The 55,259-nt window shown below is 63.2% G+C and carries 55 protein-coding genes (1 of these 55 only partly in view); 26 read left to right on the forward strand and 29 right to left on the reverse strand.

Annotation, left to right across the window (positions count from 1 at the left end; genetic code table 11):
* The 7 genes from JOE27_RS01840 to JOE27_RS01870 form a co-directional block, all read left to right on the forward strand.
* Positions 1-1,171 carry the 3' portion of an HlyD family efflux transporter periplasmic adaptor subunit gene (locus JOE27_RS01840; RefSeq protein WP_119688743.1) on the forward strand. It extends 23 nt beyond the left edge of the window, so 1,171 of the gene's 1,194 nt are visible here — the last part of the coding sequence; the start codon falls outside the window, past its left edge; the stop codon is at positions 1,169-1,171.
* Positions 1,168-2,703 carry a DHA2 family efflux MFS transporter permease subunit gene (locus tag JOE27_RS01845; RefSeq protein WP_046785623.1) on the forward strand — a complete coding sequence of 512 codons (1,536 nt, stop codon included), beginning with the start codon at positions 1,168-1,170 and terminating at the stop codon, positions 2,701-2,703. The genes JOE27_RS01840 and JOE27_RS01845 overlap by 4 nt, the downstream gene beginning before the upstream one ends.
* 84 nt (positions 2,704-2,787) lie before the next feature.
* Entirely contained in the window at positions 2,788-3,189 is a 402-nt protein-coding gene (locus JOE27_RS01850; RefSeq protein WP_046785622.1) for a hypothetical protein, read from the forward strand.
* 112 nt (positions 3,190-3,301) lie between these two features.
* A complete protein-coding gene (locus tag JOE27_RS01855; protein ID WP_012313972.1) occupies positions 3,302-3,523 on the forward strand; it encodes an MbtH family protein in 222 nt (73 codons plus the stop codon).
* A complete protein-coding gene (locus JOE27_RS01860) occupies positions 3,520-4,239 on the forward strand; it encodes an alpha/beta fold hydrolase (RefSeq protein ID WP_046785620.1) in 720 nt (239 codons plus the stop codon). Before JOE27_RS01855 ends, JOE27_RS01860 begins: the two co-directional genes overlap by 4 nt.
* A 57-nt stretch (positions 4,240-4,296) precedes the next feature.
* The gene (locus JOE27_RS01865; protein ID WP_046785619.1) at positions 4,297-4,848 is read left to right on the forward strand and encodes a hydrolase; all 552 of its coding nucleotides are present in this window, start codon (positions 4,297-4,299) and stop codon (positions 4,846-4,848) included.
* Between the two features lie 26 nt (positions 4,849-4,874).
* Complete coding sequence (locus JOE27_RS01870) at positions 4,875-5,927, forward strand: DUF1615 domain-containing protein (RefSeq protein ID WP_115275181.1); 1,053 nt, start codon at positions 4,875-4,877, stop codon at positions 5,925-5,927.
* Positions 5,928-5,985: 58 nt separating this feature from the next.
* On the opposite strand, the gene JOE27_RS01875 is transcribed toward JOE27_RS01870, so the two are convergent.
* The 9 genes from JOE27_RS01875 to JOE27_RS01915 form a co-directional block, all read right to left on the reverse strand.
* Positions 5,986-6,855 carry a zinc ABC transporter substrate-binding protein gene (locus tag JOE27_RS01875; protein ID WP_174141401.1) on the reverse strand — a complete coding sequence of 290 codons (870 nt, stop codon included), beginning with the start codon at positions 6,853-6,855 and terminating at the stop codon, positions 5,986-5,988.
* On the reverse strand, positions 6,852-7,751 hold the full coding sequence (locus JOE27_RS01880; protein ID WP_046785616.1) for a metal ABC transporter permease: 900 nt from the start codon (positions 7,749-7,751) through the stop codon (positions 6,852-6,854). The genes JOE27_RS01875 and JOE27_RS01880 overlap by 4 nt, the downstream gene beginning before the upstream one ends.
* A complete protein-coding gene (locus JOE27_RS01885) occupies positions 7,751-8,497 on the reverse strand; it encodes a metal ABC transporter ATP-binding protein (protein WP_046785615.1) in 747 nt (248 codons plus the stop codon). The genes JOE27_RS01880 and JOE27_RS01885 overlap by 1 nt, the downstream gene beginning before the upstream one ends.
* Positions 8,494-9,396 carry a metal ABC transporter substrate-binding protein gene (locus JOE27_RS01890; RefSeq protein ID WP_046785614.1) on the reverse strand — a complete coding sequence of 301 codons (903 nt, stop codon included), beginning with the start codon at positions 9,394-9,396 and terminating at the stop codon, positions 8,494-8,496. The genes JOE27_RS01885 and JOE27_RS01890 overlap by 4 nt, the downstream gene beginning before the upstream one ends.
* 16 nt (positions 9,397-9,412) lie before the next feature.
* Positions 9,413-9,982 (reverse strand): DUF6162 family protein, encoded by a 570-nt coding sequence (locus JOE27_RS01895; RefSeq protein WP_115275567.1) that lies wholly within the window; start codon positions 9,980-9,982, stop codon positions 9,413-9,415.
* A gap of 11 nt (positions 9,983-9,993) precedes the next feature.
* Entirely contained in the window at positions 9,994-10,314 is a 321-nt protein-coding gene (locus JOE27_RS01900; RefSeq protein ID WP_039601114.1) for a hypothetical protein, read from the reverse strand.
* Positions 10,311-10,850 carry a hypothetical protein gene (locus JOE27_RS01905; protein WP_046785613.1) on the reverse strand — a complete coding sequence of 180 codons (540 nt, stop codon included), beginning with the start codon at positions 10,848-10,850 and terminating at the stop codon, positions 10,311-10,313. The genes JOE27_RS01900 and JOE27_RS01905 overlap by 4 nt, the downstream gene beginning before the upstream one ends.
* Positions 10,847-12,040, reverse strand: coding sequence for a PepSY domain-containing protein (locus JOE27_RS01910; protein WP_119688747.1), 1,194 nt, complete (start codon positions 12,038-12,040; stop codon positions 10,847-10,849). The genes JOE27_RS01905 and JOE27_RS01910 overlap by 4 nt, the downstream gene beginning before the upstream one ends.
* Before the next feature lie 169 nt (positions 12,041-12,209).
* Complete coding sequence (locus JOE27_RS01915; protein WP_115275178.1) at positions 12,210-13,544, reverse strand: SidA/IucD/PvdA family monooxygenase; 1,335 nt, start codon at positions 13,542-13,544, stop codon at positions 12,210-12,212.
* A gap of 200 nt (positions 13,545-13,744) precedes the next feature.
* On the opposite strand from JOE27_RS01915, the gene JOE27_RS01920 reads away from it, so the two are divergent.
* On the forward strand, positions 13,745-14,176 hold the full coding sequence (locus JOE27_RS01920; RefSeq protein WP_125922860.1) for a hypothetical protein: 432 nt from the start codon (positions 13,745-13,747) through the stop codon (positions 14,174-14,176).
* Positions 14,177-14,235: 59 nt separating this feature from the next.
* On the opposite strand, the gene pbpG is transcribed toward JOE27_RS01920, so the two are convergent.
* Both pbpG and JOE27_RS01930 read right to left on the reverse strand, forming a co-directional pair.
* Entirely contained in the window at positions 14,236-15,162 is a 927-nt protein-coding gene (pbpG, locus tag JOE27_RS01925; protein WP_042111355.1) for a D-alanyl-D-alanine endopeptidase, read from the reverse strand.
* A 241-nt stretch (positions 15,163-15,403) separates the two neighbouring features.
* Positions 15,404-15,586 carry a hypothetical protein gene (locus tag JOE27_RS01930; RefSeq protein ID WP_012313987.1) on the reverse strand — a complete coding sequence of 61 codons (183 nt, stop codon included), beginning with the start codon at positions 15,584-15,586 and terminating at the stop codon, positions 15,404-15,406.
* Between the two features lie 220 nt (positions 15,587-15,806).
* Here JOE27_RS01930 and JOE27_RS01935 point away from each other — a divergent pair, with 220 nt between their 5' ends.
* On the forward strand, positions 15,807-16,628 hold the full coding sequence (locus JOE27_RS01935) for a shikimate 5-dehydrogenase (RefSeq protein ID WP_046785608.1): 822 nt from the start codon (positions 15,807-15,809) through the stop codon (positions 16,626-16,628).
* A 58-nt stretch (positions 16,629-16,686) separates the two neighbouring features.
* On the opposite strand, the gene JOE27_RS01940 is transcribed toward JOE27_RS01935, so the two are convergent.
* From JOE27_RS01940 to JOE27_RS01950, 3 genes are all read right to left on the reverse strand, one after another.
* Positions 16,687-16,929 (reverse strand): hypothetical protein, encoded by a 243-nt coding sequence (locus JOE27_RS01940; RefSeq protein WP_039601125.1) that lies wholly within the window; start codon positions 16,927-16,929, stop codon positions 16,687-16,689.
* A gap of 109 nt (positions 16,930-17,038) precedes the next feature.
* Positions 17,039-17,566 carry a lactoylglutathione lyase gene (gene gloA / locus JOE27_RS01945; RefSeq protein WP_046785607.1) on the reverse strand — a complete coding sequence of 176 codons (528 nt, stop codon included), beginning with the start codon at positions 17,564-17,566 and terminating at the stop codon, positions 17,039-17,041.
* 224 nt (positions 17,567-17,790) lie between these two features.
* Positions 17,791-18,150: a histone-like nucleoid-structuring protein, MvaT/MvaU family gene (locus JOE27_RS01950; protein ID WP_046785606.1), complete on the reverse strand. Its 360-nt coding sequence runs from the start codon at positions 18,148-18,150 to the stop codon at positions 17,791-17,793.
* Between the two features lie 354 nt (positions 18,151-18,504).
* On the opposite strand from JOE27_RS01950, the gene JOE27_RS01955 reads away from it, so the two are divergent.
* Together JOE27_RS01955 and cobF are read left to right on the forward strand one after the other, a co-directional pair.
* On the forward strand, positions 18,505-19,794 hold the full coding sequence (locus JOE27_RS01955) for an OprD family porin (RefSeq protein ID WP_204917690.1): 1,290 nt from the start codon (positions 18,505-18,507) through the stop codon (positions 19,792-19,794).
* 65 nt (positions 19,795-19,859) lie between these two features.
* Positions 19,860-20,615: a precorrin-6A synthase (deacetylating) gene (gene cobF, locus JOE27_RS01960; RefSeq protein ID WP_046785666.1), complete on the forward strand. Its 756-nt coding sequence runs from the start codon at positions 19,860-19,862 to the stop codon at positions 20,613-20,615.
* 44 nt (positions 20,616-20,659) lie between these two features.
* Here cobF and JOE27_RS01965 read toward each other — a convergent pair whose 3' ends face one another.
* The gene (locus JOE27_RS01965) at positions 20,660-21,010 is read right to left on the reverse strand and encodes a response regulator (RefSeq protein ID WP_115275172.1); all 351 of its coding nucleotides are present in this window, start codon (positions 21,008-21,010) and stop codon (positions 20,660-20,662) included.
* A 249-nt stretch (positions 21,011-21,259) separates the two neighbouring features.
* On the opposite strand from JOE27_RS01965, the gene JOE27_RS01970 reads away from it, so the two are divergent.
* From JOE27_RS01970 to JOE27_RS02010, 9 genes are all read left to right on the forward strand, one after another.
* Positions 21,260-24,727 carry a response regulator gene (locus JOE27_RS01970; protein ID WP_115275171.1) on the forward strand — a complete coding sequence of 1,156 codons (3,468 nt, stop codon included), beginning with the start codon at positions 21,260-21,262 and terminating at the stop codon, positions 24,725-24,727.
* Entirely contained in the window at positions 24,724-25,545 is an 822-nt protein-coding gene (locus JOE27_RS01975) for a protein-glutamate O-methyltransferase CheR (protein ID WP_046785602.1), read from the forward strand. The genes JOE27_RS01970 and JOE27_RS01975 overlap by 4 nt, the downstream gene beginning before the upstream one ends.
* Positions 25,542-26,117 carry a chemotaxis protein CheB gene (locus tag JOE27_RS01980; protein WP_115275170.1) on the forward strand — a complete coding sequence of 192 codons (576 nt, stop codon included), beginning with the start codon at positions 25,542-25,544 and terminating at the stop codon, positions 26,115-26,117. Before JOE27_RS01975 ends, JOE27_RS01980 begins: the two co-directional genes overlap by 4 nt.
* The gene (locus JOE27_RS01985) at positions 26,111-27,337 is read left to right on the forward strand and encodes a hybrid sensor histidine kinase/response regulator (RefSeq protein WP_115275169.1); all 1,227 of its coding nucleotides are present in this window, start codon (positions 26,111-26,113) and stop codon (positions 27,335-27,337) included. The genes JOE27_RS01980 and JOE27_RS01985 overlap by 7 nt, the downstream gene beginning before the upstream one ends.
* A 47-nt stretch (positions 27,338-27,384) precedes the next feature.
* Positions 27,385-27,762 (forward strand): response regulator, encoded by a 378-nt coding sequence (locus JOE27_RS01990; RefSeq protein WP_012313999.1) that lies wholly within the window; start codon positions 27,385-27,387, stop codon positions 27,760-27,762.
* A gap of 126 nt (positions 27,763-27,888) precedes the next feature.
* Positions 27,889-28,863, forward strand: coding sequence for a porphobilinogen synthase (gene hemB / locus JOE27_RS01995; RefSeq protein WP_046785599.1), 975 nt, complete (start codon positions 27,889-27,891; stop codon positions 28,861-28,863).
* 91 nt (positions 28,864-28,954) lie between these two features.
* A complete protein-coding gene (proP, locus tag JOE27_RS02000; RefSeq protein WP_046785598.1) occupies positions 28,955-30,457 on the forward strand; it encodes a glycine betaine/L-proline transporter ProP in 1,503 nt (500 codons plus the stop codon).
* Positions 30,458-30,491: 34 nt separating this feature from the next.
* A complete protein-coding gene (locus tag JOE27_RS02005; protein ID WP_119688755.1) occupies positions 30,492-31,382 on the forward strand; it encodes a LysR substrate-binding domain-containing protein in 891 nt (296 codons plus the stop codon).
* Positions 31,383-31,496: 114 nt separating this feature from the next.
* Positions 31,497-32,201, forward strand: a complete 705-nt coding sequence (locus JOE27_RS02010; RefSeq protein ID WP_119688756.1) for an SDR family oxidoreductase — start codon at positions 31,497-31,499, stop codon at positions 32,199-32,201.
* Here the strand turns inward: JOE27_RS02010 and JOE27_RS02015 are convergent, their stop codons facing one another.
* The 3 genes from JOE27_RS02015 to JOE27_RS02025 all read right to left on the reverse strand — a co-directional run bounded on the left by JOE27_RS02015 (position 32,202) and on the right by JOE27_RS02025 (position 36,013).
* Positions 32,202-32,819 carry a riboflavin synthase gene (locus JOE27_RS02015; RefSeq protein ID WP_046785597.1) on the reverse strand — a complete coding sequence of 206 codons (618 nt, stop codon included), beginning with the start codon at positions 32,817-32,819 and terminating at the stop codon, positions 32,202-32,204.
* A 121-nt stretch (positions 32,820-32,940) separates the two neighbouring features.
* Positions 32,941-35,007 carry a maltose alpha-D-glucosyltransferase gene (treS, locus tag JOE27_RS02020; protein WP_125922868.1) on the reverse strand — a complete coding sequence of 689 codons (2,067 nt, stop codon included), beginning with the start codon at positions 35,005-35,007 and terminating at the stop codon, positions 32,941-32,943.
* An 88-nt stretch (positions 35,008-35,095) separates the two neighbouring features.
* The gene (locus JOE27_RS02025; RefSeq protein WP_046785595.1) at positions 35,096-36,013 is read right to left on the reverse strand and encodes a LysR family transcriptional regulator; all 918 of its coding nucleotides are present in this window, start codon (positions 36,011-36,013) and stop codon (positions 35,096-35,098) included.
* Positions 36,014-36,132: 119 nt separating this feature from the next.
* Here JOE27_RS02025 and JOE27_RS02030 point away from each other — a divergent pair, with 119 nt between their 5' ends.
* The 3 genes from JOE27_RS02030 to JOE27_RS02040 all read left to right on the forward strand — a co-directional run bounded on the left by JOE27_RS02030 (position 36,133) and on the right by JOE27_RS02040 (position 38,838).
* The gene (locus tag JOE27_RS02030) at positions 36,133-36,891 is read left to right on the forward strand and encodes a 5-oxoprolinase subunit PxpA (RefSeq protein ID WP_115275166.1); all 759 of its coding nucleotides are present in this window, start codon (positions 36,133-36,135) and stop codon (positions 36,889-36,891) included.
* 91 nt (positions 36,892-36,982) lie between these two features.
* Positions 36,983-37,870: a carboxyltransferase domain-containing protein gene (locus JOE27_RS02035; protein WP_012314008.1), complete on the forward strand. Its 888-nt coding sequence runs from the start codon at positions 36,983-36,985 to the stop codon at positions 37,868-37,870.
* Positions 37,867-38,838, forward strand: a complete 972-nt coding sequence (locus tag JOE27_RS02040) for a biotin-dependent carboxyltransferase family protein (protein WP_204917693.1) — start codon at positions 37,867-37,869, stop codon at positions 38,836-38,838. Before JOE27_RS02035 ends, JOE27_RS02040 begins: the two co-directional genes overlap by 4 nt.
* Positions 38,839-38,913: 75 nt before the next feature.
* Here the strand turns inward: JOE27_RS02040 and JOE27_RS02045 are convergent, their stop codons facing one another.
* The 3 genes from JOE27_RS02045 to JOE27_RS02055 all read right to left on the reverse strand — a co-directional run bounded on the left by JOE27_RS02045 (position 38,914) and on the right by JOE27_RS02055 (position 43,301).
* Positions 38,914-41,082, reverse strand: a complete 2,169-nt coding sequence (locus JOE27_RS02045; RefSeq protein ID WP_204917695.1) for a TonB-dependent siderophore receptor — start codon at positions 41,080-41,082, stop codon at positions 38,914-38,916.
* 165 nt (positions 41,083-41,247) lie between these two features.
* A complete protein-coding gene (locus JOE27_RS02050) occupies positions 41,248-42,090 on the reverse strand; it encodes a TIGR03915 family putative DNA repair protein (RefSeq protein WP_115275163.1) in 843 nt (280 codons plus the stop codon).
* Entirely contained in the window at positions 42,081-43,301 is a 1,221-nt protein-coding gene (locus tag JOE27_RS02055) for a putative DNA modification/repair radical SAM protein (RefSeq protein ID WP_115275162.1), read from the reverse strand. The genes JOE27_RS02050 and JOE27_RS02055 overlap by 10 nt, the downstream gene beginning before the upstream one ends.
* Positions 43,302-43,532: 231 nt before the next feature.
* Here JOE27_RS02055 and JOE27_RS02060 point away from each other — a divergent pair, with 231 nt between their 5' ends.
* On the forward strand, positions 43,533-44,579 hold the full coding sequence (locus JOE27_RS02060) for a class I SAM-dependent methyltransferase (protein ID WP_115275161.1): 1,047 nt from the start codon (positions 43,533-43,535) through the stop codon (positions 44,577-44,579).
* Between the two features lie 155 nt (positions 44,580-44,734).
* On the opposite strand, the gene JOE27_RS02065 is transcribed toward JOE27_RS02060, so the two are convergent.
* Positions 44,735-45,979, reverse strand: coding sequence for a saccharopine dehydrogenase family protein (locus tag JOE27_RS02065; RefSeq protein ID WP_039602482.1), 1,245 nt, complete (start codon positions 45,977-45,979; stop codon positions 44,735-44,737).
* A gap of 32 nt (positions 45,980-46,011) precedes the next feature.
* Positions 46,012-47,109: a carboxynorspermidine decarboxylase gene (locus tag JOE27_RS02070; RefSeq protein WP_119688762.1), complete on the reverse strand. Its 1,098-nt coding sequence runs from the start codon at positions 47,107-47,109 to the stop codon at positions 46,012-46,014.
* A gap of 236 nt (positions 47,110-47,345) precedes the next feature.
* On the opposite strand from JOE27_RS02070, the gene JOE27_RS02075 reads away from it, so the two are divergent.
* Positions 47,346-47,804: a metallophosphoesterase family protein gene (locus JOE27_RS02075; protein ID WP_046785586.1), complete on the forward strand. Its 459-nt coding sequence runs from the start codon at positions 47,346-47,348 to the stop codon at positions 47,802-47,804.
* A 51-nt stretch (positions 47,805-47,855) separates the two neighbouring features.
* Here JOE27_RS02075 and JOE27_RS02080 read toward each other — a convergent pair whose 3' ends face one another.
* The 6 genes from JOE27_RS02080 to JOE27_RS02105 form a co-directional block, all read right to left on the reverse strand.
* Positions 47,856-48,773, reverse strand: a complete 918-nt coding sequence (locus tag JOE27_RS02080; protein ID WP_125922874.1) for a pyridoxal-phosphate dependent enzyme — start codon at positions 48,771-48,773, stop codon at positions 47,856-47,858.
* An 89-nt stretch (positions 48,774-48,862) separates the two neighbouring features.
* Positions 48,863-50,089 carry an MFS transporter gene (locus tag JOE27_RS02085; protein ID WP_046785584.1) on the reverse strand — a complete coding sequence of 409 codons (1,227 nt, stop codon included), beginning with the start codon at positions 50,087-50,089 and terminating at the stop codon, positions 48,863-48,865.
* A 185-nt stretch (positions 50,090-50,274) separates the two neighbouring features.
* On the reverse strand, positions 50,275-51,537 hold the full coding sequence (locus JOE27_RS02090) for an aminotransferase class III-fold pyridoxal phosphate-dependent enzyme (RefSeq protein ID WP_204917697.1): 1,263 nt from the start codon (positions 51,535-51,537) through the stop codon (positions 50,275-50,277).
* Between the two features lie 71 nt (positions 51,538-51,608).
* Entirely contained in the window at positions 51,609-52,514 is a 906-nt protein-coding gene (locus JOE27_RS02095; RefSeq protein ID WP_046785582.1) for a LysR family transcriptional regulator, read from the reverse strand.
* 97 nt (positions 52,515-52,611) lie between these two features.
* Complete coding sequence (locus JOE27_RS02100) at positions 52,612-53,148, reverse strand: 2,4'-dihydroxyacetophenone dioxygenase family protein (RefSeq protein ID WP_046785581.1); 537 nt, start codon at positions 53,146-53,148, stop codon at positions 52,612-52,614.
* 122 nt (positions 53,149-53,270) lie between these two features.
* Positions 53,271-54,680: an amino acid permease gene (locus JOE27_RS02105; RefSeq protein WP_119688765.1), complete on the reverse strand. Its 1,410-nt coding sequence runs from the start codon at positions 54,678-54,680 to the stop codon at positions 53,271-53,273.
* Between the two features lie 258 nt (positions 54,681-54,938).
* Here JOE27_RS02105 and JOE27_RS02110 point away from each other — a divergent pair, with 258 nt between their 5' ends.
* Entirely contained in the window at positions 54,939-55,190 is a 252-nt protein-coding gene (locus JOE27_RS02110) for a hypothetical protein (RefSeq protein ID WP_174141414.1), read from the forward strand.
* The last annotated feature ends 69 nt before the right edge of the window (positions 55,191-55,259 follow it).

A 55,259-nucleotide genomic window follows, 5' to 3' on the forward strand; every position in this document is an offset into this window, starting at 1 on the left:
AACTCCCTCCGCCGCACCCGAACCGTCGCGCAAGCGCAAAGTCTGGCTGCTTGGCCTGTTGCTGGTGGTGCTGCTTGCCGGCGCTGGCGCCTGGGCCTGGTACAGCCTTATCGGGCGCTGGCACGAAAGCACCGACGACGCCTACGTCAACGGCAATGTGGTGGAGATCACCCCGCTGGTCACCGGCACCGTCACCAGCATCGGCGCCGATGACGGCGACCTGGTGCATGCTGGCCAGGTGCTGTTGCAGTTCGACCCGGCCGACAGCGAGGTGGCCCTGCAGGCCGCGCAAGCCAAGCTGGCCCGTACGGTGCGCCAGGTGCGTGGCCTGTACAGCAACGTCGATTCCCTCAAGGCCCAGTTGCAGACACGCCAGGCCGAGTTGCAGAAGGCCCGGCAGAACTACAACCGGCGCAAGGTGCTGGCTGACAGCGGTGCGATCGCTGCTGAAGAAATCTCCCATGCCCGCGATGACCTGACCGTGGCCCAGGCCGCCGTCAACAGCGCGCGCCAGCAGCTCAATACCAGCACGGCGCTGGTGGACGACACGGTGGTGTCTTCGCACCCCGAGGTCATGGCCGCCGCCGCCGACCTGCGCCAGGCTTACCTGGACCACGCACGCACCACGCTGGTGGCGCCAGTCACCGGTTACGTCGCCAAACGTACCGTGCAGCTCGGCCAGCGTTTGCAGCCGGGCACCGCGACCATGGCAGTCATCCCGCTGGACGAGGTGTGGATCGACGCCAACTTCAAGGAAACCCAGCTGCGCGACATGCGTATCGGCCAACCCGTGGAAATCAGCGCCGACCTGTACGGCAGCGACGTGAAATACAGCGGCACCGTCGACAGCCTGGGCGCCGGCACCGGCAGCGCGTTCGCCTTGCTGCCGGCACAGAACGCCACCGGCAACTGGATCAAGATCGTCCAGCGTGTACCGGTGCGCATTCACCTCAGCCCGGACCAGCTCAAGGCCCACCCGCTGCGCATTGGCCTGTCCACGGTGGTCGAGGTCGACTTGCACGATCAGAGCGGCCCGGCCCTGGCCCAACAGCCGCCGCAGCAGGCCAGCTACACCACCCAGGTGTACGACCGTCAGTTGGACGAAGCTGACCATCTGATCGCTCGGCTGATCCACGACAACAGCGCCCCTGGCAAGACGGCGCAACGATGAGCAACAATGCTGCGGCGCAGTTCACCCCGCCGAGCCTGCTGCTGACCACCATAGGCCTGTCGCTGGCAACGTTCATGCAGGTGCTCGACACCACCATCGCCAACGTGGCCTTGCCGACCATTTCCGGCAACCTGGGGGTGAGTTCCGAGCAGGGCACCTGGGTGATCACCTCGTTTGCGGTGAGCAATGCCATCGCATTGCCGCTGACCGGTTGGCTCAGCCGGCGCTTCGGTGAGGTCAAGCTGTTCATCTGGGCCACGCTGCTGTTCGTACTGGCGTCTTTCCTCTGCGGTATCTCGCAGTCGATGCCGGAGCTGGTGGGCTTTCGTGTGCTGCAGGGGGTGGTGGCCGGGCCGCTTTACCCGATGACCCAGACCTTGCTGATTGCCGTCTATCCGCCAGCCAAACGGGGGATGGCACTGGCGTTGCTGGCGATGGTCACGGTGGTGGCGCCGATTGCCGGGCCGATCCTGGGCGGGTGGATAACCGACAGCTACAGCTGGCCGTGGATCTTCTTCATCAACGTGCCGATCGGCTTGTTCGCTGCCGCAGTGGTGCGCCAGCAGATGCGCGCACGGCCGGTGGTGACCAGCCGCCAGCCCATGGACTACATCGGCCTGCTGACCTTGATTGTCGGTGTGGGCGCATTGCAGGTGGTGCTCGACAAGGGCAATGACCTGGACTGGTTCGAGTCGTCGTTCATCATTATCGGCAGCCTGATCTCGGTCGTGTTCCTGGCGATATTCATCATCTGGGAGCTGACGGACCGCCACCCGGTGGTCAACCTGCGGCTGTTCGCGCACCGTAATTTCCGCATCGGTACCATTGTGCTGGTGGGGGGCTACGCAGGCTTTTTCGGCATCAACCTGATCCTGCCCCAGTGGCTGCAGACGCAGATGGGCTACACCGCCACCTGGGCAGGCCTGGCAGTGGCACCGATCGGCCTGCTGCCGGTGATCATGTCGCCGTTCGTGGGCAAGTACGCGCAGCGTTTCGACTTGCGGGTGCTGGCGGGGTTGGCGTTCCTGGCCATCGGTGCCAGCTGCTTCATGCGCGCGGGCTTCACCAACGAGGTGGACTTCCAGCACATTGCCCTGGTGCAGCTGTTCATGGGGATTGGTGTGGCGCTGTTCTTCATGCCGACCTTGAGCATTCTGCTGTCGGACCTGCCGCCGCATCAGATCGCCGACGGGTCTGGCCTGGCGACGTTCCTGCGCACGTTGGGCGGCAGTTTTGCGGCGTCGTTGACCACGTGGATCTGGATCCGCCGGGCGGACCAGCATCATGCCTACCTGAGCGAGAACATCAGCCAGTTCGACCCGGCGACCCGGCACACGCTGGAGCAACTGGGCGGGGCAAACCCGCAAAGCTATGCGCAGCTGGAGCAGATACTCAACGGGCAGGCCTACATGATGTCGACGGTGGATTACTTCACCTTGATGGGCTGGGTGTTTGCCGGTCTGATTCTGCTGGTGTGGTTGGCCAAGCCGCCGTTTGCTGCCAAGGCGGGGCCGGCTTCAGCGGGGCATTGAGCAGGCGCGGTTTTGGGGGCGGCGCTCAATTTTGCGCAAGCGGTTGGCGCACGCTCTTTCGCCGCGACGCGCTATGCTTGGCCCATGAGCACAGCACTTGCCTTACGCCAACCTTGCCCACCTGGCGCCTGTGACTGCGGCCGCGAGCACCTGGCCGCGCAGCCGCCTGCGGCCCAGCGCATCCTCCTGCTCACCCGCCAGGAGGAGAAGCGCCTGATCGAGCGGCTGGAAAACCTCAAGGACCTTGAAGACCTGCAGCGCTTGCAGGCCAGGCTGTACGAGAACCTGGGCATTCGGCTGCATATCGCGCCCGGTTACAACGAGGTGCGTACCATGCGCGGGATAGTCATCGAACTCGATGACCAGCCTGGGTTATGCCGCAAGACCCGCCAGTCGATTCCGGCGGCTATACGGCGTGGGTTGGAGCGCAATCCGCAGGTGGCTTATCGCTTGCTGGATACCCATGACTTGCTTAGGGATGCTTGAGGCCCAGAAGTTGTCATGCCCAAACGCTAATTTTTCGGATGTTTCCTACGTCTACCAGAGAGCCGCCCTACGCCAAGCGCGTACCGGCATCCATCACTCAAGGAGACAGGCAATGACTTCCGTTTTCGACCGCGACGATATCCAGTTCCAGGTAGTGGTCAACCACGAAGAGCAATATTCCATCTGGCCCGACTACAAGGCGATCCCCAACGGCTGGCGCGCTGTGGGCAAGAGCGGGCTGAAAAAGGACTGCCTGGCCTACATCGACGAAGTCTGGACCGATATGCGCCCGCTGAGCCTGCGCCAGAAGATGGCGGACGCTGCCGCACAGTGACCGCGCTCAACCTGCTGTGCCTGCCTTATTCCGGGGCCAGCGCCATGGTCTACAGCCGTTGGCGGCGCAAGCTGCCAGCCTGGCTGCAGGTACGCCCGGTCGAGTTGCCCGGGCGCGGTGCGCGCATGGGCGAGCCGCTGCACACCGACATGCAGGCCTTGGCCCGGCAACTGGCGGCCGAGCAGCGCCAGGCCGCTGCTGCGCCGTATGCGCTGTTTGGCCATAGCCTGGGGGCGCTGCTGGCCTTCGAGCTGGCCCACGAGCTGCAGGCGCTGGGGTGCCCGCTACCGGTGGCGCTGTTCGCCTGCGGTACCGCGGCGCCCACCCGGCGTGAGGACTATGACGGCAAGAACTGGCGTGAGCCCAAGACCGATGACGAGCTGCGCAATGAGCTGCGGGAACTCAATGGTACGCCGGAGGAGGTGCTGGCCAATGCCGAGCTGATGAGCCTGACATTGCCGATCCTGCGGGCGGACTTCCTGCTCTGTGGCCGTTACAGCTACCGCCCAAGGCCTGCCTTGGCGTGCCCGCTGCATGTGCTGGGCGGGCAAGACGACCGCGCCAGTGAAGAGCAACTGCGGGCCTGGGGCCAGGAAACCCAGGGTGCATTCACCTTGCAGATGTTTCCGGGCAGCCACTTCTTCATCCATGAGCAGGAGGACCGTGTGCTCACGGCGCTGGCTGCAGCATTGGAGCCCCATCGGCTTTGCGCCTGATTGACGTTGCCGCTTGCCTTGGGGATGCTAGGCGTTTTCCCAGGCAAGAGGCAGACAATGCTGATCGATCCTCACCAGGCCACGTTGCTGGTCGTCGACATCCAGGAAAAGCTCATTGGCGCGATGAGCGACGCCGAGGGCACCCGCGCCCGGGCACGCTGGCTGCTGGCAGCATGCGCCGATCTCGCACTGCCGATCGTCATCAGCGAGCAATATCCCAAAGGCCTGGGGCACACCCTGCCCGAGCTTCTCGCCGCCGCCCCTGCAGCTGAAATCGTGGAAAAGACCCATTTTTCCTGCGTTGCGGCCCAGTGCCTGCCAGCCAGCTTGTTGGCGCGCGAGCAAGTAATCGTGTGCGGCATGGAAACCCACGTCTGCGTGCTGCAGACCGTTCTCGGCCTGCTGGGCCTGGGCAAGCAGGTGTTCCTGGTCGAGGATGCCTGCGACAGCCGTACCTTGGCCAACAAGGCTGCAGGGCTTGCGCGGATGCGTCAGGCCGGGGCGCAGGTAGTTACCCGCGAAATGGTGCTGTTCGAGCTCATGGGCAACGCCAGCCACCCGCAATTTCGCCACATCAGCAAGACCTATCTGGTCGGGGAGCAGCCCTGAACGGCCGGCTGCTGGCTGCCGGGTTGATGGCCCTGGCGCTGCTGCAGGGCTGCGCCGGGCGTCGTGAGGAAGAGCCTGAGGCCGACCCTGCCAAGGTGCGTGCCCAACTGGTGCGCTTGTTGCCAGCCCAGGCCAGGGACCGGGAGGGCTGGGCCAGGGATATCCAGGTGGCGTTCGAAGCCCAGCGCATCGCCCCGAGCAAGAGCAACCTGTGTGCGGTGCTGGCGGTGACCGAGCAGGAATCGACCTTCAATGCCGACCCGCAGGTCCCCAACCTTGGGCGCATTGCCCGTGCCGAGGTCGACCGCCGCGCGGCGAGCCTGCATATCCCGCGGTTGCTGGTGGACGGCGCGCTGAATACGGCTTCGGGCAATGGCCAGACGTATCAGCAGCGGCTGCTTGCGGTGCGCAGTGAGAAGCAACTGAGTGCGCTGTACGACGAATTCATTACCGGCCTGCCGCTGGGCCGGACCTTGCTGGGCGGGCTGAACCCGGTGCACACCGGTGGGCCGATGCAGGTTAGCGTCGAGTTTGCCGAGCAGCATGCCAAGGATTACCCCTACACCTACGACGGCACCATACGCCAGGAGGTCTTCAGCCGTCGTGGCGGCATGTATTTCGGTATCGGCCATTTGCTGGGTTACCCCGCGCACTATGAGCGCCAGCTCTATCGCTTCGCCGACTTCAACGCGGGCTGGTACGCCAGCCGTAATGCCGCGTTTCAGGCGGCCCTGAGCAAGGTGACGGGCGTGCCCTTGGCCCTGGATGGTGACCTGATCGCCCCCGGCGCGATCATGCCCGGCAGCACCGAGCAGGCGGCGCGCAAGCTGGGCGTGAAGCTGGGGCTGCGTAACCCGCAGATCCGCAGCCAGCTGGAACTGGGTGACAGCCTGGCCTTCGAGGACAGCAAACTGTACAGCGGGGTGTTCGCCCTGGCTGACGCAGCCGCAGGCAAGCCGGTGCCGCGCGCCAAGTTGCCGGGGATCGAACTGAAAAGCCCGAAAATCACCCGCAAGCTGACCACGGCGTGGTTTGCGGGGAGGGTGGATGAGCGGTATCAGCGGTGCATGAAACGCTAGGGCTGTCTGCTCTGGCCCGATCGCCGGCAAACCGGCGATCGGGCAGGTACAGGCTGCATCACCCTTTGCTCAGCGCCCCGACCACCTGATCGACACTGGCCTTGAGCCCGGCCACGGCGTCTTGCGGGTCACTTTCCACCACGAGCAACGTGGCCCCCGAGGCCTTGATCACCTCGGCCACTGCCGCATCCGGCTGCCGATGGTCCAGCACCAGCGCCACATCCTGGTTCTTGAGGTTCTCGCCCAGTGCCTTGAGCGCGGCGTCGTCCCACTTGCCCTCGGCCGGCAGTGCCTGTTCCACCACATCCAGGTTCAGGCCGCTGGCCAGGTAGCCCAGGCGCTCGGACAGGCTGACCACGCTGAGGTTGTCGATTTGGGCAAGCTTGGTCTGGCTGCTGGCGGTCAATTCCAGCAACTGGCGCTTGAGCCCCGCCAGGTTGCCCTGGATCTTCGCCTTGTCGGCGGGCGCCAGGCGTTCCAGGTCGTTGGCCAGCACGTCGGCCATGCGCCCAAGGTTGGTCGGGTTCAGCCAGGGGTAGGCGTTGTAGGCGTCATCGCCACTGACCGCGATGCCCGGCAGGGCACCGTCCACCGGCCGCGCTGCATCGATTTCGACGATGCGGATATTGCTGCGCCGGGCCATGGGGTACAGCGGGTCGTCACGCCAGATCGAGCGCAGGCCGATCACCGCATCGGCCTGCTGCGCCGCTTTGGCAAGGCTCGCGCCGCCACGGCTGCTGAAGTACGAAGGCTGGCGGCTGGCTGGCAGGTTGGCCGGCGCGGCGCGCTTGAGCTGCACGGCGGTGCCGTCGAGCAAGGCCGCAGCCAGGCTGTGGGTCACCGGCAGGGTGGTCAGCACCTCGGTGGCGAGGGCGAACGAGGGCAGGCCGGTGAGGGCCAGCGCCAGGGTGAGCTGTTTCAGGTTCATGCCGGGTTTCCTTGCAGGCGTGGGACGAGGGCGCGGGCCAGGGCCGCGAGGGCGAAGCAAATGCCGGCAACCAGGATGATCGCGGCACCCGACGGTACCGGCAGGTCAAAGACGATCGGCATCAGGATGCCCAGCAGCGTGCTCAGGGTGGCGATCAGTACCGAGATGAAGAAAAAGCCTTTGAGCGACTGGCTGACCAGGCGCGCGGCAGCGGCCGGAATCACCAGCAGCGCACCGACCAGGATTGCCCCGATCACCTTCACCGACGCCACTGTTACCAGTGTCACCAGCACCACGAACAGGTAGTCCAGAGTCTTCACTGCCACCCCGCGTACGGCGGCCAGCTGGGGGTTGAAGCTGGCCAGGATGATGCGGTTGTACAGCGGCAGGGCCAGCGCCAGCACCAGGGCAGCGACGATGCCCAGCACCACCAGGTCCTGGGCGCTGACCGTCAGCACCGAGCCGAACAGCACGTTCTCGAGGATGTGCACGTTGATCTTGCCGGCCAGCATCAGCAGTAGGCTCGCGCCCAAAGCCAGCGACACCGAAAGGAACACCCCGATCAGCGTGTCAGGCGACAGCCCGGTGCGGTTGCGCAGGAAGTTGAGCAGGATGCCGAACAGCAGGCAGTAGCCGAACAGGCTGCCGTAAGGCCCGGTGTAGGGTTCGCCGAGCAGGATGCCGATGGCCACCCCGGTCAGGGCGGCATGCCCGACGGCTTCGGAGAAGAAGGCAAAGCGCTTGACCACCACCAGGGTGCCCAGGCCGCCCAGTACCGGGCCGATCATCAGGCCGGCGAGCAGTGCGTTGATCACGAAACCGTAGGCCAGTGCCTCGGGCAGGTAGCCAGCGCCGGCCCATTCCTGGACCAGTTGGCGGAATGCTTCGTAGCTCATCAGGTGCGGCCCTCGCTGCGCGGGTGGACGGAGAACAGGCTCAGCAGGCGCTCCGGGGTAAGGGCTTGGGCAGGTGGGGCGTCGAACAGTACCTGGCGGCTCAGCCCGGTGACCCGGTCGGCCAGGCGCAGCACCGCTTGCAGGTCGTGTTCGATCCACAGCACGGTGGTGCCGGCCTGGCGCCAGCCCTGCAGCAAGTGCTCGAACACCCGGATGCCGGCTTCATCGAGCGCCGACATGGGCTCGTCGAGCACCAGCAACTGCGGCTCGGGGATCAAACCCTGGGCCAGCAGCACGCGCTGGCGTTCGCCGCCCGACAAAGCGCCCATGCGCCGCTTGCGTTTGTCGAGCATGCCGACCTGCGCCAGCGCTGCGTCGATGGCCGGTTGCACGCGGCGCGAAAGGCCGAGAAAGGCTGGGCGGCGTTGGCACATTGCGGCCATGAAGTCGTCCACGGTCATCGGCAGGCCACGGTCGAACTCCAGCGCCTGGGGGACGTAACCGATCACCTGCTGCTCACCCGGCCAGTGCAGGGTCAGTTGGCCCTGGTGTGGCATCTGCCCGAGCAGGGTCTTGATCAGCGAGCTTTTACCGCCGCCGTTGGGCCCGACGATGGCATGTACGCTGCCGGCGGCGACGCTGAACTGGACCTGTTCCAGGATGCGCGTGCGGCCAAGCGTCAGGTCTATGCCAGCGAATTCGATGCCGGGCCCGCCGCGCACCATGAGGTTGGCGGCCGCGGTCATGCGCGGTTCTCCTGAATGGCGCGGACCACGGTGTCGAGGTTGCGCTTCATCTCTACTTCGTATTTGTCCTTGGTGTACTCGCCGTAGGAAATATGCGTCAGCGGATACAGGCGCACACCGGACTCACGCTGGATGGTCTCGACATAGGCCGACGGGAAGTCCATTTCCGAGAAGATCACCTTGACGTCCAGCGCCTTGAGCTGGTCGATGGTTTTCTTAAGCTGTGCCGGGCTCGGTTCGATGCCGTGGGCCGGCTCCACCACTGCCGTGACCTCCAGGCCGAAATCACGCACCAGGTAGTCGTAGGCTGCATGAATGGTGGCCACACGGAAGTTGGCGCCGGGTGCCTCGGTGACCTTGGCCAGCGCCTCGGCGCGCAAGCCGCGCAGGCGCTTGGCATAGGCGCGGGCGTTCTGGGTGTAGAACCTGGCGTTGTCCGGGTCGAGCTTGCCCAGTTCACGAGCGATGTTGTTGACCTGGGCAATGGTGGTGCTGATGGACAGGAAGGTGTGCGGGTTGACCACTTTGCCGGCACCGCGGGCGGCGATGCCGGTGGCCGCCAGCAGCGGCACGTTCTGGTTGGCTTCGATGATCTTGATGTCGGGCTTTTCACTGGCAGCGATCATGCGGTCGGCGAAATCGTCATGGCCGACGCCGTTGAGCACCACCACGTCCAGGCTGCCGATACGCTTGATGTCCTCGGCACGTGGCTCGTAGGCGTGCGGGTTGAAGCCTGCGGGAATCAGCGGCACCACTTCGGCCTTGTCGCCGACGATATTGCTCACATAGCTGTAGTACGGGTGCAGGGTAATGCCGATGCGCAAGGGCTTGCCGGTGTCGGCCAGGGCCAGGGCCGGTAACGCGAGGGCCAGGAGCAGGGTGAGGGCGGAGCGCAACATGGGGAATTCCTTGGGTTCAGTGACGGTGTTCGCGGGTGACCCCGGCGTCGTAATGGCTAGCCACTTGCTGCCAGCCAGCGGCGATCAGGGCTGCCTGGCCAAGGTCGTCCGGCATCACCGCGGCGCTGTCGCGGCGCAGCCAGACGTCAGGCTGGGCGCTGTGCTCGTGCGGCACGATCAGCAAAAAGCTGCCGGCGACCTGCGGGGCCTGGCTGCGACCCAGATAGGCGCCAGCCTCCAGCCACTGCCATTGGTGGCTGCCACGGCTCTGACTGCCGGCGTCTACCACGAACGGTGGCAAGCCTTCCTCGGCCAACGACGCCACACTGGGTACGGCGGCGGTTTCTTCGCGCAGCAACTGAACCTCGTCGAATGCGACGCGAAGGTCGGTATAGATGCCTTGTTCGGCGGGCGTCAGGTCGCGGCGGGCGTCGATCTGGTGGCTGGCGATGGCCTGCTCGTCTTCGCGTTCACCGCGCAGCAGCACCACGCAGGCGGCGACGATGACGATCAGCAGGCTGACCAGCAGCACGTAGAGGGTTTCGTGCCCGGCGCCGGCGGGGCGCACCACCTGGGTACGGCTCAGGGTAGGGCCGCTCATGGTTGCGTGATGTCGGCGTAGTCGACTTCCACCACGTGGCCGGGGCCGGCATCGAACAGCACGTAGAACTCGCCGTCGGGGCGCTTGAAGGTAAGCGTCGAGTCATCGCCCAGCTTGCCGCCGACCAGTACCTGTTCGTCATAGCCGATCACGTCCAGGGTCACGCCCGGGGCGCCGCTGCCGTCCGAGAAGCCACCGGTGCATTTGACCTGGCCGCCATCGAGCTCTTCGCACTCGCACATCGGGTTGTGGGCCAGGGCCGGGCCTGCGGCCAGCACCAGCAGGGGCAGGGCGAGCCTGCGCATCATGTGCTTCATTTCTTGCCTCCTTGTTTTTCGAGCCAGGCCACGGTGGCTGGCGAAGCCTTGCTCAGCGGGACCGATGCCTGATGCATGCTGCCGTCCCAGCCTTCGAGGGTGATCCAGATCTGCGCGTCGGGCTTGGTGCGCGCAGGGATCGGCAGGTTGGTACCCATGCGGTAGGGCGCGCCGAAGAAGATGGTGCCGGCGGCGCGCAGGCTGCGGGGTTTGCCGATGCGCAGGTACACGGCTTTGACGTCGTTGATGCAGGCTTTGCAAAGCGCGGCGTTGAAGGGCTTGAAGTAGCCCGCCGGGCCGTCGGCGCGGGGCGCTTCGCTGCGCAGTTCGGCCAAGTCCAGGCTGTAAGGGCCGACCTGAATATCGCTGATCTGGTTCACGCCCAAGCCGGCATCACCGCGAAACAGCTTGGCGTCGGCGAAATACTTGGGCATGAAGCCCAGCGGGATGAGAATCAGCAGAATGTTCAAGTGAAAGCGCCACTTCAGCCACCACTGCTTGAGTGGGCGGGTGGGCAGGGCCTGGGCCTGGCTCATGGGCGGATCTCCACGGGGGTGTCGCTGGCGGTGGCACGGGGTGCACGCTCGCTGCGCTTGAGGGCGGCGGCGGTCGCCTGGGCGGTACGTTTGGTCCAGATCAGCAGGCCGCTGAACACCATCAGCGTCAGGACCAGGCCGAAGAAGAACCAGATCAGTTTGACCGGCAGGCCGCCAAAGTCGCCGGTGTGCAGTGGGCGCATGGATTCGGTGACGAACTCCAGGGCGGAGCGGTCGCTGATCAGGAACTGGCTGTCGACGTTACGCGTGTAGGGGTTGATGTTGGCACTCTGGAACATCAGCGGGTACCAGCCCGGGCCGTTCAGGGTGATGTGGCTGTAGGCCGTGGCGGGCAGCGAGATGGCGTTGATTTCAAGGCCCGGAATGGCCAGGCCGGCGATGCGCGCCGCTTCGTCCAGGTCGATGCGCGGGGCAGGGCTGCCATCGGCGGTTTGCGGTACATCTTCCCGGGCGATCACAGGTGTGATCGGTTGGCTGGAGATCGTGATGTGGTTATCGAACAGGATCGCCTGGATCAGGAACCAGGTGCCGGTGATGGCAATGACCGCGATGAACCAGATCGACCAGACCCCGGCCAGGCGATGCAGGTCGCCCCAGAAAATGCGCGAGCCGTGGCCGGTGCGAATGGGCTTGAAGAAGCCTTTCCAGAACTTCTTGTACACCACCAGGCCAGTCACCAGCGAAGCGAGCATCGGCAGGCCCAGCAGCGAGACCAGGTACCAGCCCCAACTGAAACCGTTGGTGAAGGGCACCAGCCACCAGCCGTGCAGGGCACGGGTGAACGCTTCGAAGTTGAAGTCCGGGACCTTGCCCTGGATGGCCCCGGTGTAGGGGTTGACGTACAGCGTCGGGCTGCTGCCGTCGGGCAGGGTAACCCCGGCGTTGAGCGCAAAGTGCGAACCGTCCGGCTGCCTCAGTGTGCGCACCACCATATCCGGTTCGGCCTTGTGCAGGGCGTCGAGCACTTGCTGGAAACTCAGGCGTTCGGCGCTGTCGTCGGGCTTGTTGGCGCGCACATCGGCGTTGGCCAGCCAGACGATTTCCTGGCTGACCACGGCAAGCATGCCGGTGAAGCAGACGATCAGCACGAAGAACCAGATCGGCAGGGCGAGCCAGCTATGGACCAGGAACCACAGCTTGGACTTGGATTTTTTGGTTGATTTGGCCATCGGTCGGTCTTCTGAAAATGAGGGTCGAGCATATGCCCAACCACAGGGGCTGCATCTATAAAGACGAATGAGAATGGAAATCCTGCCTATTTAAATGCAAGCAAATGTTTCAGAAAAGCAAAAGCCGACAGGGCGCGGGGCGCCGTGTCGGCTTGAAGGCCGCAGAGGGTCAGGCGCTGGTGAGGGCGACCGGCGGTTGCGCTTTGCCGTGTCGGCGGGCGAGGTCCTGGTACAGCGCCTGGCCGATTTCGGCGGCACGGGACGGCAGTACCGACAGCAGGGTGTCGCTCAGGCCATGGCTGCCCTCACAGAAGCCTTGCAGGTAAACCGACGCTTCAAGGTCCGGGCTGGACAGTACCCGGTAGTTGCGGTCGACGTTGAAATCCTCGAGGTAACCGGCCAGCGGTGCCAGCAGGTCGCGATGCGAGCGGCGCTCGTAGCCGGTGGCCAGAATGACAGCATCGTAACGGTGGGTCTGATGCTGGTCGGTGGCCAGGTCGCGCAGGGTGAGTTCGATGCCGTCGCGGGTGGCGACAACCGCTTCCACCTGGCGACGGCACAGCACGTTGTGGCGTACCTGATGCGAAACCTTCTGGCGGTAGAGGATGCCGTAGATGCGCTCGATCAGGTCCAGGTCGACCACTGAGTAGTTGGTGTTGTGGTATTCACCCAGCAGCTTGGCGCGCTGCTCGGCCGGCTCGTTGTAGACCAGGTCGGTGTAGTCCGGCGAGAAGATCTCGTTGACGAACGGGCTGTCGTCCGCAGGCTTGAGCGCTGAACCGCGCAGTATCATGTCGACCTTGACCGACGGGTAGCTGTCATTGAGGTCGATGAATGCTTCTGCGGCGCTCTGGCCAGAGCCGATTACCGCGATGCGCATCGGTTTGCCCTCGGCGCATGGCAACTTTTGCAGGCTGCTCAGGTACTGGGAGTGGTGGAAGACGCGCGGGTCGTCCTTGAAGGCGCCGAATTTTTCCGGGATTTTCGGCGTACCACCCGTGCCGACCACGACCGAACGGGTACGCCGGGTGTATTCACGGCCTTGCGCATCTTGAGAGACCAGGCGCAAATGCTCGACACGGCCAGCCTTCACTTCCGGCTCGATGCGCAGCACTTGCTCGCCATAGACGGCTTGAGTGGCGAAATGTTCGGCGGCCCAGCGCAGGTAATCGTTGTACTCCAGGCGGCAGGGGTAGAAGGTGCCCAGGTTGATGAAATCGGCCAGGCGCTGCTTCTGGTGCAAGTAGTTGACGAAACTGTATGGGCTGGTGGGGTTGCGCAGCGAGACCAGATCCTTGAGGAAGGATATCTGCAGCTCGCTCTGGGTCGCCAGCGTTTCACCATGCCAGCGGTATTGCTTCTGCTTGTCGATGAACAGCGCGTCGAGGGCGCGGCCTTGGGTGTGGGCGAGTTCCTCCAGGGCGATGGCCAAGGCCAGGTTGGAAGGGCCAAAGCCCACGCCGATCAGATCCTTGATGGTTTCCGGGTTTGAAGACTGGCTCATGGCTGCGATCCCATAATGGTCGAATGTGTGCGCCCGCCGGGGCTCCGGCGCCTGCGTGAGTACATTGGTTGGAACGAGCCATGTACCGGGGAATTTACTGGGGGCATTGCGCACAGCTTGTGCAGCCGGGCTAAAGAAGTGCGCCGCGTGGCCGATAGGCAGGTCAACGCAAGGACCTATTTCAAGGCAGGGACCGGAACATGGCAGGTATCGCGGCAATCACCATCAACAACGTTTCGGCGCAGGCCGCCGGCAGTAATGAAACGGTAAAAAGCGAAGACGCACAGAAAAGTGGAGCGTCGGCCGCGTCGGCAGAAACGCCCAAGGCTCAGGGTGGCGGCGGTGCGCAAGGTGCGCAGCAAAGCGATGAGAGTTCGGAGCCTGCGCACATCAAGCAATTGCGCGAGATGATCAAGCAGTTGCAAAAGCAGTTGGCCGAAGAGCAGAAGCAGTTGGCCAACCTGATGGCGCAGAAAATGGAAGAGACAGCCAAGACCGCTGCCGTGAGTGCCAGGCAGGCGAGCATTACCACGCTCAATGGCCAGATCATGACCGCCACGTCGCAACTGCTCGAAGCGTTGCAGGAGACGGGTGGCAGCACTGCGGGTACGGTCGTCAGCACTCAGGCCTGAGCCTATGTGAGCCGGCCCGCCTGCGGATAACGCCGCAAACGGGCCAGCCCCTTGAGGCGTTACTCTGCGGCCAGGCGGCTCTTGTTCTGCCGGTCCGACTTGTACTGCATCGCCACTGCCGGTGCCGGCTTGGCTGTGCCGGTCTCCAGCCACTGGCGCATGCGGCTTGCATCGGCAAAGTGGGTGTACTTGCCGAACGCATCGAGGATCACCATGGCCACCGGGCGGTTGTCCATGCGCGTCAGCAGCACCAGGCAATGCCCGGCCTCATTGGTGAAGCCGGTCTTGGTCAGCTTGATGTCCCAGTTGCTCTTGTTGACCAGGTGGTCGGTATTGCGAAAGCCCAGTGTGTAGTTGGGTTTGCGGAAGGCCACGGTTTTTTCGCGGGTAGTCGACAGCTCGCTGAGCATCGGGTATTTGCGCGACGCCATCAGCAGCTTGGCCAGGTCGCGGGCGCTGGAGACGTTCTGCGTCGACAGGCCGGTCGGCTCGACATAGCGGGTGTGCGCCATGCCCAGGCTGCGGGCTTTGGCGTTCATTGCCTTGATGAAAGCCGGGTAGCCCCCTGGATAGTGGTTGGCCAGGGAAGTGGCGGCGCGGTTTTCCGACGACATCAGGGTAATGAGCAGGGTTTCGCGGCGGTTGAGTTGGCTGCCCAGGCGCACGCGCGAGTACACCCCTTTCATGTCCGGGTTGTTGGCGATGGTCATGGTGAGCATCTCATCCATGGGCAGCTTGGCGTCCAGCACTACCATCGCGGTCATCAGTTTGGTCACCGAGGCAATCGGCACCACGCGGTCGGCGTGGCTCGAATACAGTTCCTTGTTGGTATTGAGGTCGATCAGCAGGGCGCTGCCGGAAGCCAGATGCAGCTTTGAAGGGTCGCGTTGAATCTGGGCTGGGGGTTGTGCAGCAGCGGTCGACGGTAGGGTCGCGGTACCTGTGAGCAACAGCAGCAGGCTGAGGATGGACAGGGATGTTTTCACGTTCAGGCTCACTAAAAGTTGGTATGTCGTTGGCTGTGCAAGGGTTTCCCCCAAAAACCGCTCGCATTCTGGAGTATGGCTCAGCGGCTGTCGAATGCTCGTGGAGCCACCCGGTCGAAATGAAAAAACCTTCATGCTGTAACGGTTATTCTGCCTCCGTTCGTCGGTTTCGCGCCGGCAAAAAAAGACCCGCCAAAGGCGGGCCAGAACAGGGCAAAGAGCAACGCACAACACATTCGTTTCAAGCGAGCAGGCAATCGTCCTTCAGTCGATCGGCAAGGGCCTGGGCTGATGCACGGGTGGCCAACGGTCCGCTCACCGCTTCACCGTTACGCACCAGGTACCAGCATGCCAGCAGGCCCTGCTCACGCAGAGTAGAGGGGACGGCGCTGCCGACGACGGACATGATCTGGATAGTGGCCATGTGGACCTCCTGTAAAACATGCCGCTACCTTACGCAGTGGCCGGCTCGGTTTGAAATCGACTCGCTCAATAGTGCTCATCAGCTTTATCAACTGTTCACTACTATGGCTCTTGCCTCTGTCAGCTGAGCGCAGGGAAACGGTAAAGGTTGTGTAAGGGACGATGAACGGGTGGGTCTGTTACGCTGAACAAACGTTTCAGTTACGAACAAGGAGCAGGTCATGACGGCAACTCCCAGCAGGGACACCGTGCTGTGCATTTCCCTGGCCGGCCGGCCAGGTCACTTTGGCGTTCGCTTTCATAACCACCTGTACCGGCAGTTGGGCCTGGATTACTACTACAAGGCGATGAGCACCGATGACTTGCCGGCCGCTGTGGCGGGTATCCGCGCGCTGGGCATCCGCGGCTGTGGTGTTTCCATGCCGTACAAGGAGGCCTGCATGGCCTTGGTCGATGAGGTTGACCCGTCAGCGGCAGCCATCGAGTCGGTCAACACCGTGGTCAACACGGCTGGTCATCTGAAAGCCTACAACACCGACTACCTGGCAGTACGGCAGTTGCTCGAACAGCATCGTGTCGACCCGTCTACAGCCTTTGCCCTGCGCGGTAGTGGTGGCATGGCCAAGGCGGTGGCCAGTGCGCTGCGCGATGCCGGGTTCAAGGAGGGCATCATCGTCGCCCGCAACGAGCAGGCGGGGCGCCAGTTGGCCGACGTTTGTGGCTATCGCTGGGTCGCTGAGCTGGGTGACCGGTGCCCGCCGATGCTGGTGAACGTGACGCCGATCGGCATGGCGGGCGGGCAGGAGGCCCATGAGCTGGCGTTCAGCGAGAACGCCATTGCTGCGGCGCAGCGGGTCTTCGATGTGGTGGCGATGCCGGCGCAGACGCCCTTGATCCAGCGGGCGCAGGCGCTTGGCAAGCCGGTGATTACCGGCCTGGAGGTGATCGCGTTGCAGGCACTGGAGCAGTTCGTGCTGTATACCGGCGTGCGACCTGCCCGAGAGCAGGTCGAGGCTGCAGTGGCGTACGCCCGGGACGTCTAGATCCTCTTCTGCGGCCTCCTCGCGGGCAACCCGGCGAGAAGGCCGTCTGTGCGCAAAATCAGAACGCCTTGTGCCCCTTGTCCAGCTGCTCGTCCACCAGGGCCCGGCCATGGGCCAGCGACACATGCTGAGCGTTTTCAAGGTCAGAGAAGAACTTCATCGGCATGGATAAACGCTTGCTGGTATGGCCTTGCGGATCGGTGATCAGGCAGCCCGCAGAATAGGGCAGAGGGGAGTCGGGGTGAGGCATCACGCTGGCGGTGATGGTGTGGTCGCGGTATTCACAGTGAAGAGATTGCATCGTCCTTACCTCGCTGTGGCTAGTGAAGCTGTTACTTCCATATACCACAGCGAGGGGCCGGGAGTTCCCGGCCTGACGAGCGCGAGCCGACGAAGCTCACACTTTCGGATCAGCCCTTGAGCTCAGAGGGCTGAATCACTTCGACCCAGTAACCGTCCGGGTCCTTGACGAAGGCCAGATGGTTCATGCGCCCGTCTGCCAGGCGTTTCTGGAACGGCACGTTCAGCTCTTCGAAGCGGGCGCAGGCAACACGCACGTCCGGCACCGAAATGCAGATGTGGCCGAAACCACGTGGGTCGGTGTTGCCGTTGTGATAGGCGAACGCGGGGTCGTTCTCTGTACCGTGGTTGTGGGTCAGCTCAAGCACGCCGGGGATCGATTTCATCCACTGATGGCGCTCGGCGTCGTCGGCTGGAATCTGCGCCGGGTCTACCAGGGCCAGGAAGTACAGGCTGAATTCCGCTTCCGGGAAGTCGCGCTTGTCGACCAGGCGAAAGCCCAGCACACGGGTGTAGAAGTCCAGCGACTTCTCGATGTCCTTGACCCGCAGCATGGTGTGGTTGAAGACGAATTGGGCAGTGGCGGCGTCGGGCTGTGCGGTGACGCCAGGCAGGTTTTGCAGATCGTGCAGGCTCATGGGTACTCCAGAGACGAGGCTGGCACCGGGGCCAGCGGAACAGACAGGAGGGCCATGATACGGCAGTGAACCGATTGCGCAAATGAAAGCGCCCTGCACGAGTGCAGGGCGCTGGAATTAGAGGCCCGCGTGTGCGGGCGCGTGATGGGGTCGCTAGTCCTTTAGCTGTCTCGATATTGAGCCAGCCCTTGTGAAAAAAGTGTGAAGCAAGCGTTGACGTTTCATCAGCGCAGCCAACTTTCCACCGTGCCGGCCCCGTACTGTTCTTTCCACGCCTTCAGCCCGCGATGGTTACCACCTTTGGTCTCGATCAGCTCGCCGGTGTGCGGGTTTTCATACACTTTCACCACGCGTGGGCGGCGTTGTTGCTTTGGCGCATTGGTTGCGCCCCGGGTGACGGCCTTGGGGTCGAGGATGGCGATGATATCGCGCAGACTTTTGTCATAGCTTTTCATCAGGCCGACTAGTTTCTGCTCGAATTCGATTTCACGTTTTAGGCCGGTATCCTTTTTCAGCGCCTCCAGTTGAGCCATCTGTTCCTGGAGCGCTTTTTCGGCAGCACGAAACTCTGCAAGTCTGGACACTGTAATCACTCCTGTACGTCATCTGTGGCGGGGCGTGACGAACATTGAAGAGAAATAACGCCGGCCACGCGGGTGGGTTAAACTGTTCGCTGATGACGAGTGTAGACACTTGTGACAATTGGGTAAACCGCAAACTTTTCCAAATAAGACGGGAACTTTACAAGTTTTCCGGGCGCATAATTCCGGTGGGTACAGGCCGACGGCCCGGCGCATCTAGACCATGGTCCAATGGTGCGCGCCAGAGCCTTTTCGCGATCATTTCTGATGATGGCCGAGCATTGTTCGGCCGCGTCTTGTCTGCGCCGCGTGCGTTCGCCGTGCATTGTTTCTGTCTTTCTCTGGATGTTCCCTCGCATGTTTGCCTCTTTTCCTCTCGCCCCCGGGCGCCGAGTTGCCGGCCTGTTGCTGATGTGTGCCGGCACGCACGCCCAGGCCGCCGGTTTTCTTGAAGACAGCCGTGCCAAGGTCGAAGCACGCACTGTTTATTTCAATCGGGACTTTCGTGACGGCCACAGCACTTCCAGCCAAGGTGCGTCCAAGCGCGAAGAGTCGGCACAAGGCTTCATTCTCAATGTGCAGTCGGGTTATACCCAAGGCCCGATAGGCGTTGGTGTGGATGCTTTGGGCATGTTCGGTATCAAGCTGGACTCCAGCCCGGCGGACAGTAACAGCGGTTTGTTGCCTTCTTCCGGCCATGACCCCAGGCGCGCTGCCGATCAATACGCGAAGATGGGCCTGGCTGCCAAGGCCAAGGTGTCCAATACCGTGCTCAAATACGGCTCGATGATGCCGGATGTACCGTTGTTGAAATACAACGACGGTCGGCTGTTGCCCACCCTGTTCCACGGCGCCATGCTCACTTCAGAAGAAGTGCACGACCTGAAGTTCACACTGGCCCGCCTGAACAAGTACACCGCGCGCGACTCCACCGACCGCCAGGACATTCGCGTGCATTGCAAGAACAAGCGCTATGCCTGCGATACCCAAGCCGACCACTTCGACCTGGCAGGTCTGGATTACCGGTTCAATGACCGGTTCAGTGCTCAATACCAAGTGGCCAGGCTGGAAAACATCTACCGTCAGCACTTTCTTGGCCTGGTGGCCAGCCAGCCGCTTGCGCTGGGCAGCCTGTCGGCCGACCTGCGGCTGATCAAGAGCGATGACATCGGTAGCGCCCGAGCAGGCCAAATCGATCATCGCGCCTTCAGCGCCATGCTCGGCTACAGCCTGGGCGGCCACAAGGTCAGCGCAGGCTGGCAGCGCATGTATGGCGAAAACGCCATGCCCTACCTCGATGGCAGCAATCCGTACCTGGTCAACTATGCGCAGGTCAACGACTTCGCCGCCGCGCAGGAGCGCTCATGGCAGTTGCGTTACGACTACGACTTCAAGGCCCTGGGCGTGCCGGGCCTGACGTTCTTCACCCGCTATATCAATGGCGACCACATCAAGGTCCCGGGTAGTGACGCCCAAGGCAAGGAGTGGGAGCGCGACACCGAGCTCAAGTACCAGGTACAGAGCGGTACCTTCAAAGATGTCAGCGTGCGCCTGCGCAATTCTACCTACCGCAGCAACTACGAAAAGTGGGCGCGTGACATGGACGAAACGCGGGTCATCGTCAGCTACAACTTCTCGCTCTTCTGAGTGCGCTTTGCCAAACACCCGCGGTCGGCCGACAATGGCTGCTGGTTTTTGTGCAGGGCGAAGCCATGAGAGACCTGTTGTTGATTGGTATCGGCCCGGGCGACCCGCGCCAGGTGACCTACGAGGCTGTCGAGGCGTTGCGTCGCGCCACCGTCTTCTTCGTACTGGACAAGGGGTCGGACAAAGACGAGCTGGTTAGCCTGCGCAAGGCCATTGTTGAACGCTACAGGCCGCAGGGCGGCTACCGCCTGGTACAGGTGGCGGACCCGCAACGCGATGCTGACGCGGCCGACTATGTGGCTGCGGTCCAGGACTGGCATCGCCAGCGCGCGGCGCTGTATGCCCGGCTGATAACCGATGAAATGTGCAGTGAGGATATCGGCGCCTTTTTGCTTTGGGGCGAGCCTGGCTTGTATGACAGCACCCTGCGCATTCTGCAGTTGGTTCGCGAGCGTGGTGTGGCACTGCGCCTGCAGGTCATCCCAGGCATCAGCAGTGTGCAGGCGCTGGCGGCGCGGCATCAGGTGCCGCTGAACCGTATAGGCGAGCCATTGGTGGTTTTACCGGGGCGGCGCCTGGCGCAACAGGGGCAGATTGACAACGTGGTGGTGATGCTCGACGGGCAATGCGCATTTGCCCAGGTCGACGACCCTGGGCTGCTCATCTACTGGGGGGCTTACCTGGGAACGGAGGACGAAGTGCTGATCGCCGGGCCTTTGCAGGCGGTGAAGGGGCGGATTCTGCAGGTGCGCGAGGAGGCGAGGGCGCGCAAGGGGTGGATCATGGATACCTATCTGTTGCGGCGCGAGTCATGGACTTGAGCCGGCCTCTTCACGGGTAAAACCGCGAAGAGGCGCGACGGATGTCACGGCGTACCCAAAATCCCCACCACTTTATCGCGCAACTGCTCGATGCTGAACGGCTTGCCAATCATGTGCATCCCTTCGGGCACATCGAGGCTTTCGGCGTAGCCGCTGGCAAACAGCACTGGCAGCGCTGGCCGGATGGCGCGGGCCTGTTTCGCCAGTTCTTCGCCGCGCATGTCCGGCAGGCCTACATCGGTCATCAGCAGGGCCAGCGCCTTGTCTGGGTCTTGAAGGATCTTTAGCGCGGCACTGGCGCAGTCCGCCTCGAGGGTCTCATAGCCCAGTTCGTCGAGCACATCGACCATCAACATACGGACGATGTCGTCATCTTCGACTACCAAGAGGTGCATTTTGTGATCCTGTACCAGAAGAATGTCTTTATTCTGTGCGCCGGCCAGCGTCAGAAGTTCCGTGAGGATACCGATCGTTGCGATTGGATGGAACGATTGCTGAAGGTAACCTTCAAATACTGGCTAAATGCCCTGTCGCGGCCAGCAAAGCTGGTTAGACTCGCTGTTAACCGGTGAGCGCGGCGGCATACAAGAACAGGCTTTATCCGCCACACCGTTCAATGGACTTTTTCGCTCGGGCGTTTTCAAATGATTCAAGCAGCCTCGATGGACCAGCAAAGCTTCCGCAAGCTGTTGAGCCGCAACATTGGCTTGCCCCTGGGGGTGGGCCTGCTCGGTGCCGTGGCTTTCGTCGCGGTGATCAACTACCTGTTGTCGGCCATGCAGTGGGTGGAGCACACCGATCGGGTGATCGGCAATGCCAACGAAGCGGTCAAGCTGTCGATCGACATGGAAACCGGCATGCGCGGGTTTCTGATCACCGGTGACGAGCGCTTCCTGGACCCTTACGAGGTCGCCAAACCGAAGATTCAGGGTAGCCTCAACAGCCTGCGCGGCATGGTCGAGGACAACCCTCAGCAGGTCGACCGCATCGACCGCTTGATCGCCCTGCAGCATGCCTGGAATGAGTTTGGCGGCGAGATGATCAACCAGCGCCGCGATGGCGGGGATTACCGACAGTCGGTCATCAACGGTCGCGGCAAACGCATCACCGACGAGATCCGCAAGGAATTCGACGACCTGATCGGCACTGAACAGCAGCTGCGCATGGCCCGCAACGAGAAGGTCAGCAACGTTACAGTGACCGCCATTTCAGCGTTCGTGCTGTTGATCGTTGGCCTGAGCGCCTTGTTGGCTTACCTGGGCCGTCGCGACCTGATGGCGCTGTCTACCAGCTACGATGACAACCTCAAGGCCCAGCAGCGCTCGGCCGAGCGCCTGGAACACCAGGCCTGGCTGCGCAACGGCCAGACCCAGCTGGCCGAACAGGTGCTGGGGCAGCTGACCCTGCCGATGCTCGGCGAAAACATCCTGCGCTTCTTCGCCAGCTACCTGGGCAGCGTGGTGGGTGCGCTGTACGTGCGCGACGGCCATGGGCGCCTGGTGCGCGTCGCCAGCTATGGCCTGGACGCCGAGGAGCAGGGCCGCGAACAGGTGCTGGCCGCCCACGATGGCCTGCTGTCTCAGGCAGTGCGCGAAGGCCGCCTGCTGCGCCTGGATGACCTGCCCGAGGACTACTACCGCCTCAGTTCCGGCCTGGGGAGCGGCTTGCCGCGCAGTGCCTTGCTGATGCCGGCCATCGATGATGGCCAGATCAACGGTGTGATCGAACTGGGCTTCCTGCGCCCACTGCAGGAGCGGGACGATGAGCTGATGGAGCGGGTTGGTGGCAACCTCGGCATGTCAATCGAAAGCGCCCGTTACCGCCAGCGCCTCCAGGAAGTGCTGGCCGAGACTCAGCAGCTCAACGAAGAATTGCAGGTGCAGCAGGAAGAACTCAAGACTGCGAACGAGGAGCTTGAAGAGCAGTCCCGCGTGCTCAAGGAGTCCCAGGCCCACCTGGAGACCCAGCAAGCCGAGCTTGAGCAGACCAACGAGCAACTGTCCGAGCGTACCGATGCCCTGGACCGCAAGAACGACGAGCTGATGCAGGCCCAGCAAGAGTTGCAGGCCCGCGCCGATGAGCTGCAGCGTTCGAGCAAGTACAAGTCCGAGTTCCTCGCCAACATGTCCCACGAGTTGCGCACGCCGCTCAACAGCTCGCTGATCCTGGCCAAGCTGCTGGCGGAGAACGGCGAGGGCAACCTCAGCGCCGAACAGGTCAAGTTCGCCGAGTCCATCTATTCGGCCGGCAATGACCTGCTCAACCTGATCAACGACATTCTCGACATCGCCAAAGTCGAGGCCGGCAAGCTTGAAGTGCGCCCCGAGACCACTCAGCTGGAGCGCCTGGTCGAGGGCCTGCGCGGCATGTTCCTGCCGCTGGCCGAGCACAAGGGCCTGGCTTTCGAGGTCAACGTCGAGCCTCATGTACCGGTGACACTGTTCACCGACCGCCAGCGCCTGGAGCAGATACTCAAGAACCTGCTGTCCAATGCGATCAAGTTCACCGACCACGGCCAGGTCAGCCTGACCATCAGCCACCAGGCAGGCACCGGCATTGTCTTCGCCGTGCGCGATTCCGGCATCGGTATCGCCGCCGACCAGCAGCAGGCGATCTTCGGTGCCTTCCACCAAGTCGATGGCAGCAGCAACCGCCGATACGGCGGCACCGGGCTGGGCCTGTCGATTTCCCGCGACCTGGCGCATTTGCTGGGTGGGCAGATCAGTGTCGACAGCAACCCAGGCCAGGGCAGTGTGTTCAGCCTGACCATGCCGGAACGTTACGAAGCCGAGGCCGAGGAAGTCGAGGCCCACAGCCTGCGCCCTGCGGTCGACACGCTGCCGCCAGTGCCCAAGGTGGCTACGGCAGTGGCGCCGAAACTGCCGGCACCGACCTTCACCGATGACCGCGAGCACGCCCCGTTCGGCAACCGCTGCATCCTGGTGATCGAGGACGAGCCGAACTTCGCCCGTATCCTCTTCGACCTGGCTCACGAACTGGGCTACAGCTGCCTGGTGGCCCAGGCCGCCGACGAGGGCTTCGCGCTGGCAGCCCAGTACATTCCCGATGCGATCCTGCTGGACATGCGCCTGCCCGACCACTCCGGCCTCACCGTGTTGCAGCGCCTGAAGGAGCTGGCCGCCACCCGGCATATCCCGGTGCACATCATATCGGTGGAAGACCGCGTCGAGGCGGCCATGCACATGGGGGCGGTGGGTTACGCGGTCAAACCGACCAGCCGCGAAGAGCTCAAGGAAGTGTTCGCTCGCCTGGAAGCCAAGCTCACGCAGAAGCTCAAGCACATCCTGCTGGTGGAGGATGACGACCTGCAGCGTGAGAGCATCGCCCGCCTGATCGGCGACGACGATATCGAGATCACCGCCGTGGCCCTGGCCCAGGACGCCCTGGCGTTGCTGCGCGAGAACATCTACGACTGTATGATCATCGACCTCAAGCTGCCCGACATGCTCGGTAATGAGCTGCTCAAGCGCATGACTGCAGAAGATATCCGCTCCTTCCCACCGGTGATCGTCTATACCGGGCGCAACCTCACCCGCGAAGAAGAAGCCGAGCTGCTCAAGTATTCACGCTCGATCATCATCAAGGGGGCCCGCTCGCCAGAGCGTTTGCTCGACGAAGTGACGTTGTTCCTGCACAAAGTCGAATCGCAGCTGTCCCATGAACGCCAGCGCATGCTCAAGACCGCGCGCAGCCGTGACAAGGTGTTCGAAGGCCGCAAGGTGCTGCTGGTGGACGACGATGTGCGTAACATCTTCGCCCTCACCAGTGCCCTGGAGCACAAGGGCGCCATCGTCGAGATCGGCCGCAACGGGCGTGAGGCCATCGAACGCCTGGAGCAGCATGACGATATCGACCTGGTGCTGATGGATGTGATGATGCCGGAAATGGACGGCTTCGAGGCTACCCGCCTGATCCGCCAGCAGCCGCGCTGGCGCAAGTTGCCGATCATCGCCGTAACCGCCAAGGCGATGAAGGATGACCAGCAGCGCTGCCTGCAGGCTGGCGCCAATGATTACCTGGCCAAACCGATCGACCTGGACCGCCTGTTCTCGTTGATCCGTGTGTGGCTGCCGCAACTGGAGCGAATTTGATTAGCGAGCGCAACACCGACATCGAGATCAGGCTGCTGATCGAGGCGATCTACCTCAAGTACAGCTACGATTTTCGCAACTACTCCGGCGCTTCGATCAAGCGCCGGATCCTCCATGCCCTGCGCCAGTTCGATTGCCTGACGGTGTCGGCCCTGCAGGAGCGGGTGCTGCACGACCCGGGCATGTTCATGCAGTTGCTGCAGTTCCTGACGATCCCGGTCAGCGAGATGTTCCGCGACCCTAGCCACTTCCTTGCCCTGCGCAACGAAGTGGTGCCGCTGTTGCGCACCTGGCCGTCGATCAAGATCTGGATCGCCGGCTGCAGCACCGGCGAGGAGGTGTACTCGATGGCCATCCTGCTGCGCGAGGAGGGGCTGCTCGAGCGCACCATCCTGTATGCCACCGATATCAACCCGCGTTCCCTGGACAGGGCCAAGCAGGGCATCTACTCAATGCAGAGCATGCGCGAGTACGAAGAAAACTACCGCCTGGCCGGCGGGCGGCGCGATTTTGCCGAGTACTACACCAGCGCCTACGGTAACGCCATCATGGACAGCAGCCTGCGCGACAACGTGACCTTTGCCGACCACAGCCTGGCCACTGACAGCGTGTTTTCCGAAACCCAGCTGGTGTCCTGCCGCAATGTGCTGATCTACTTCAACAAGGACCTGCAGGACCGCGCCCTGGGGCTGTTCCATGAGTCCTTGTGTCACCGTGGCTTTCTGGTGCTGGGCAGCAAGGAATCGGTGGATTTCTCCGCTTACAGCGACCGCTTCGAGCCGCTGGTCAAGCCCGAACGGATCTTCCGGAAATCATGAAGGGCGTGAGCGCGGTGGTGATCGGTGCCTCGGCGGGCGGCGTGCAGGCGCTGTTTCAGGTGCTCGGTGGCCTGCCGCCGGCATTCGTGACGCCTGTGCTGTGCGTGCTGCACCTGCCCGATGACCGTCACAGCCATCTGGCCGAAGTGCTGCAGCGGCGTCTGCACAGGCCGGTACGTGAGGCTCGGGACAAAGAGGCCATCGCCCCTGGCCAGATCTACGTGGCGACGCCTGGTTATCACCTGTCGGTCGAGCAGGATTTGAGCCTGTCGCTGAGCCAGGAGGAGCCGGTGCATTTCTCGCGCCCGGCCATTGACTTCCTGTTCATCTCGGCTGCCGATGCCTATGGCGCGGGCCTGCTGGGTGTATTGCTCACAGGCGCCAACGAGGACGGTGCCAAAGGCCTTGCCTACATCAAGAACAGCGGCGGCCGGACCGTGGTCCAGGACCCCCGCGACGCCCAGGTGGCGCTGATGCCGGAGGCCGCATTGGCGCTCCACCAGCCCGACCTTATTCTTTCTTTGAGCGGCATCGGGCAATTGCTCGCCAACCTGGAATCCAGCGCATGCTAAGCCACATCACCGCCAAACTGCTGATCGTCGACGATCTGCCGGAAAACCTCCTGGCCCTCGACGCCCTGATTCAGGGCCAAGACCGTGAGGTGCACCAGGCCCAGTCTGCGGAAGCCGCATTGTCGTTGTTGCTGGAGCACGAATTCGCCCTGGCCATTCTCGACGTGCAGATGCCGGGCATGAACGGCTTTGAACTGGCCGAACTGATGCGCGGCACGGAAAAGACTCGCAATATCCCGATCGTCTTCGTCACCGCTGCCGGGCGCGAGATGAATTACGCCTTCAAGGGTTACGAGAGCGGCGCGGTGGACTTCCTGTACAAGCCGCTAGATACCCTGGCGGTGAAAAACAAGGTGACGGTGTTTGTCGACCTTTACCGCCAGCGCAAAGTGCTCGACAGGCAGTTGCAGGCCCTTGAGCGCAGCCGCCAGGAGCAGGAGCTGCTGCTGACGCAGTTGCAGGTGGCGCGCAGTGAGCTGGAGCATGCGGTACGCATGCGCGACGACTTCATGTCGATCGTAGCGCACGAGGTGCGCACGCCGCTCAATGGCCTTATCCTCGAGACCCAGCTGCGCAAGATGCACTTGGCCCGCGGCAGCCTGGAGGCGTTCAGCGCCGACAAGCTGCAGGCCATGGTCGAGCGCGACGAACGGCAGATCAATAGCCTGATCCGTCTGATCGAAGACATGCTCGATGTGTCGCGCATCCGCACCGGCAAGCTGTCGCTGCGGCCAAAGCTGTTCGACCTCGGCCAGCTGGTGCGTGGCCTGGTAGAAAACTTCACCGCCCAGGCCACCGCGCTGGGCACTCATATCGATCTGCAGCGCTGCGATGGCCTGCAGGGTGAGTGGGACGAATTCCGGATTGAACAAGTACTGGCCAACCTGTTGTCCAATGCCTTGCGTTATGGCGAACGCCAGCCGGTCGAGGTTCGGGTATTCGAGCAGGCGGGCATGGCCTGCGTGCAAGTGCAGGATCACGGCATCGGCATCAGTGGCGTGAATCAGCAACGGATCTTCCAGCAGTTCGAGCGCGTGGCCACCCAGCAGGCCAGCGCCGGGCTGGGGTTGGGGCTGTATATCTCGGAGCAGATCGTCCAGGCCCATGGTGGGCAGATCCAGGTGCAGAGCGAGGAAGGCAAGGGCGCCACCTTCTGCCTGCAATTGCCGCTGACGCGGCTGACAGAACAAAACGACCAGGTGCGGGCAACCTCTGCCTGAGCCTGGGGTCCGATGGCCAACTGTATGAATTTCAAGGCGTTGTTGTCATGAGTGAAGATGCACAAGATGTGGTTTTGGTGGTCGAGGATGAACCGGCAATCCGGATGATCCTGCGTGACTACCTGGCAGGCGAGGGCTATCACGTACTGGTGGCCGAGGACGGTGAACAGGCGTTCGCCATCCTGGCGAGCAAGCCGCACCTGGACCTGATGGTCACCGACTTCCGCTTGCCCGGCGGCATTTCCGGCGTCGAGATCGCTGAGCCTGCGGTGAAACTGCGACCGGACCTGAAGGTGATCTTCATCAGCGGCTACCCGGCGGAGATTCTCGAGTCGGGCAGCCCCATCGCGCGCAAGGCGCCGATCCTGGCCAAACCGTTTGACCTGGATACCTTGCACAAGCAGATCCAGGACCTGTTGCGCTGAGGCCGTGTACCGGGGCTGACCGCCCCGGCTATTGCCCCTGATGCAAGGCACAATCTCGTCATTGAGCCTTTTCACTGAAGCTCAACAGGCATATGGTGTACGCCGTCCATATTCCCTGGAGCTGTCATGTCCAATCTTTTTCCTTCCGTTCGCCCCCGCCGCCTGCGCCAGAACGAGTCGCTGCGCACGATTTTCCAGGAGACGGAATTCCGCCTCGAAGACCTGATCCTGCCGATCTTCGTCGAGGAAGGCATCGACGACTTCGTGCCGATCAGCAGCATGCCGGGGGTCAACCGCATCCCCGAGAAACTGCTGGCCCAGGAAATCGAACGCTACGCCCGCGCCGGCATCAAGTCGGTGATGACCTTCGGCGTTTCGCACAACCTCGATGCCACCGGTAGCGATACCTGGAACGAGAACGGCCTGGTGGCGCGCATGGCACGCATCTGCAAGGACAGCGTGCCGGAAATGGTGGTGATGTCCGACACCTGTTTCTGTGAGTACACCAGCCACGGCCATTGCGGCGTGCTGCACGACCATGGTGTGGACAACGACGCCACCCTGGCCAACCTGGGCAGGCAGGCGGTGGTCGCTGCCGCGGCCGGTGCCGATTTCATCGCACCGTCGGCGGCGATGGACGGTCAGGTTCAGGCCATCCGTGGTGCGCTGGATGCCGCGGGCTTTCACGACACCGCGATCATGGCCTACTCCACCAAGTTCGCCTCGTCGCTCTATGGCCCGTTCCGTGAAGCCGGTGGCACCACGCTCAAGGGCGACCGCAAGAGCTACCAGATGAACCCGATGAACCGCCGCGAAGCGGTGCGCGAGTCGCTGCTCGACGAGCAGGAAGGCGCCGATGTGCTGATGGTCAAACCGGCGGGTGCCTACCTGGACGTGATCGCCGACATTCGCGCTGCGTCGCGTTTGCCGCTGGCGGCTTACCAGGTCAGCGGTGAGTACGCGATGATCAAGTTCGGCGGCTTGGCCGGCGCCATCGACGAAGGGCGAGTGGTGCGCGAGAGCATCGGCGCGATCAAGCGTGCCGGTGCCGACCTGATCCTGACCTACTTCGCCATGGACCTGGCCCGCGAAGGCATCTGAGGCCAATACACGCGAGAAATCGCTGAGTGTGGAATTATTTTGTGTCCCTGTGTATCTGATGCCAAAGAGCCTCAGTGACAGGGACACAGGGATGAAATCACGCAAGAAAACCGTCAAGCCGATCGGCTTGAAAGACATCACCATCGTCGACGACGCCAAGATGCGCAAGGCGATCACTGCCGCTGCACTGGGCAACGCCATGGAGTGGTTCGACTTCGGCGTTTACGGCTTTGTCGCTTACGCCCTGGGCAAGGTGTTTTTCCCCAACGCCGACCCCAGCGTACAGATGATCGCGGCCTTGGCCACCTTCTCGGTTCCGTTCCTGATTCGCCCGCTGGGCGGGCTGTTCTTCGGTGCCCTGGGCGACAAGTTCGGCCGACAGAAAATCCTCGCCGCGACCATTGTGATCATGTCGCTCAGTACCTTCGCCATCGGCTTGATACCGTCCTACGCCTCTATCGGCATCTGGGCGCCGATCCTGCTGCTGCTGGCGAAAATGGCCCAGGGCTTCTCGGTGGGTGGTGAATACACCGGCGCCTCGATCTTCGTCGCCGAATACGCACCCGACCGCAAGCGCGGCTTCCTCGGCAGCTGGCTGGACTTTGGCTCGATCGCCGGCTTCGTCCTTGGCGCGGGCGTGGTGGTGCTGATTTCGACCTTCCTGGGCGAGGAAAAATTCCTTGAATGGGGCTGGCGTCTGCCGTTCTTCCTGGCCTTGCCGCTGGGCATCATCGGCCTCTACCTGCGCCATGCGCTGGAAGAGACCCCGGCGTTCCAGCAGCATGTCGAAAAACTTGAACAGGGTGACCGCGAAGGCCTGGCATCGGGGCCCAAGGTGTCGTTCAAGGAAGTCGCCACTAAACATTGGCGCAGCCTGGTGACGTGCATTGGCGTGGTGATCGCCACCAACGTCACGTACTACATGCTGCTCACCTACATGCCCAGCTACCTGTCGCACAACCTGCACTACAGCGAAGACCACGGTGTGCTGATCATCATCGCGATCATGGTCGGCATGCTGTTCGTGCAGCCGATCATCGGCCTGCTCAGCGACAAGTGGGGCCGCCGCCCGTTCATCATCGTCGGCAGTGTCGGTCTGTTCGCCCTGGCCATCCCGGCCTTCATGCTGATCAACAGCGGTGTGCTCGGGGTGATCTTCGCCGGCTTGCTGATCATCGCCGTGTTGCTCAACTTCTTCATCGGCGTGATGGCTTCGACCCTCCCAGCGATGTTCCCCACCCACATTCGTTACAGCGCCCTGGCCAGCGCCTTCAACATTTCGGTGCTGATCGCCGGTCTGACCCCAACCCTGGCTGCCTGGCTGGTAGAGAGCACCGGCGACCTGTACATGCCGGCCTACTACCTGATGGTGGTTGCCGCCATCGGCCTGATTACCGGCCTGACCATGAAAGAAACCGCCAACAAGCCACTGCGTGGCGCCGCCCCGGCGGCATCGGATATCGATGAAGCGCGTGAGCTGCTGCAGGAGCACCACGACAACATCGAGCAGAAGATCGAAGACATCGACGAACAGATTGCCGAGCTTGAGGCCAAGCGCAAGTCGCTGGTGCAGCAACACCCGCGCATCGAGTAAGGTACAAGGCCAGTTCTCCCAGTAGATAAACTGTATGGCCGAAGGGTTTTCCGCGCTGCCGCCGCTCAATGGGCTACGTGTTTTCGAGGTGGTGGCGCGCCACCTCAATTTCCGCCTGGCAGCCGACGAACTTGGTGTAACTCAGGCCGCCGTGGCGCAGCAGATCCGCGGGCTTGAAGCGAACCTTGGGATCAAGCTGTTCGAGCGCTTGCCCAGGGGCCTGAGCCTGACAGGCGCCGGCCAGCGTTACAGTGTCGATATCCGCAGCGCCTTTGCCTTGATCGGCAGCGCCACCCAGGCGTTGCGCCCGGATGCGTCGCACCTGACGGTGAGTGTCACACCGACCTTCGCGGCAAAGTGGCTGATCCCCAGGTTGTCGTCTTTTGCGCAGCAGCACCCGGACATCGATCTGCAGGTGCTGGCCACCGACCGGCTTTGCCAGTTCCGTCCAGAGGGCGTGGATATTGCCGTACGTTACGGCGTGCCACCGTTCGGGCCGGCACTGCATACCGAGCTTTTTCTGGCCCAGCGCGTGGTAGCTGTCGCCAGCCCGGCGCTGCTCGAGCAACTGGGCAAGCCCGAGGATCTGGAGCAGTTACAGCGTTACCCGTTGCTGCATGATGCCCACAACTTCTGGCCGGACTTCATCGCCGAGGTATTCCACCGGCATTTGCCGCCGGGTGCGAAGAATGTGCGGTTCAACCAGACGTCACTGGCCATCGATGCAGCGATTGCCGGGCAGGGCCTTGCCCTGGCCAGCGAGTTTTTCGTCCACAGCGACCTGCGCGCCGGGCGCCTGGCCCTTGCCTTTGACCAAGTGTTGGACTTGCAACGGGCGTTTTACCTGGTGTGGCCGCGTAATGCCCACCAACCGCCGGCACTGGCAACGGTGCGGGCATGGCTGCTGGCGCAGGCGATGCTTTAATACAGTAGAAAATCTATCGTTTAGTCGAAGCTTTTCTGGCTCTCTGGCAACGCAGGCCTGGTGCTAGTCTGGGCCCATTACCCATGCACACCGCAGGGTTGACCCGGAGGCTTCATGTCCAACGAAAAAGTAGCAATCGTGATCGCCGGCGGCAGCGGTATGGGCGCCGCGGCAGCCAGGCGCCTGGCTGCCGACGGCTTCAAGATCGGTATCCTGTCGTCGTCTGGCAAAGGCGAGGCGTTGGCCGAGACGCTGGGCGGGATTGGCGTGACCGGCAGCAACCAGTGCAACGACGACATCAAGCGCCTGGTCGATGCCGTAGTCGCCAAATGGGGCCGTATCGATGTGCTGGTCAACAGTGCAGGCCACGGCCCGCGCGCGCCGATCCTTGAAATCAGCGATGCAGACTGGCACCAGGGCATGGAGACCTACCTGCTCAATGTCATCCGCCCGACGCGGCTGGTCACGCCAATCATGCAGCGCCAGCAGGGTGGGGTAGTGATCAACATTTCCACCGCCTGGGCCTTCGAGCCGAGTGAAATGTTCCCCACCTCGGCCGTATTCCGCGCGGGCCTGGCGGCGTTCAGCAAGATCTTCGCCGACACCTATGCTGCGGACAACATCCGCATCAACAACGTACTGCCGGGCTGGATCGACAGCCTGCCGGCCACAGACCAGCGTCGTGGCAGCGTGCCGCTCAAGCGCTATGGCAGCAGCGAGGAAATCGCCGCCACCGTGGCCTTCCTGGCCAGCGATGGCGCGGCGTACATCACCGGGCAGAACATCAGGGTCGATGGCGGTATTACCCGCAGCATCTGATCAGGCACGGGCCAGCGTGGCTTTGAGTGTGCGCTCCACCACATCGACCAGGACCATGGTCTGGTGGTCCACTTCGATGTTGATCAGTTCACCGGCCTGGTAGTTGGCGAAAGTGGTCTGGCGCAGGGTTTCCGGGATCAGGTTGATGGTGACCAAGGTGTCGTCCACGTCGGCGACGGTCAGGCTGCAGCCGTTGACCCCGAGAAACCCGCGTGGGAACACGTATCTGGCCCACTGCGGCGGCATGCGGAAGGTGATGAAGGCGCCGGTTTCCTTGATCGACAGCTCGACGATCTCGGCGGTGGTGGCGACGTGGCCGGCCATCAGGTGGCCGCCGACTTCGGCGTTCATTTTCGCCGAGCGCTCGATGTTCACGCCTTGGCCTGCCTTGAAGCAGCGCAGGTTGGTGCGCTCCAGGGTGGCAGTCATGGCGTCGAACTTCACGTGGGTGCCGTCAATTTCGGTGACCGACAGGCAGGTGCCCTCGACACTCACGCTGGCGCCGATCTTCAGGTCGTCGAGCAGTTCCGGGGTAAGGTCGATGGTGAACTCGTTGTGGCCCGGGTAGGTGGTCACAGCAAGCAGGGGGCGGACGGCCTGGACGATGCCGGTGTACATGGAATTTGCTCCTGGGCGCGGTAAATGATGCCCGGAAACTATGCCCCTGGAGCTTTAAAAGCAAGCCGGGCGGACCGTGAGCGCCGGCAACCCGGCGCCCACAGGTGTAGCTGATACAGCCTCAGACGTGCCCACTGCTGTTGACGATTCTCAAGCACAAGGCTTCATACGGGTCCAGGTTGATCATCAGCCGCCCATCCTCGGTCAGGTCGCCTTCGACCGTCTCGTTGATCATGTCCACCACCGTCCCGGGCGTGAAGCCGGTCAGCAGCAGCTCTTCAGCGATCACCTCCTGCCCGAAGTTCAGCGCACTGATCTGGATGCCACGCCCGGCCGGCAGCTCGTGCACCATCACCAGCAACCCCGGGCTGCTGACCTCGGGCACCAGTACCTGGCGGCTGCTGGCAATACCGTAGGCCTGGCGCACGGCGAGCAGTTTTTTAACTTTGCTGGCGAACGAATCGCTGCTTTCCAGCTGCTGGTCGAGGCTGCCGTACAGTGCGCGTGCGCGCGGCATGCCACGCACCGATGCCTCGGCCTGCGCATCGAGCCCGGCCAGGTCGTAGCCGCCACGGTGGATCCAGCGGGTATCGCCATCGGCCATCTTTTGCGCCACCGCCTCGGCCGGCAGCGGCAGGGCGCCGACCAGGTCCCAGCCCGACAGTGCGACCACACCGGGCTGCATGGCGTTGTACATCACCAGCAACAGGTGCACCTTCTGGATCAGCTCGACATCCGCCGGGCCAATCTGGTCCAGGTCACGGATGCCCAGCGCCGCCGTGATCAGGCTGGCGGTGGTGCAGGAGATGCCGTTGGTGACAAAGCGCAAGTTGTAAGGGGCGTGTTCGCCCGAGAGGCGTTCGTAGATTTCCTCGCGGATATGTTCGCGCAGGATGTTGCCGGGCAGGGTCTGGCCCCGGTACAGGTACATGTCATGGGCGTGCAGGGTCCAGAAATGCACCAGCTCGACGGTGAGCTCGTCGTGGTTCTGCAGGGCGTGGATCAACGACGCCGGGTCGATGCCAAAGCTGTGCATTTCCTTGAGCATCAGGCGCAGGAACTCGGTATCGCCGGTCAACAGTGCATGCTGGTACGCCGGGCGGGTGATGAAGTCATAGGACAGGTCGGCGCCGCCCTTGGACATCTGCGCGATGTCGTCCAGGGTCAGGTTCAGCTCCTGGAAGCTGAACCCGCCGGCCTTGCGGATCATGCCACCGATCAGCTGGTTACCCACGATCGACAGCGGGTGGCTTTCTGACCAGGCGGTACCACTGGCGCAGGTCTCGACCCCGAGAAAACCGTTGGCATCCAGGCGTAGGCCGCGCGCGCCCAGGCAGTCCAGCGCGTGCAGGGCGTCGCCGATGATCATTTGCTGGGCGGCAAAGCTTGGGTCCAGCCAGTTCAGCGACGGCTGGCCATCCTTGAAGTAGTGCAGGTAGACCCAGCGCCGCGTCTTGCCATCGACACCGGTTATCGGTGGCGTTGCGCTCCAGTCGGTCTCCTTCACGCCAGGCTCGAAGAAGATCACCCGTTGCAGCTGGCCGACGATGTAGTGGTGTGCCTTGAGCTCGTCGCACTGTGCGGGCAGCAGGTTGACCGAGTCGCGGCCAGGGGGCACGTCTGGCAGCAGCGGCCAGTCTTCCTCGCGGATCTCGACCATGTGGTACAGCCCTGGATAGGCGCCGTGGGCCAGCTCGGCCAGGCGGAAATCGGCGCCCTTGCCGGTGTGCGAGGGGATCAGGTCGTCGATGGTCACGGCATTGTGCGCCGCCGCCATGCGGCTCATCTGCACCAGCTCTTGTTCACTGCCGTAGAGCGGGTCGATGTCGAAGCTGATGCGGTCGAAGTTGCCGTCCACGCTGGGGGTGAAATCGCGCCCGCTGACACCGCCGGACTGTTTGATGGGGCCGGTATGAATGCCCTGCACGCCAATTTCCGACAGGCGCTTCCACAAGGCTTCGTGGCCCAGCGCGCCGAGCACCGAGCAGCCTTCAGGCGCGATGATCGCGTCGGGGTAGACGGTGAGCCATACCGACGCAATGTCGGTGGCGCGGCGTGGCTGCGTTTCGGCGTAGGGGTTCATCCACAGGCGCGATTGCCCGGAATACAGTCGGGCCCGCTCCTGCGAGGCCTTGAGCATGGAACGCTCTTCGAGCCATTTGACGTATGACGGGTCTGGTTGAGTCATTTCGCGTCCTCTCTGCGTGGCGGCACCGGCCAAGTTATGACGACGACGGCGCCGGAACGTTCGGCTCAGGTCTCAAGGCCCTGGCCATTCAGCGCCGAGCCGACAACTGTTGCGGCGCCAGGAAAGCACCATGGAAGTAGTCGCGCAAGGCCTGCATCGCCGGGCTGAATGCCCGCTCGCGGTGCCAGGCCAGGCCCACGCTCATGGGCGTTACCGGGTCGCTGATGGTCACGGTCTCGATGCGCTTGCCTTCGAGCGACCAGGGCCGGTGCACCAGGTCCGACAGGATCGCCACGCCGCTGCCATTGGCGACCATGCTGCGCACCGCCTCGACCGAACTGGTGCGCACCCGCACGCTGGGCCGCTGGCCGGCCAGCTCCCAGTAACGCATGGCGCTCTGCTCGGCTTCGTCCACGGTCAGCAGGATGAACGGCTCACGCGCAACATCGGCCAGGCTGACCGTAGAGCGCTCGCACAATGGATGGTGGCTGGGCAGCCACAGCCGGCGCTCGGAGTTGAACAGGGTTTCGGACACGATATCCGGGTGGGTGAGGTTGGCGGTGAGCACCACCGCCATGTCGAAGCGGCCTTCCAGCAGGCCTTGCTCGATGGCGCTGCGCTCCTGCTCGTGTACCTGCAGGTTTACGTCCGGGTGCCAGTGTTCCAGGCGTTGCAAGTGGTGCGGCAGGAAATAGCCGATCACCGTGTAGCTCGCCGCCAGGCGCAGCAAGCCACTGGCGCGCACGTCCGGCAGCGGGCTGTTGAGTGCGTCATCGACACTGCGCAGGATCACATAGGCGCGGTTGAGAAAATGCCGGCCCGCATCGGTCAGGCTCATGCCTTGCGCCGAGCGCTGGAACAACAACACCCCGAGCATTGCCTCCAGTTCCTTGATCGCGGTAGTGACCGCCGATTGGGAAATGTTGAGGTGGATGGCGGCCTGGGAGATCTGGCCGATCTCGGCGGTGGCGACGAAGTAGCGAACCTGGCGCAAGGTCAGTGACACAGGAGACTCCTGGGTATCTGTTTTTCAGAAGACACCCTATCTGTTTATAGATCTTCCCAAGGGGGTTGTGGAGAATCTAACGTGACCTTCACACCGTCACAAGCACCGGGAGCGTAGGCATGCAGGCAGTAGACTTCAATTCTGACATGGGCGAGGGTTTCGGCCCGTGGACCATCGGCGACGGCGTCGACAACGAACTGATGGCCTTCATCAGTTCGGCCAACATCGCCACCGGCTTTCATGCCGGCGACCCTGGCACCATGCGTCGCACCGTCGAGCGGGCCAAGGCGCTGGGCGTGGCGGTAGGCGCTCACCCGGGGTTTCGTGACCTGGTCGGGTTTGGCCGCCGGCACATCAACGCGCCGGCCCAGGAACTGGTCGACGATATGCTCTACCAGTTGGGCGCGCTGCGTGAAATCGCCCGTGCGCAGGGCGTGAAACTGCAACACATCAAGCCCCATGGTGCCCTGTACATGCACTTGGCCCGTGATGAGGAAGCCGCCCGGTTGCTGGTGCAGAACCTGCAGGTGATCGAGCCGCAGCTGTTGCTGTACTGCATGCCTGGCTCGGTGATCTGCCGGGTTGCGCAGGCACTCGGCCAGCCGGTGGTGCGTGAGTTCTATGCCGACCGCGAGTACGACCAGAGCGGTTCCATCGTGTTTACCCGCAATGTTCGTGGCCATGAGCCGCAGGCGGTCGCCGAGCGCGTGCTGCGGGCTTGCCGCGAGGGCGTGGTACGCACGGTCGAGGGCCAGGACCTGGCCATCGAATTCGACTCGATCTGCCTGCACAGTGATACCCCCGGCGCGCTCGACCTGGTCGAAGCCACGCGCGCAGCGCTGGACGCCGCTGGCATCGAGGTGCGCACGCCCCGTTGAGGTTCAAGGCACCCGGTGCCCAGACACCGGTGCCGCTGCACTGCATTGTTTTTGCCTGCCTTACGATAAAGATTCCAAAAAAGGAGCAGACATGGCCGAGCCGCTTGCCAGTACCCCGATCCGCTACAGCTTTGGTGCCGACGAGCACCTGTTTGCCGAGGTCAGCGACAGCATGTCGCTCGAGGCCTTCTTCAAAGGCATGGCCGTCACCCGGGCGGTGGAGCGCCTGGCGCTGGAGGGCGTGCTGGACATTTGCCTGGCCAACGCCTCGTTCCAGATCCGCTTCGACCCCGACCGCATCGCCCCCGATGTGCTGCTTGCAGCGGTGCGCGGTGCAGAGGCCGAGGCGGTTGCCGAACGCGCGTTGCACACCCGGATCATCGAGATCCCGGTGCTGTACAACGACCCCTGGACCCATGAAACCCTCATGCGCTTTCGCGACCGCCACCAGGACCCGAACAGTACCGACCTCGAATACGCGGCGCGCATCAATGGCCTGGCCGATGTCGATGCGTTCATCGCCGCGCACAGTGGCGCGCCTTGGTTCGTGTCGATGGTCGGCTTCGTCGCCGGCCTGCCGTTCATGTTCCAGATGGTCGAGCGCGAGCGCCAGTTGCAGGTGCCCAAGTACCTGCGCCCACGCACCGACACGCCAAAGCTGACCTTGGGCCACGGCGGTTGTTTCGGTTGCATCTATTCGGTGCGCGGGGCAGGGGGCTACCAGATGTTCGGCGTTACCCCGGCGCCGATCTACGACCCGCAGCAGGGCCTGAACTACCTGAAGGAGCACATGGTGTTCTTCCGCCCAGGGGACATCGTGCAGTTCAAACCCATCGACCGTCAGGCCTACGACCAGGCGGTGGCGGATGTCGAGGACGGCCGTTTCGACCTGCGCATTCGCCCGGTAGAGTTTTCCCTCGATGCTTTCCTGGCCGACCCGGTCGGCTATCCCAAGTCGTTGCAGGAGGTGCTGGCATGATCAAGGTACTCAAACCTGGCCTGGCAACCTCGGTGCAGGACCTGGGCCGTGAAGGCTATTACCACCTGGGTATCCCGCCCTCCGGTGCGCTTGATCAATATGCGTTGCGCGCCGCCAATCAGCTGGTCGGCAACCCGGCGGGTACTGCTGGCCTTGAATGTGCGCTGGTGGGGCCGGAGCTGGAGTTTCTGCAGGATGCGCTGGTGGCGGTGTGTGGCGCACAGATGCCGGTGCTGCTCGATGGCCGCGAACAGCGCCCTGACACTTCGTTTGCAGTCAGGGCAGGCCAGGTGCTGCGCTTCGCCTTCCCCACAGCCGGGGCACGTGCTTACCTTGCAGTTGGGGGCGGCATCGATGTGCCAGAAGTGCTGGGTAGCCGGTCCACTTACGCCCTGGGCGCGCTGGGCGGTTTTCACGGTCGCAAGCTGCTGGCAGGCGATGTATTGCCGGTCGGTGTGCCCACCGCCAAAGCCCGTGCCGGAGCCAGTTTGCCAATGGCGCTGCGCCAGGCACTGGGAGGGGAAGTGGTATTGCGCGTGGTGCCGGGGTTGTACTTCCATCGCCTGACGGAGGCTGCGGCGAAAAGCTTCTTCACCGATGCCTGGACGGTGGGCTCCGAGGCCGACCGCATCGGCTACCGCTACAAAGGCGGCAACGCGCTGAGTTTCCAGCCGCGAGAGCAGCCATTCGGCGCAGGATCGGACCCGTCCAATATCGTCGACAGCTGCTACCCGATCGGTTCGATACAGGTGCCAGCCGGGCTGGAACCGATCATTTTGCACCGCGATGCGGTGTCTGGCGGTGGGTACGCCATGATCGGCACGGTGATCAGCGCCGACCTGGACCTGATCGGGCAGATGCAGCCGAACCAGCAGGCGCGGTTCTTGCCGGTGAGCATGGAGGATGCGCTTGAGGCGCGGCGGTCTTACAAGAAGAGGCTGGGGTATCTGAGCAAATTGTTCGGCTGATTCGTGGGGTGCCTGTACCGGCGTCTTCGCGGGTTGTGCTGCGAAGCGTCCGGTACAGGCTGGCAACCCGTCAGGTCAGAAGCTGTACTTGGCCGTCAGCATCATGTTGCGCGGCGCGCCCCAGGTGTCGCCGGCATAGTTGACCGAGGTGGCCACGGCCGAGTAGTACTTGCGATCGAACACGTTGTTGGCGTTGAGCTGCAGGTCGAGGTGCTTGTTGACCTGGTAGCCGGCCATCAGGTCGGTGACCGCGTACGATCCCTGGACCAGGCGGTACTCGCTGCCATCGGCAACGGTGAAGTCGTTGTAGATGCGGCTCTGCCAGGAGATGTTGCCGCCGATGCGCAGCTTCTCCAGCGGGCCTTCGAAGCGGTAGGTGGTGGTCAGCTTGAACAGGTGCTCCGGGGTGTCGGTGTCGAAGCGCTGGTTGACGTTGCCGGGGTTGGCGGCGTCTTTAAGCGTGTGGACGCGGGCATAGGTGTAGCCGGCACCGACCTGCCAGTTGCGGGTCAGCGCACCTTGCAGCTCCATGTCGATACCTTGGCTGCGCACTTCGCCGGATGCGACGTAGCAGTTGGTAGGGTCGCTGCAGCCGGCCAGGTCGGTCTGCGAAACGCCACGGTTTTCCTGGTCGATACGGAACAGCGCCACGCTGGCATTGAGGGCGCCATCGAAGTACTCGCCCTTGACGCCGATTTCATAGTTCTTGCCCTCGACCGGCTTGAGCGGGCTGCCGGAAGCGTCCTTGTACTCCTGCGGGTTGAAGATGTCGCTGTAGCTGACATACACCGAGTGATGATCGTCCAGGTCGTAGATCAGGCCCGCGTAGCGAGTGACGTTGCGCGTGACTTTGTAATCGGCGCTGGCACTTTCCTTGTTGTCATAGTCATACCAGTCCAGGCGGCCGCCCAGGATCAGCTTCAGCGGATCGGCCAGGCTCAGCCGGGTGGTCATGTACACGCCTTCCTGGGTGGTGACTTCGCGTACGTTGTTGGTGTGCACGAAGTTCGGCTTGCCGCCATCGATCGGCCAGTTGGTGTCGTATGGGCTGTAGTTGCGTGTGTCCATGTCGTAGATGCGCTTGCTGGCGCCCACCACCAGCTCGTGGGTGCGGCCAAACGCTTCGAACGGGCCGCTGACAAAGCCGTCAAGGCCGGCCTGGTTTTCCTGGTGCTTGGACTGGTAAGCGGTGCGGGACAACGGCTTATTGAGCCCGGCCCAGCGCGACTGGTAGGAGCCGGTGAAGGTGCCGTCTTGCTGGGAATAGTTGGCGTTGACCTGAAGTTTCCAGTCATTGGCCAGGCGCTGCTGCACTTCGGCGAATACGGTGTTGATCTCCTGATCCTTGTTTTCCCAGTCACTGCCTGGGTTGTAGGAACGCGAGAAGTCCATGTGGTGGCCGTTCAGGGCGGTTGGCATGGCGCCCCAGAAGTTGTTGGTCTGGTCTTTCTGGTGAGAGAAGCCGAGGGTCAGGGTGGTGTCTTCGGACAGGTCCGCCTCGGTGATTGCATAGAACAGGCCGTGGTCTTGTTCGACGTCATCGATGTAGCTGTTGGCCCCCCGGTATGACGTCACCACGCGGCCGCGCAGTGTGCCACTGTCGTTGAGCGGGCTGGAGGCATCGATTTCGCCGCGGTAGTCGTCCCAGCTGCCAGCGGCGCCGGTCAGGGTGACCTTCTGTTCGGCCAGCGGACGCTTGCGTACCAGGTTGATGGCCGCCGAAGGGTTGCCGGAGCCGGTGATCAGGCCGGTCGCGCCGCGGACGATCTCGACGCGGTCGAACATGGCCAGGTTAGGCTGGGCGCCCACGGTGTAGGGCTTGTAACCGCTCGGAATACCGTCGTACATCAGGTTGTCGATGTCAAAGCCACGTGACGTGTAGCTTTGCCGACCTGGACCGCCGGAATAGTCAAGGAACAGCCCTGGCGTGGCCTTGACCACGTCGTTGATGCTGGTCATCGCCTGGTCGTCCATGCGCTGACGGGTAATCACGGTCACCGCCTGCGGTGTTTCACGCAGGCTCAATGGCAGCTTGGTGGCGGTGGCCATGGAACCTGTGGTGTAGGACTGCGAACCCTCGGTGGTGCTGCCCAGCCGATCGGAGCTGATCTCGGTGGCACCCAACACCAGCGTGGTGGGCTGGTCGTCTTCGGCCAGGGCCGGTGTGACGATGGCCATGCACACGGCCATGGCGAGCAGGTTGCGGGCAGGGAGATTGCGCGAGGGCGCGAGTGGCGACGGCATGGGGGGTGGGTTCCTGTACATTGTTAAACGTTATTAAAGATGTGTATGAGAACGATTAACAATCAGTTTGTCAGGATTTGCCTGCCCTTGAAAGATTGGGATGCAGGAATTTTTACCTTTTTTTCACATTTGTGGCGGTGGCCAGGCGGCTTCGTGCAGAGGGGATCAGGGTTCAGCGCGGTTTATCGTCTTGCCCTGCTGCACAGCCACTTCCGCAGCCTGGCCATCACGTTGCTTGCCTTGGCGCGCCAACCCTTCCAGTTGCGGGATCAGCATGCCTTCGGGCAAATGTCGCCAGAAACGCCCCGGCATGTGCAGGCGCAAGGCATCCGGGTTGAGGCGGGCGGGGTTGAAGGTATGGCGGTAGTAGGTCCGCCACAGCTCGGCACCCGGGTCATCGGCATTGCGCGCCCACTGCCGCCAAGCGTCCGGGCAGTGCCGCTGATATTCGAAACCTTGGCCGTCGAAGCGAATACCGTCCCCCGGTGTGGCGATCAACCAGCGCTGGCGCCCCAGGCGGTCGGCGAAGTGCGCGCTGGCACTGTGCAGAATGTCATGGGCCGGCTCGTGATAGGCGACCAGGTCCAGTTGCAGCTGCTCGGCAAGTGCTGGCGGCAACGGCACGAAACGTACGAACGCATGCAGGTGGTGTGCTTCACGGCTGACCTGCTTGATACGCCGGTGCAGTTCACTGCCCAGGCGGTCGCCCGCAAGCATTGCCGTGCGGTCACCGTGGGCCACGCGCCAGAGCACTTCGTACAGCAGGTTCCAGCGTTGCTCGCCCCGGTAGCGCGATGCCTGTTCCAAAAGGCTCAAAAGCGCCGCCGGTACCTTGGCGCGAAACGGGCCGGGCCCTTCTGGCAGGGGGGCAGGCACCGCCAGCAGGTCGTCGATCGGGCCTTGCGACCAGGTTACTTGCGCCGGGTCGATGCCGTGCCCGAGCAGTGTGCGGGCCTGGTCGCGCCAGGTGCTGAAGTGCTCGTCACAGTCGAGCGCGATCACCCCCACAACCCCATCTGCACAGGTGCCTGTGGTTCACGCAGGCGCTCGCGCAGCAGGCCGCTGCGCAGCTCCGCCTGGCCTGGGCGGTAGTCGCTGGTGATGATGAATGGCCGGGCCTTGTCGAGCACGCAGCGCAGCTGGATCAGGTCGTCGTAGCGCACGCGCCGTTCACGGCGCAGCGCCACCAGCCGCTGCACACTGCGCAGGCCGATGCCGGGGATACGTGCCAGCAGCGCGGGCTCGGCACGGTTCACATCCAGTGGAAACACCTCACGGTTGGCCAGCGCCCAGGCAAGCTTGGGGTCGATGTCCAGCGCCAGGTTACCCTCCTGGCCAAGCAACTCACCCGCTTTGTAGCCATAGCCGCGCAACAGGAAGTCTGCCTGGTACAAGCGGTGCTCGCGCAGCAGCGGTGGGGCCGCCAGCGGTACGCTGCCGGGGCTGTCGGGTATCGGGCTGAAGGCTGAGTAATACACGCGCTTGAGGCCGTAACCCTGGTACAGCGACTCGGCGTTGCGCAGCAGTGTGCTGTCGTCAGTGGCGTCGGCGCCGACGATGACTTGGGTGCTTTGCCCGGCCGGGGTGAAGCGCGGTGCTTTCGGTTCGCCCGCCACGGCTTGCTGCCCTTGGTGGATGACGCCCATGGCCTGGCGAATGGTATGGGCGTGTTTTTCCGGGGCCAGGCGCTTGAGGCTGGCATCGGTGGGCAGTTCGATATTGACGCTGAGGCGGTCGGCCAGGCGCCCGGCTTCCTCGATCAGCAGTGGGTCGGCGTCGGGGATGGTCTTGAGGTGGATGTAACCCCGGAAGTTGTGCTCCTCACGCAGCAGGCGCGCCACGCGGATCAACTGTTCCATGGTGTAGTCGGCCGAGCGGATGATGCCGGAGCTCAGGAACAGGCCGCTGATGCAGTTGCGCCGGTAGAAATCCAGGGTCAGGCGCACCACCTCCTCGGGCGTGAAACGTGCCCGCGGCACGTTGCTGGAGCGGCGATTGACGCAGTATTGGCAGTCGTACAGGCAGAAGTTGGTCAACAGCACCTTGAGCAGCGAAACGCAGCGCCCGTCCGGTGTATAGCTGTGGCAGATGCCCATGCCATTGGTGGCGCCCAGGCCCTCGCTGCCGCGCGAGCTGCGTTTGGGCGCGCCACTGCTGGCACAGGACGCGTCGTACTTGGCGGCATCGGCGAGGATGCCAAGCTTGGCAATGAGCTGCATGGGGGTGTCTCGTGATACTGAATATTCATACAGTATTTTGAGAATGGACTGAATGCAAGTGGCGCAGCAGCCCTGTCAAACGTTCCGACCCGCTCAGTCAGGACATCTAAACTTACAAACAGCCCGCTGCGGTTTCCATAACGGCGGGCTCTCACACCTTAATCCGACCACCGCGACCCCGGACCGGACATCCCTCGCTGACGGTGGCCTTCTTGCAGAGGAGGGCAGGTCATGGACGAGGCAAAGCTTCAGGATTTCATGGGCAAGCTGGTGGGAGACATGGGCGCTGCGGCGACCCTGGCCAATGTGATACTCGGCGACGAACTGGGGTTGTACCGGGCCATGGCCGATAGTCAGCCGGTCACCCCCGAAGTGCTGGCGGCCCGGACCGGCTGCCACCCACGGCTGGTGCGCGAATGGCTCAACGCCCAGGCCGCGTCCGGCTATATGGTCCATGACCAGGGCAGTTTCGTGCTGCCCGAGGAACAGGCCATGGCACTGGCGCTGGAGGACTCACCGGCCTATATGGCGGGTGGCGCGGCGGTGGTGGCCGCGCTGTTCCATGACAAGGACAAGCTGGTGGCTGCCATGCGCGGTGATGGCGGGCTGGCCTGGGGCGACCATCACCCCTGCATGTTCAGCGGTACCGAGCGTTTCTTCCGGCCCGGCTATCGCACCTTCCTGGTGGCCGACTGGCTGCCGGCGCTCGACGGTGTGGTGGCCAAGCTGCAGGCCGGCGCCAAGGTCGCGGATGTCGGTTGCGGGCATGGCGCTTCGACGCTGGTCATGGCTCAGGCGTTTCCAGCATCGACCTTCATCGGCTATGACTACCATGCGCCGTCCATCAGCACAGCCCGCGAACGCGCCAGTGAGGCCAGCTTGACCCAGCGGGTGAGTTTCCAGCAGGCGTCGGCCAAGGATTACCCGGGCAGCGATCATGATCTGGTGTGCTTCTTCGATTGCCTGCACGACATGGGCGACCCCGTTGGCGCTGCACGGCATGCCTACCAGGCGTTGAAGCCCGGCGGCACGGTGATGCTGGTGGAGCCTTATGCCGAGGACACGCTGGACGGCAACCTGACGCCGGTCGGTCGCCTGTTCTATGCCGCGTCGACGTTCATCTGTACACCGAATTCGCTGTCTCAGGAGGTTGGGCTGGGGCTGGGCGCACAGGCCGGGGAGGCGCGCTTGCGGGCGGTGTTCGAGGAGGCGGGGTTCACGCAGTTCCGGCGGGCGACACAGACACCGTTCAACCTGATACTGGAAGCCAGGAAGTAGGCGTAGATCAATGCTGGCCTCATCGCCGGCAAGCCGGCACTGGCTAACCACTGCTCTGAAGGCCAGTGGTGTTCCTGTGGGAGCCGGCTTGCCGGCGATGAGGCCGGTGCAGACAAAAAGAAGGGGCGCCCAGCTGGCGCCCCTTCTCTTGCTGCTTAGGCTTCAGCGTCCCAAGGACGATCGCCTTTTTCATCTTTCACGCGGGTCGGCAGGCCCATGACGTCCAGCGCCTTGAGGAACGGCTCGGCTGGCAGCTCCTCGACGTTGACCATGCGCTTGGCATCCCACTCGCCACGGGCAACCAGCAGGGCTGCAGCCACTGGCGGTACACCGGCGGTGTAGGAGATACCCTGGCTGTCAGTCTCGGCGTAGGCCTCTTCATGGTCGGCCACGTTGTAGATGAACACTTCACGCGGCTGACCATCCTTGGTGCCCTTGACCAGGTCACCGATGCAGGTCTTGCCGGTGTAGCCCGGGGCCAGCGAAGCCGGGTCAGGCAGCACGGCCTTGACCACTTTCAGCGGCACCACTTCCAAGCCTTCAGCGGTCTTGACCGGTTGCTCGGAAAGCAGGCCAAGGTTCTTCAGCACGGTGAACACATTGATGTAGTGCTCGCCGAAGCTCATCCAGAAGCGCACGTTCGGCACGTTCAGGTTCTTCGAGATCGAGTGGACCTCGTCGTGACCGGTCAGGTACAGGTTCTGCGAACCCACGACCGGCAGGTCGTCGGTACGCTTGACCTCGAACATGGTGTTGCTGGTCCACTGGCTGTTCTGCCAGCTCCATACTTGCCCGGTGAACTCGCGGAAGTTGATTTCCGGGTCGAAGTTGGTGGCGAAGTACTTGCCGTGGGACCCGGCATTGACGTCGAGAATATCGATCGAATCAATGCTGTCGAAATACTGTTGCTGCGCCAGTTTTGCGTAGCTGTTCACCACACCCGGGTCGAAACCGACGCCGAGAATGGCGGTGATGTTCTTCTCTTGGCATTCTTCGAGGTGTTTCCACTCGTAGTTGCCGTACCAGGGCGGCGTCTCGCAGATCTTGCCCGGTTCTTCGTGGATCGCGGTGTCCAGGTAGGCGACACCGGTATCGATGCAGGCACGCAGCACCGACATGTTGAGGAAGGCGGAGCCCACGTTGATCACGATCTGCGATTCGGTCTCGCGGATCAGTGCCTTGGTTGCCTCGACATCGAGGGCGTTGAGCGAGAAGGCCTGGATGTCGGCGGGTACCTTGAGGCTACCCTTGGCCTTGACGCTGTCGATGATGGCCTGGCATTTGGAGATGTTCCGCGACGCAATGGCAATACGACCGAGTTCGTCGTTATGCTGCGCGCACTTGTGGGCCACCACCTTGGCGACACCTCCTGCACCAATGATAAGAACGTTCTTCTTCAATTTATCCCTTGCTCCTTACTTGATAGCCGGTCTTACGACAGGCTGGAAACGTAGTCTTCGAAACCGAACTCGCGCACCACTTCGACGCTGCCGTCGAGCTGCTTGACCGCGATGGATGGCATCTTCAAACCGTTGAACCAGTTTTTCTTGACCATGGTGTAACCCGCCGTGTCGATGAACGACAGGCGATCGCCGATGGCCAGCGGACGATCGAATTGGTACTCGCCGAAGATGTCGCCGGCCAGGCACGATTTGCCGCAGACCATGTAGGTGTGCTCGCCATCGTTGGGGGCCATCTTGGCGTTCAGCCGGTAGATCAGCAGGTCGAGCAGGTGTGCTTCGATCGAGCTGTCGACCACCGCCAGGTGTTTGCCGTTGTACAGGGTGTCGAGCACGGTCACTTCCAGCGAGGCGCTGTTGGTGATGGCCGCTTCGCCCGGCTCCAGGTAGACCTGCACGCCGTACGTCTGCGCGAAGGCTTTCAGGCGCGCGCAGAACGCATCGACGGCATAGTCTTCACCGGTGAAGTGAATGCCGCCACCCAGGCTGACCCACTCGACCTTGTGCAGCAGGTGGCCGAAGCGCTCTTCGATGTGCGTCAGCATCTTGTCGAACAGGCCGAAGTCACCGTTCTCGCAGTTGTTGTGGAACATGAAGCCGGAAATCTGCGAGATGACCTTCTCGATCTTCTCCGGGTCCCACTCACCGAGGCGGCTGAACGGGCGGGCCGGGTCGGCCAGCAGGTAGTCGGAGCTGCTGACCTGCGGGTTGACGCGCAGGCCGCGGACCTTGCCTTCGGACTGCTCGGCGAAGCGCTGCAGCTGGCCGATCGAGTTGAAGATGATCTTGTCGCAGTTCTCGAGCATTTCCTCGACCTCGTCGTCGGCCCAGGCCACGCTGTAGGCGTGGGTCTCGCCGGCGAACTTCTGGCGGCCGAGCTTGAGCTCGTACAGCGACGAGGACGTGGTGCCGTCCATGTACTGCTGCATCAGGTCGAAGACCGACCAGGTGGCGAAGCACTTGAGGGCAAGCAGAGCCTTGGCACCGGAGTGTTCGCGCACGTAGGCGATCTTCTCCATGTTGCTCAGCAGCTTGGTTTTATCGATGAGGTAATACGGCGTCTTGATCATTTAAAGGCCCCCGGCCAGGCCGGCCAAAAAAAGGACACGCATTGTGCCTTCACTTGCTGCATACCGAAAGGGCGAGATATGCATTTCGTCGAGGTCGTTGCCGACAGGCCGGAATTTTTCCGATTGCGGCGAGCTCATTGGAACAGGCGAGTATGACCATCCTAATCACCGGCTGCGCATTTGAAGGAGAATCCGATGAGTAGCTGCAACGCAGCAGACCCGCACAGGAGCCATGAATGAAAACTGGCGTCATCTCCGACACCCACGGCTTGCTGCGGCCCGAGGCGCTTGATGCGCTGGCCGGTTGCGAACTGATCGTGCATGCCGGTGATATCGGCAAGCCTGAAATCATTGAGGCACTCCAGGCGTTGGCGCCCGTGCAGGTGGTGCGCGGCAACAACGACCTGACGCTGCCCTGGGCAGCTCGATTGGCCGATCAGCGATACTTCGACATGCAGGGGTGGCAGACACTGCTGGTGCACGACATTGCCGATGTACCGGCCGAACTGGATGAGGCGGTGCGCGTGGTGATCACTGGGCATTCGCACAAGCCATTGATCGACTGGCGGCAAGGGCGCTTGTACCTGAACCCCGGGAGTGCCGGGCCGCGGCGGTTCAAGTTGCCGGTCACGGTGGCGGTCATTGACATCGAGGGCGAGCACCTGGCGCCGCGCATCATTCAATTGCTTGGGTGATGCTCTGCCCTGATCGCTAGCCTGCCGGCGATCAGGGCCGTGAAGGCAACCTCAGGCGACCTGCTTCAACCAGTCCTGAATCTGTTTCAGCGTGGCCGTAGCCCCCCCACAAACGACCACCAGCACATTCTGGTAACCGTCCAGCTTCGCGGCCTCATAAGCCAACGCCAATGCCGCCCCGCAGGCAGGCTCCACCAGCACCCGGTGGTCCGCCAGAAACCGTTCGCAGGCTTCAAGCGCCGCGCGATCACTGACCAGAACGCTGTGCACCGGGTGCTCCTGCACGCACGCCAGGGCCTGGTCGGCAACACGCTTGGCGCCCAGCGAGGTCGCCACCGATGTGAGGCGCTCCAGCTCTACCGGGTGACCTGCCTGTACCGCCGCGTGCAGCGAGGCCGCCCCGTCGGTTTCCACCGCCAGCACAGGGACATCGTTCCAGCCGTTGCGCCTGAGCCCTTCGACCACGCCACTGAGCAGGCCGCCGCCGCCCACCGACAGCACCACCGCATCGGGCTTGTACCCGGTTGCCGCAACTTCATCCACCAGGCTGGCATGCCCGGCCCACAGCAGCGGGTCATCGAAGGGGTGAATAAAGGCATCGTCCGGCCCGACCAGGGTTTGCGCCAACGCGTTGGCCTCCTGCCACGAGCTGCCATGCACCACCACCTTGGCACCCTCCTGGTGCAACAGTTCCTTGGCGCGTTCGGTGGTGGTCTCAGGCACTACCACCGTGACCGGCACACCCAGCTGGCGCCCGGCGTAGGCTACCGCCAGGCCGGCATTGCCACCGGACGAGGACACGAAGTGGCGGGCGCCCCGGGCATGGTGCACTTCGCAGGCATGGCCCACCCCGCGCAGCTTGAACGAGCCACAGGGCTGAAGCGCGTCGAGCTTCAGCCAGATCGAGCGGCCAGCGGCCAGTGACAGCGGGCGGGATTCGATCAGAGGGGTGTGGATATGCAGGGTCATCGCGTAGCTCCATGCTTCGGGTAGGGGTCAATGGTAACGCGGGATGCCAGGTGTATGTCGTTGAATTCGTGGTGATTGCACCCTGCGTGTCAGCAAGCCTCGGCCACAGCGCTATTGCTGACGCTGCGCCCCAGCACCAGCACCGTGACGAACCCGCAGCCCACCAGCGCCGTGGCCAGACTCAGCAGCACCGAGCTGCCCAGCTGGTCGACGATCTGCCCGCCGAAGAACGAGCCCAGCGCGATGATCACCTGGAACATGGCGACGAACAGTGGCATGCCGCGTTCGACATCCTTGGGCGCTACAACAAACATCCAGATGCTGGCACAGGCCGGGAAGGCGCCGAAGGCGAAGCCCCAGAGCGCGATCAGCATCGCCGCGCCAGTCATCCCGGTGGCGAAGTGTGGGAACAGGGCGGTGCTGATGCCGATCATCAACGCGACCAGCAACAGGGTGTGACGCACGCTTTGGTTGGCGGCGAAACCGGCAAAAATGTTCCCCATCACCCCGGCCACGCCATACAGCAGCAACAGCGAACCGATGGTCGGCCCATCGAAACCGGAATTCTGTTTGAAGAAGGGTGCGACGTAGGTGTACGCGGCAAAATGCGCCAGGCCGATCAGCAATACCGCAATCAGACCCACCCGGGCTTGTGGGTTGATGAACAGCGCCGGCAGGTCACTGATGCGGATGGCCTTGTCCGGGTTGAGCCGCGGCAGCAGCAGGATCTGCGCCAGCAGCACCGGTACGCCTACCAGGGCGGTGACCAGAAAAGTCATGCGCCAGCCCAGCAGGCCACTGAGCCAGGTGCCTACCGGCACGCCCAGCACAGTGGCCAGGGTCACACCGACCATGATGATCGAGGTGGCCTGGGCAACGCCCACCCCCTTGGGTGCCAGGCGGCCGCTCAGGGCAATGGCGGTAGCCCAGAAACCGCCGATGCTGATGCCCAGCAAAACGCGGCCGAACAGCAGCAGGTTGAAGTCGCTGGCGTAGGCCACCACCGCATTGGCAATGATCATGATCAGCGTCAGGCCGATCAGCAGATAGCGCCGGTCCAGTGCACCGATGCCCACCGACAGCAAGGGCGCGGCGAGGGCGGCCATGATGCCGGGCAGGGTGACCATCAGGCCGGCGTGGCCTGCACTTATGCCCAGGTCACTGGCGACATCGTTCAATACGCCTACCGGCAGAAACTCGCTGGTTACCAAAGCGAAGGCACCCACGGCGACCGAGAGTATCGCCAGCCACTGCTGTTTGACGCTTTGCTGACTGTGTTCGGGGAGGCCACTTGGGGCCGGGCTGGTATTTGACATGGTGCGGGGTTCCAGAAGGGGAGTGTCGCCTTGAGCAGGCGCGTGGAGCGGGGAGAATTCGGGGAGGAGTATACGGGGCCTGTCTGCCAGGCCGACAGGCGGGTCTTTCGATAGTGATCATCAGTGCGATTGATAAGGCGCCCATGCAGGCGCCTTTCTGATTGCTTGTGTACTGCACCCTCACGTCATCGGGTCTTGACGCCACCCCCTGCAAAACGTGGAGCCAGGCGCGCTGCTGCTGCTTCGAACGCGTGCGCTATCTGATCGACGACTTCATCGCTGTGCTCGAACGACAGGTAGATACGGCCATACGGCGAGGGCATCACCAGCACGCCCTCGGCACGTAGCGCCAGGTGCAGCGCCTGGCTGAACGCGGCGTCGGCGAAGGCGGCGGCTTCTTCATAGTCGGATGGCGCGCGTTCGCATGGCCAGATGGCGAATACGTTGCCGTAGCCACTGGTGCTGATGGTGATGCCCTGGGCCGTGAAGATCGCCTGCACGGCGTGGCGCAGCTTCTCGCCACGCTCGATCAGCTGTGGGTAAGCGGCGCTGTCCAGTTTTGCCAGCGTGGCGAGCACCGCTGCGCAGGCCATCGGGTTGCCGCTGAAGGTTCCGCCGCGCAGCACCTTGCCCTCTTCGAAGCCCGCCAGAATGTGCGGTTTGCCGACGATGGCCGATACCGGCACGCCGTTGCCGATGGCTTTGCCGACGCTGGCGATGTCCGGGTCAAGGCCTGCCTGCAGGCTGGCCAGGCCGGCATGCAGGCGAAAGCCCATCAGCACTTCGTCGCTGATCACCAGTGCACCATGGCGATGAGCCACGGCCTGCACATGCTGCAGGTAACCTGGCGCTGGCATGATGCAGCCGGCGTTGGCGAGCATCGGCTCCAGCAGCACGGCAGCGATGTCCTGGTCCTGCGCGAACAACCGCTCCACATCGTCGAAGTCGTTGAAACGCAGCAGTGTGGTACGGCCTGTCGAGGGGCGCTCGCCATTTGCGAACGCGGCTTCGGGCGAGCCGACGTTGCCGAAACTGACATCGTCGAACCAGCCGTCGAAACCGGCTGCCATCTTGGCGATTCGCCCGCGCCCGGTGTAAGCGCGGGCAGCGCGGCAGGCCAGGTGCACGGCCTCGCTGCCGGAGTTGGTGAAGATCACGCGGCTGAGTGTGCCGGTGTGCGCTGCCAGCGCACTGGCAGCAGCATGTTCGCGCACGTGGGCCCAAGAGGGCGATGCGGAGTCGCCCAGGGCCTGGGCCACCTGCGCATTGACGCTGTCATCGGCATGGCCGAGCAGTACGGCGCCGAAGCCCAGTGCGGTATCGATGTAGCGCTGGCCCTGGTCATCCCACAGGTACGGCCCTTTGCCGTTGCGGATGAACAGGGCCTGACCGTCGAGTGCCGGCAGGATACGGGCGGCGCTGGAAACATCGCCTACGAGATTGCGCATGAGTACCTCTGTGTAATGGTGCGCAGCAGGGCTGACGGCGGGTCAGGTTCTGCTGGCAGGATTTCGTCCCCTCAGCGGGTGTTCCACGGGCTGCTGGCGAGCTTCTGTTCGAGAAAGTCGCGGAACACGCGGATTCGCGGGCTGAGGTGTTTGCGATTGGTGTAGATCATGTAGAGCGGTTCGACGCTGTCCTGGGCGTATGCCTGCAGCAGAGGGACCAGGCGGCCCTCCTGGATGTCCTGGCCAATATGAAACTCCGCCAGGCGCACGATGCCGGCGCCGCCCAGCGCCAGGTCGCGCAGCAGGTCGCCCTGGGCGAACGTGGCCTTGGGAACCACCGGTACGGTGATGGCCTGGCCATCGACCACGAACCCCCAGGTGTTCCACACGCTGCTGAAACCAAAGGAAAAACAGGTGTGCTGCAACAGCTGCCCAGGGTGTGCAGGTGTGCCGTGCGCGGCCAGGTAGGCGGGCGATGCACAGAGGATCCAACGGCTCTGGCCGATCTTGCGGGCGATGCGCGAGGAGTCGGGCAGCACGCCACTGTGGATCGCCACGTCCAGCCCTTGGTCGAACTGGTCGCTGAACTGCGCGCCAACCTGGATATCCACGGTCAGCCCCGGGTAGGCAGCCAGGAACTCCGGCAGCCAGGGGATGATCTGGTGCTTGGCGAAGGTGGTCATGGTGTGGACCCGCAGCGTGCCGCTGACGCGGGTAGGAAACGCCTCGGCCAGCGAGTCGGCTTCGGCCATGGCATTGCTGACTGCACGGGCACTGACCAGGTAGGCGGCACCTTCCTCGGTCAGCGTCAGGCTGCGGGTGCCACGCTGAAACAGGCGCACCTGCAGGCGGTCTTCCAGGCGCGAGATCAGCTTGCTGATGGCCGACGGGGTCATGCCGCAAGCACGCGCCGCAGCAGAAAAGTTGCCGTGTTCGGCAGCGCCGAGGAAGGCCAGCAGTTGTGAGTAGTTGTCCATGTTCTGCCTCCGGTGATCAGCAGAATGCTGGCAGCGCCGCGTCGGGGTGGCAACCCGCGTGCATCGGGATACGCGGGTCGGGTGGCGTGGTGGCCGTTCAGCGAATGAACTGCTCGATGTAATCGTCCGGCAGGCCGAGCGCCTTGTAGTGGGCGCGGGCGGCCTCAAGCTTGGTGAACACGTCCTCGTACCCCACGGCGACCCCTTGTGGGTCGACATAGGTGTAACCGCCTTGCACGTGGAACCAGGTGATCATCTCTTCGACGTCCTGCGGCACGAACAGGGTGTGCGTTTCGCCTGGTGGCTCGAAGGCGAACGAGCCTTCCTCGGCGACCCAGTCGTGCTCCAGGTAGTACCAGCGGCCCTTGAGCACCAGTGCGTGCACGCCGCCGGTGTGGCGGTGACGCGACAGCACACCGCTCTGGCGCACCCGCAGCAGGTTGATGTAATAGCCGCCAGAGACGCTCAGCAGCAAGGGCTTGAACGATACCGAAGCGGTCACCGGGACCCACAGTTGGTCGTCTTCGAGCCACTTGCCGAGTACACCGGGGTGGACCATGTCGGGGGACATGAACGGTACTTGCGGCAGTTGATAGGGGATGGCCAGTTCGTCGGGTTTGGGGGCAATGCTCATGAGGGCTTCCACAGTTGGGTTTCTTGAATCCCCGGCCCGTTCAGGGCCGGGGTTGCAGGCAGCTTAGGGATGCGCTGCAGGGCGAAAAAGGGCTTGCTCGGCACAGCAGCTGTGACGCGGGGTCACGGCTGGCAGGCCTCGAACTGCAAGGCGCTGCGCTGGGCCGACAGCGCCGGCTGGCGCTTTTGCAGGTAGACGCCGATGGCCACCAGCACGGCCGTCAGCCCCAGGGTGCTGAGCAACTCGGCCCGCTGGCCGGGGAACGCCGCCATGATGGCGAACACGCTGACGATCAAGGCGATGGTGAACAGGGTCAGCCAAGGGAACAGCCACATGCGCACCGCCAGTGGCCTGCCCAGGGCAACCAGCTTGCGGCGCATGCACAGTTGGGTGATGGCGATCACCAGGTACATCAGCAGGGCCAGTGCACCGCTGGTGGCCAGCAGGAACTGGAACACCTGGGCCGGCAGCAGATAGTTGGCGGCCAGCGCCGCCAGTGCGGCCGCCGAGGTCAGGGCCACAGCCAGTAGCGGCACGCCCTGGGCGGTGGTGCGGGAAACAGCGTCGGGCGCATCGCCGCGGCGCGCCAGTGAATAGACCATTCGCGACGCCGTGTAGATGGCCGAGTTCAGGCAGCTGGTGACGGCCACCAGCACCACGATGCTCATGATGCCCGGCGCCCAAGGGATGTTCATCGCGTTCAGCACCGCTTGGTACGAGCCCTGGGCCAGGCCCGGGGCGTTCCACGGGATCAGGCACACCACCACGAACATCGAGCCGAGGTAGAACAGGCCCAGGCGCCACACCACGGCCCGGATGGCCTTTTTGATGTTGGCTTTGGGGTCGGGTGATTCGGCGGCGGCGATGGTCACCACCTCGCTGCCCTGGAAGCTGAACATCGCGGTCAGCAGCGCAGCGACGATGGCCACATTGCCGTTGGGGGCGAAGCCGCCGTTGGCGTACAGGTTGCTGATGCCGCTGGTGGCCGAGCCGGGCATCAGGCCCAGGATCGCCAGCACGCCGAGCCCGATGAAGCTGACGATCGACACCACCTTGAACAGCGACAGCCAGTACTCCAGCGTACCGAACGAACCGACACTGAGGCTGTTGCACAAGACCAGTACCAAGGTCATGGCAAAGGCGGTGAGCCAGTGCGGCAAGCCCAGCCAGTCACCCAGGATGTTGCCGGCAACGATGGCCTCGATGGCGATCACCAGCACGTAGAACCACCAGTACAGCCAGCCAATCGAAAACCCGGCCCAGCGCCCGATGGCCTGGTCGGCGTAGGAGGAAAACGAGCCGGTGTCTGGCCGCGCCGTGGCCATCTCGCCGAGCATCTGCATGACCAGCACCACGATCGCTGCGGCAATCAGGTACGCCACCAGTACCGCCGGCCCGGCGGTGACGATGGCGTTGCTGGAGCCCACGAACAGGCCGGCGCCAATTACCCCGCCGATCGAGATCATCGTGACCTGCCTGCCTTTCAAGCCCGTCCCCAGCTTGTTGTTTGTATTGCCTTGATCGCCACGCATCGGCTTGCACCTCGGTTGCTCGCTTGTTGTTGTCGTGGGCCGTCTGCGCAACGGCCTTGCAGGGTCACCTTAAGCGGCAAAGGCGTGTGGGATTAGCCGGCCAGGCGTCACACCGGGTGTGAACACAGTTCATAGCTGAGCAGGGCAGTACCCGGCAGGCAGGGCAGGGCCGCGCAGTCGGTCCGATATAACCCTGTTGCCGGACGGGAAGGCGCACACTCGAAACAGCCCAGGACTTCTGGGCATTGAGAGGTGCGTATGACCACTGGCAAGCGCTTCACGGATATCGATGCCCCAGGTGCCAAACCCTATGAGGACGCAGACTGGCCAACCGGGGAAGACGACGAGGACAGTGAGCAGGACGAGCGCTCCAAAGCACAGGCTTCTGATGACCATAGGGATGAGAAGGCGCGCACGGAAGGCGAAAGAGGTTCGGGTCGGCCGGACCCGTCCAGGGCTTCTGAGGCTGAACGGTACAGCTATCAGCCTTGGCAAAAAATCAAGCCGTGATGGCCCCGGCCCAGGGTCAGGCGCCCTGGGCCTCTGTATACCCGATGGGTTCACACCGGTGCATCAGCG

This window comes from Pseudomonas sp. M5, assembly GCF_016907075.1.
GTDB lineage: Bacteria > Pseudomonadota > Gammaproteobacteria > Pseudomonadales > Pseudomonadaceae > Aquipseudomonas > Aquipseudomonas putida_E.

What these genes read in the sequence shown, in the direction of transcription:
- JOE27_RS02075 (WP_046785586.1), top strand. Translation starts at nt 47,346, where the DNA reads ATGAAAACTGGCGTCATCTCCGACACCCACGGCTTGCTGCGGCCCGAG.
- JOE27_RS01900 (WP_039601114.1), bottom strand. Translation starts at nt 10,314, where the DNA reads ATGAAGCACATGATGCGCAGGCTCGCCCTGCCCCTGCTGGTGCTGGCC.
- JOE27_RS02105 (WP_119688765.1), bottom strand. Translation starts at nt 54,680, where the DNA reads ATGCGTGGCGATCAAGGCAATACAAACAACAAGCTGGGGACGGGCTTG.
- JOE27_RS02060 (WP_115275161.1), top strand. Translation starts at nt 43,533, where the DNA reads ATGGACGAGGCAAAGCTTCAGGATTTCATGGGCAAGCTGGTGGGAGAC.
- JOE27_RS01845 (WP_046785623.1), top strand. Translation starts at nt 1,168, where the DNA reads ATGAGCAACAATGCTGCGGCGCAGTTCACCCCGCCGAGCCTGCTGCTG.
- JOE27_RS01855 (WP_012313972.1), top strand. Translation starts at nt 3,302, where the DNA reads ATGACTTCCGTTTTCGACCGCGACGATATCCAGTTCCAGGTAGTGGTC.
- JOE27_RS01875 (WP_174141401.1), bottom strand. Translation starts at nt 6,855, where the DNA reads ATGAACCTGAAACAGCTCACCCTGGCGCTGGCCCTCACCGGCCTGCCC.
- JOE27_RS01885 (WP_046785615.1), bottom strand. Translation starts at nt 8,497, where the DNA reads ATGACCGCGGCCGCCAACCTCATGGTGCGCGGCGGGCCCGGCATCGAA.
- JOE27_RS01930 (WP_012313987.1), bottom strand. Translation starts at nt 15,586, where the DNA reads ATGGCCACTATCCAGATCATGTCCGTCGTCGGCAGCGCCGTCCCCTCT.
- JOE27_RS02040 (WP_204917693.1), top strand. Translation starts at nt 37,867, where the DNA reads ATGATCAAGGTACTCAAACCTGGCCTGGCAACCTCGGTGCAGGACCTG.
- cobF (WP_046785666.1), top strand. Translation starts at nt 19,860, where the DNA reads ATGAGAGACCTGTTGTTGATTGGTATCGGCCCGGGCGACCCGCGCCAG.
- JOE27_RS01940 (WP_039601125.1), bottom strand. Translation starts at nt 16,929, where the DNA reads ATGCAATCTCTTCACTGTGAATACCGCGACCACACCATCACCGCCAGC.
- JOE27_RS01990 (WP_012313999.1), top strand. Translation starts at nt 27,385, where the DNA reads ATGAGTGAAGATGCACAAGATGTGGTTTTGGTGGTCGAGGATGAACCG.
- JOE27_RS01905 (WP_046785613.1), bottom strand. Translation starts at nt 10,850, where the DNA reads ATGAGCCAGGCCCAGGCCCTGCCCACCCGCCCACTCAAGCAGTGGTGG.
- JOE27_RS02080 (WP_125922874.1), bottom strand. Translation starts at nt 48,773, where the DNA reads ATGACCCTGCATATCCACACCCCTCTGATCGAATCCCGCCCGCTGTCA.
- JOE27_RS01880 (WP_046785616.1), bottom strand. Translation starts at nt 7,751, where the DNA reads ATGAGCTACGAAGCATTCCGCCAACTGGTCCAGGAATGGGCCGGCGCT.
- JOE27_RS02090 (WP_204917697.1), bottom strand. Translation starts at nt 51,537, where the DNA reads ATGCGCAATCTCGTAGGCGATGTTTCCAGCGCCGCCCGTATCCTGCCG.
- JOE27_RS02010 (WP_119688756.1), top strand. Translation starts at nt 31,497, where the DNA reads ATGTCCAACGAAAAAGTAGCAATCGTGATCGCCGGCGGCAGCGGTATG.
- JOE27_RS01965 (WP_115275172.1), bottom strand. Translation starts at nt 21,010, where the DNA reads ATGCACCTCTTGGTAGTCGAAGATGACGACATCGTCCGTATGTTGATG.
- JOE27_RS01870 (WP_115275181.1), top strand. Translation starts at nt 4,875, where the DNA reads ATGGCCCTGGCGCTGCTGCAGGGCTGCGCCGGGCGTCGTGAGGAAGAG.
- JOE27_RS01980 (WP_115275170.1), top strand. Translation starts at nt 25,542, where the DNA reads ATGAAGGGCGTGAGCGCGGTGGTGATCGGTGCCTCGGCGGGCGGCGTG.
- JOE27_RS01985 (WP_115275169.1), top strand. Translation starts at nt 26,111, where the DNA reads ATGCTAAGCCACATCACCGCCAAACTGCTGATCGTCGACGATCTGCCG.
- gloA (WP_046785607.1), bottom strand. Translation starts at nt 17,566, where the DNA reads ATGAGCCTGCACGATCTGCAAAACCTGCCTGGCGTCACCGCACAGCCC.
- JOE27_RS02015 (WP_046785597.1), bottom strand. Translation starts at nt 32,819, where the DNA reads ATGTACACCGGCATCGTCCAGGCCGTCCGCCCCCTGCTTGCTGTGACC.
- JOE27_RS02100 (WP_046785581.1), bottom strand. Translation starts at nt 53,148, where the DNA reads ATGAGCATTGCCCCCAAACCCGACGAACTGGCCATCCCCTATCAACTG.
- JOE27_RS02095 (WP_046785582.1), bottom strand. Translation starts at nt 52,514, where the DNA reads ATGGACAACTACTCACAACTGCTGGCCTTCCTCGGCGCTGCCGAACAC.
- JOE27_RS02055 (WP_115275162.1), bottom strand. Translation starts at nt 43,301, where the DNA reads ATGCAGCTCATTGCCAAGCTTGGCATCCTCGCCGATGCCGCCAAGTAC.
- JOE27_RS02110 (WP_174141414.1), top strand. Translation starts at nt 54,939, where the DNA reads ATGACCACTGGCAAGCGCTTCACGGATATCGATGCCCCAGGTGCCAAA.
- JOE27_RS01970 (WP_115275171.1), top strand. Translation starts at nt 21,260, where the DNA reads ATGATTCAAGCAGCCTCGATGGACCAGCAAAGCTTCCGCAAGCTGTTG.
- JOE27_RS02045 (WP_204917695.1), bottom strand. Translation starts at nt 41,082, where the DNA reads ATGCCGTCGCCACTCGCGCCCTCGCGCAATCTCCCTGCCCGCAACCTG.
- JOE27_RS01935 (WP_046785608.1), top strand. Translation starts at nt 15,807, where the DNA reads ATGACGGCAACTCCCAGCAGGGACACCGTGCTGTGCATTTCCCTGGCC.
- JOE27_RS01920 (WP_125922860.1), top strand. Translation starts at nt 13,745, where the DNA reads ATGGCAGGTATCGCGGCAATCACCATCAACAACGTTTCGGCGCAGGCC.
- JOE27_RS02005 (WP_119688755.1), top strand. Translation starts at nt 30,492, where the DNA reads ATGGCCGAAGGGTTTTCCGCGCTGCCGCCGCTCAATGGGCTACGTGTT.
- proP (WP_046785598.1), top strand. Translation starts at nt 28,955, where the DNA reads ATGAAATCACGCAAGAAAACCGTCAAGCCGATCGGCTTGAAAGACATC.
- JOE27_RS01910 (WP_119688747.1), bottom strand. Translation starts at nt 12,040, where the DNA reads ATGGCCAAATCAACCAAAAAATCCAAGTCCAAGCTGTGGTTCCTGGTC.
- JOE27_RS01865 (WP_046785619.1), top strand. Translation starts at nt 4,297, where the DNA reads ATGCTGATCGATCCTCACCAGGCCACGTTGCTGGTCGTCGACATCCAG.
- JOE27_RS02035 (WP_012314008.1), top strand. Translation starts at nt 36,983, where the DNA reads ATGGCCGAGCCGCTTGCCAGTACCCCGATCCGCTACAGCTTTGGTGCC.
- JOE27_RS02030 (WP_115275166.1), top strand. Translation starts at nt 36,133, where the DNA reads ATGCAGGCAGTAGACTTCAATTCTGACATGGGCGAGGGTTTCGGCCCG.
- hemB (WP_046785599.1), top strand. Translation starts at nt 27,889, where the DNA reads ATGTCCAATCTTTTTCCTTCCGTTCGCCCCCGCCGCCTGCGCCAGAAC.
- JOE27_RS01915 (WP_115275178.1), bottom strand. Translation starts at nt 13,544, where the DNA reads ATGAGCCAGTCTTCAAACCCGGAAACCATCAAGGATCTGATCGGCGTG.
- treS (WP_125922868.1), bottom strand. Translation starts at nt 35,007, where the DNA reads ATGACTCAACCAGACCCGTCATACGTCAAATGGCTCGAAGAGCGTTCC.
- JOE27_RS01850 (WP_046785622.1), top strand. Translation starts at nt 2,788, where the DNA reads ATGAGCACAGCACTTGCCTTACGCCAACCTTGCCCACCTGGCGCCTGT.
- JOE27_RS02085 (WP_046785584.1), bottom strand. Translation starts at nt 50,089, where the DNA reads ATGTCAAATACCAGCCCGGCCCCAAGTGGCCTCCCCGAACACAGTCAG.
- JOE27_RS01890 (WP_046785614.1), bottom strand. Translation starts at nt 9,396, where the DNA reads ATGTTGCGCTCCGCCCTCACCCTGCTCCTGGCCCTCGCGTTACCGGCC.
- JOE27_RS02070 (WP_119688762.1), bottom strand. Translation starts at nt 47,109, where the DNA reads ATGATCAAGACGCCGTATTACCTCATCGATAAAACCAAGCTGCTGAGC.
- JOE27_RS01955 (WP_204917690.1), top strand. Translation starts at nt 18,505, where the DNA reads ATGTTTGCCTCTTTTCCTCTCGCCCCCGGGCGCCGAGTTGCCGGCCTG.